This window comes from Streptomyces viridochromogenes (genome assembly GCF_001270495.1).
Classification (GTDB): domain Bacteria; phylum Actinomycetota; class Actinomycetes; order Streptomycetales; family Streptomycetaceae; genus Streptomyces; species Streptomyces viridochromogenes_A.
Window position 1 is genome coordinate 1 of record NZ_LGUR01000220.1, and the last position, 53773, is coordinate 53773.

A 53773-nucleotide genomic window follows, 5' to 3' on the forward strand; every position below is an offset into this window, starting at 1 on the left:
GCTGGCGCGGGCCGGGCTGGCTACGAGGGAGGGGGTCGCTCGTTCGTGTGGGTTCCAGTGTACCGCGTGCATCAGGTTGATGCAGCATGTACCGTTGGCAGAAACACGGGACACCCCCCAACCACCCGGGCGGGGCGCGGGAAGCGAGGACTCTTTGAATCCGTCGGGCTTCGAGAAGCGCTTTGAAGCGCGAAAGGAAAACGATCGTGAGGTTAATTCGGCACTGGACCCGGAGCTGATCCGCTATCGGATCGTGGCGCAGCGCACCGATCCGGAGCACCCGGGCGCGTCGGTGGTGACGAACTACGCCTACGGGCGGTCGGTCGAGGAGGCCGTCACCAAGGCCCGCAAGGCGCTGGAGAAGCCGGACGGTCTGTACGGGGACCAGGGCATGTACCGCGTGGTGGAGGTGGTCGAGGAGAGCCCGTCCAGCGAACTCCGGCAGCAGGAGGAGGCCCGCCGGCGGTACCTCACGACCATCCTGGAGAACGCCACCACCACCGTGCGCGGCCGCGAGCCGGACAGCCCGGATGCGGAACTCCTCAGCCGCCTGGACGACTTCTTCACCCGCGCCGTCGCCTTCCCCGACCCGCACACCAGCGGCGTACACCCCCGGCCTCACCAAGCCACCTTCGGCTGGATCAGCGAGCCGCCCGGGATTGAGCACGCCAGCGACCCCGGCCGGGCCCTGGCCCTGTTCCTCCTGGCCTACCTGGACCACCACGGCCTGGACCTGGTGGAGGCAAGTGCCCGCACCAGCGCCCTGCCTGAAGAGCGCACGGACGTCGGCCGGCCTTCGGCCCGTGCCGCGGAAGAGAACCAGGCGTCGCCGGAACTTGTCGAGCGTGTCCTGGACATCTGCGGACAGCACTACGCGGCCGTGACCGGCACCAGCTCCGAGCAGTGGGACCAGGAGTCGGCCCGGGAGGTCGTGCGCATCGCCCTGTGCACCGTGCAGTTGGCGGAGCGGGACACCTACTACCCGCGGGCGCTGGAGACCTACCTGCAAACGCACCGGGCGCGGCTGGAGCGGCTGTGGCGCCGCTACGGGCCCGGCGGCATGTTCGCGGGCGAGCTCGTGCTGATCGACCTGCCCGCCTGCTTCGTGCTGTGCGAGAGGATCGACGAAAGCCCGCTCTGGCTCGAAGGGGTCTGGACGCGAGAGGGCTGGGAGAAAACCACGCTGGAAAGGCTTGAGAACGCCTGGCTGTACGACACGGGAGAGGAGGACGGACGATGAGCAGGATTCCGCTCAAGAAACACCAGATCGACCAGAAGTCGAGTTTCCGTAAGTGGGTCGGATTCCCTGCAAGGTCATCTGTGCCCCCTCAGGGTGCCCGTGGCACGATCGTGTCAGCGACCGGGTCAGGGAAAACGATCATGGCTGCCGCGAGCGCCCTGGAGTGTTTCCCCGAGGGCCGGATCCTCGTGACCGTGCCGACCCTGGATCTGCTCGTGCAGACCGCCCAGGCGTGGCGGGCTGTGGGTCACCGCTCCCCCATGGTCGCGGTGTGCTCGCTGGAGAACGACCCGGTGCTGAACGAGCTGGGGGTGCGCACCACCACCAACGCGATCCAGCTCGCCCTGTGGGCCGGACACGGGCCGGTCATCGTGTTCGCCACGTACGCCTCTCTCGTGGACCGCGAGGACTTCGAGGACCCGATGGGCCAGGGACGCGTTCGCGGGCCGCTGGAGGCCGCTCTGGCGGGCGGAGAGCGCCTGTACGGCCAGCGCATGGACGGTTTTTCGCTCGCCATCGTGGACGAAGCCCATGGAACTACTGGTGATCTTGGGAGGCCGTGGGCGGCGATCCACGACAACGCCCGGATCCCGGCGGACTTCCGGCTGTATCTGACCGCCACGCCGCGCATCCTCGCTTCGCCCCGGCCGCAGAAGGGCGTCGACGGCCAGGAGGCGGAGATCGCGAGCATGGCCGACGACCCGGACGGCACGTTCGGCGCCTGGCTTCCTGGTGCTGAACTCGGGCTCTCGGAGGCGATCGAGCGGGAAATCCTCGCCCCGTTCGAGATCGACGTCCTGGAGATCCGCGACCCCTCCCCGGTCCTCGGGGAATCGGAGGAGGCGCAGCGAGGCCGGCGCCTGGCCCTGCTGCAGACCGCCCTGCTGGAGCACGCGGCGGCGTACAACCTGCGTACGGTCATGACTTTCCATCAGAAGGTGGAGGAGGCGGCGGCGTTCGCGGAGAAGCTGCCGGAAACCGCTGCCGAGCTGTACGTCACCGAGACGGATGACGAGACCATGGTCAAGGCGGAGAAGGAGCTCCCGGCGTCGTCGATCGACGCGGAGTTCTACGGGCTGGAGGCCGGCCGCCACGTCCCGCCGGACCGGGTGTGGTCGGCGTGGCTGTGCGGCGACCACACCGTCATCGAACGGCGCGAGAAGATCCGCCAGTTCGCCAACGGGATCGACGCCAACAACCGGCGCGTACACCGCGCGTTCCTCGCCTCAGTTCGAGTCCTCGGGGAAGGCGTCGACATCACCGGCGAGCGCGGAGTGGAGGCAATCTGCTTCGCCGACACCCGCGGCTCCCAAGTGGAGATCGTCCAGAACATCGGCCGCGCGCTCCGGCTCAACCGCGACGGCACCACGAAGATCGCCCGCATCATCGTGCCGGTCTTCCTGGAGCCCGGCGAGGACCCCACCGACATGGTCGCCTCCGCCAGCTTCCGCCCCCTTGTAGCCGTATTGCAGGGCCTGCGCTCGCACGATGAGCGCCTGGTCGAGCAGCTCGCCTCCCGGGCCCTGAGCAGCGGGAAGCGCAAGGTGCACGTCCGGCGCGATGAGGACGGCCAGATCGTCGGGGCCGGCGGCGAGGGCGACGGCGAGGACCAGGAGCAGGACGACACCGACGCCGCTGCCGAGTCGGCCCTGCTCCACTTCTCCAGCCCGCGCGACGCATCGACCATCGCAGCCTTCCTGCGCACCCGGGTCTACCGGCCCGAGTCCCTGGTGTGGCTGGAGGGATACCAGGCCCTCATCCGCTGGCGGAAGGAGAACGAGATCACCGGCCTCTACGCCGTTCCCTACGACGTTGAGGTCGAGGTCGGGGTCACGAAGGCGTTTCCGCTTGGGCGATGGGTCCACCAGCAGCGGAAGGCATTGCGGGCCGGGGAACTGGAGGAGCGGCGCAAGACCCTGCTGGACGCGCCGGAGGCCGGGATGGTGTGGGAACCGGGCGACGAGGCGTGGGAGGCCAAGCTCGCCGCGTTGCGGTCGTACCACCGGGCCACCGGGCACCTCGCGCCGCGTCAGGACGCGGTCTGGGGCGAGGGCGAGGCGATGATGCCCGTCGGCCAGCACATGGCCAACCTCCGGCGGAAGGGAGCGAAGAACGGCCTGGGCAAGGACCCGGAGAGGGCCGCCGTGCGTGCGGCGCAGCTGACGGAGATCGACCCGGACTGGGACTGCCCGTGGCCGCTGGACTGGCAGCGGCACTACCGCGTGCTGGCGGACCTGGTCGACGCCGACGGCAGCCTGCCCGAGATCCAGCCCGGCGTGCTGATGGACGGCGACGACATCGGCAAGTGGCTCCAGCAGCAGAAGCAGCCGGGCACCTGGGCGCGGCTCCTGCCTGAGCAGCAGGAGCGGCTGTCCCAGCTGGGCGTCAAGCCGCTTGAGGCGCCGTCTGCCGCCCCGGCCGCCAAGGGGGCGACGAAGGGTCAGGGCAAGGCGCAGCAGGCGTTCCAGCGGGGCCTGGCGGCCCTCGCGCAGTGGGTGGAACGGGAGGGCCAGCGGCCGGTGCCGAGGGGCCACAGCGAAGAGATCGTGGTCGACGGCGAGGCGGAGCCGGTGGCTGTGAAACTGGGTGTGTGGGTCTCGAACACAAAATCGAGGCGCGACAAGCTCGCCCAGGACCAGCTGGCCGCGCTGCGGGAACTGGGCGTGGAGTGGGCGTGACGCTCCCGTCGGCGGGTCGTTGAACCGCTCGGACATCCCAGAGCACAGAGAGACCCCGGGTCGCAGATGCCCGGGGTCTCGTCCTGTCCCGCCGCAAAGGCGAGGGCCGCTCTCGCGGCACGGGTCAGCGCCGTTCGACGGGCTGTCCCGAGGTGGCCGCCCTGTTGCGTACGGGCTTGCCTTCGTTCCTCTTCTCCGTGCCCACAAGAGCCGGGTTGGCGAGGGAGTCAGTGAGGCTGGGCGGAGGCGGAGGAGGAGGTGGGGGTGGGTTCCCCTGGTTCTGTGTGTCTGTCATGGCCGCCAGTGTGCAGCACGAGACTGACAGTGGAGAGGACGATCCCGGCGGCGACAGCGGCCAAGGCGACCGTCCATCGCTTCGTCTTCCGCTGGTGCAGGCGGGCGTTCTTCTCGAACATCCCCACCCGCGTTCCGGCCAGAGCCCCCAGCGTCGCGCCCTTCTCCGAGCGTGCGTAGGTGTCCAGGACTTCCCGCGGCTTGATGTCCTCGTACTCGGCGAGGTTGAAGACCGAGATGCCGAAGCCGACGGCCACCGCGTACGCCGCGAAGGCCGCGGCGCCGGTGAACGGCTCGAAGCTCCGGGAGGCAAGGAACTGGGCGGCTGTGGCCGCGAAGCCCACCAGGAAGATCGCCTTGGTGTCTACCTTCGCGCCGGAATCCGCCTGCCGCGCCAGGCGCGCCGCCAGTTCGCTGTTGATCAGCTCCAGGGTCTCCTTCTGATCCTCGAACTCCTGCGGCGTCATCGTCATGTCCTGAGCGTATGAAACGCCGAGCGTCCTCTTCGGCTACAGCCCGAACTGGCTCATCAGGTCCGTGCACAGTTCGTCAGCGCTGCTGCGTCCTTCGTCATCCGCCGCCGCAGGGGAAAGGACGGTGTGTGCGGGTTGGAGATGGTGGGGCCTGCGGGCGTACGGCGGCTCCGTCTCCGCCCCGTCTCCCCAGGTCGAGGTGAGCGGCGTCATGGCCCTGGGTTTGTCCGGGGAGATGATCAGCGCAGTCAGTTGCAGGGTGCTGTCCAAGCGCAACTTTCGCTGGTGCTCCTGCGCGGTGGCGATGAAGTCGTAGCAGCATGCCGTCACCAAGCGCTCGGATACCCGGAGGACGTCGTCTTGTCCCGGGAGCTCCGCCCCCGCATCACGGATGAAGGACAGGTTGGCGGCCATCACCACGGTGCCGTCGTAGTGCAGCTCGGTGATGATCTCCCGGTTCATGGGTGACTGGAGGTTGTTGCACACCCAGCGGCGCAGACCAGGGCGCGGGTTGAGTCGAGTGTCCGGCCCCATCCCGACCAGGGGGCCTGGCACCAACTCTCTCGCGTGCAGAACGCGGGCTCGCGTCTTGGCGGCCTCCAGGACCTCCCGAGCCTCACCCCGGCTCATCGTGTAAGCACCGCGCGGCAGGGGCCGCTGGGGCCGGGAGACCGCGAGGAACCATGCCGAGGGCGCGTAGGCGTGCGCGGTGATGGTCTGGGTGGTGAAGTCGATGTGGCGCTGGATTTCTTCCTCTGCCCGGCCGACGCGGGCGAAGCGGTCGCGGTAGGCCCGCTCGATCTGGTGCTCTGACATCCAGGCGGTGTGGTCGTTGTCCCGGTAGGGGACGACCGCGGCCTGCTGTTCCTTGTCGCGTGCTGCGCCGCCGTAGACGAAGTGGGGTGCCATCTCGCTGGCCGGCACATCGACGACCAGGACGGTCTTCGTCCCGTCGGTCAGCTCGAATATGTCCAGGTCCGGCAGGTAGGGCTGGACGTGGTTGCGGATCCACTGGGCGTACTGCTGCCGGTTGACCTGCTCGGGGTCGATGCCCACCAGGGCGGTCGTCTTGTCCTGGACGCCGAAGATGATCAGCCCGCCGCGGGTGTTGGCCATGGCGGCGACGTCCTTGGCGAACTCGTTCCACCGGCCGTCCCGGGGCGGCTGGGGAAGCATCTCCTTCCAGTCCAGGTCGTCGGTCTCCTCCAGGTTGTCCGCTGCGGCCTGGTGGACCATGTCGAAGGTGAGGGGGCCGGGCGGGCATCCGAGGTGTTCGTGGAGTCGTGTCCATGTGCGTGCCATGCGCGGCAGCGTAGAGGGCGTATCGAGCCCTGTCAGAGACGCTTCCCCCTTGCGATGGCGGGCGGTGATTAACACTCCAGGAAACCGATGGCTCACCCTGAACAGGAGAGCCCCCGTACTCACTCGGAACATCGGGCGCCGCTGGCCGAACCGGTCAGCGTGAGGTGACTCCGGCGCTCTCCGCTCGCGTCGCTGCGTCCGGCACCGATGCCCGCCTGAGCCTGTACAGCGCTTCGAGGGCCCGGTCCACCACGGCCGGCTGCCGGATCCGATTGGACGCCATACCGGTACTTACCGCTCTGCGTCGCCCCGCGTATGGGCCTGGACGCCTGCCGCCTCCCGGGCCAGGCTGTCGAGATGAACGACGCGAACGACTCCGGCTCGGACGACGGCAGGATCGACAACGTCTCCCTCTACATGGAGACGCTCAAGGCCCGAATGGACCCCGAGCAGTACGACGTCCTGGCCAAGGCCGTGCACGAGACAGCGCACCTGATAGCCGAGGGCCATCAGGCCGGCCCTGTCGGTGACGCCTCACAGTTCACCGATGAGGTGCAGCGGGAGTACGCGACGGTCCTGGCGATTCTCCTGACCGGCCGCATGGACCACCGACTCGTGGAGACGCCCAGCCCCGACGGCAGCCCCGGCTTCGCCATCGTGGAAGCCTCCGCCGCCGACGACCCGGCGAAACTGCAAGAGTTGCGCGAAAAGCACCGTCGCTTCGTCACTGAGCAGCAGGCCCTCTACAACGAGCTGGACGGCATCGCCCGTGCCAGCGGCCTGAGCGCCGACGACTGACCATGCGCCGCACGGCTCACCCCCGCACCGCGCCCCGCCGCCCCCGGGCGGCGGGGCGCTGGGACCGTCCTCCCCGCGCGCTGGCATCGCCCGCAGCCGGACTGCTCCCCGCCGATGTTCCCCGCCTGACGCCGCTGCGGCGCGGCGGCCCGGCCGACGCGCAACCGGCTGAGCGCGCCCCGATCCCCGGCCGCGGCCGCGCCGCCCATCCCGCCCGTCCCTTCCTCCTTGACTTCAGCCAAGGGACATGGGCAGATCAGCCGCAACGGGGATGTCAGCAGGCCGACCATGGCAAAACGGCGTGGTGACCTGCGCGGACATGGGGACGGTTCTGCGGGCCGCGCAACACCTAGCGCACCCCTTGGCGCAACATCCAGCGCAACAGATAGGCGCAGCCCCCAGCGCAACCTCGTGCTCCTGGTCGACCGGGGCGACCGGTCACGCGGCCCGGACGGCTCCGTGGGCGCGGGCGAGGTGGCGCAGCTCGGAGCGTGCCGCTGGCACCGAGGGGACGGTCTCCCAGTAGGGATGCCACCACAGCCGTACGGACAGGAGCAGCAGGCGGCGGCGCAGGGTTGTGGTGTCGTGGGGGCGGGGGGCGGCGAGTGCTTGGTAGGTGGCGTTCCATGCGGCTTGCGTCTGCACCAGGTCGTCGGGGAAGTCGGTCACGTCCATACCGGCATTAGATCGCTTGTTCGAATTGCGTGTCACTTCGGACACGCCCTGTCTGGCGCTGTGGTCGGGGGTCGCGACTGGCGTGGTCGGCCTCATGGTCGGGCCTGTGGTCGGCCCCACCAAGGTGGTCCGGCCCGGTCTGGAGCGGCACCCGGGCGGGTGATTTCCCTTCGCGTACGCGGGCGCAGTCCTAGCGGTGCGCGTCCAACTTGCCTATTTCCAGGGGGTATTGACAGCTTTTCATGTGTTCTGTCATGTTCTGTCCCGCCGCTTCCGGCGAACGAGCGAGAGGTGATCTCATGCGACGAACTGAGTACGACGCGAGCCAGGCCGCCAAGCGACTGAAGGTGCCCGCAGCGGCCTTCCGGTGGGCCCGGCACACCGGCCTCATCCCTGACCCGGACGCGTCGTCGTTCCAGTGGTCCCGGGCCGCTGTGGAGGCTCTGGACGCCGACGCCGTCCGGGCCGCGATGGCGTCCCCGCCGATCGGCGGTGGCGCGGCGGCGGACCGGATCGCGGACGCGCTCGGCACCCCGAACGTGATCGGCGAGAAGGCGAACGTCACGGCCTTCGTGGTGCGGCGGTTCATCGACCGCGGCCTGCTGGTCGACCTGAGCGCGAACCCGGATGGGACGCTGCACCACCCCGGCCAGGTCGCGGAGGTCTGCCGCCGCGAGGACCTGGCGGACCTGGTCGCCGCCGACACTCCGCTCGGTCCCGAGCAGGCCGCCGCCAGGCTTGGGGTGCGCAGGGTCGAGTTCGACCACATGGTGCGGCTCGGCTGGGTCCGCTCCCCGCAGTCGATCGAGGTCCGCTTCGGCACCAGCCGGGCCGGGGCCGTCGACGTCGCGCTCTACACCACGGCGTCCGTCGACGCGGTCGTCCCTGCCCATCCCGAGGTCGACTGGGAGCAGCTGCGCGCGGTGGAGAAAGGCCGGCGCTCTCCTCTGGGATCGCTGCGCCCGGCACCGGCACCCGCCTGAGCGCCCCCGCGCCGGTACAGCGCTACGAGGGTGCTCCCCCGCCCGCCGCGTCCCAGCCGTCCAGAAAGGCGGCCAGGGCGCGGCGTTGTGCTTCCTCGCGGGCGATCTGCCGGGCGAGGGCGTCGCGGTCGATGTACGGGTCGACGGCGGCGAGGACCAGGCGCCGGAGTTCGGCCGGCTCCAGCGCCTCCACCTCCCACTGCACCGGGCGACGGGGGTCGAAGCCGTAGCGGTCGGCGAAGGCCGGCCACCTCGGATCGCCGCGCTTGCCCTCGGTCGCGGGCAGCTCGTAGGCGCGCACCTGCTCGTAGGTCAGCAGCACCCTCTCGGTGTGGCTCCAACAGCCCGTGCGCGCCACCCAGTCCCGCTCGATGTCCTCGCCCGAGCAGTCGAAGTCACCGACCACCAGGAGCACGGCGTCCCGCGGGTCGGCGGTGACGCGGTCGTGGACGACGTCGGCGTACGACTGCGAGCCGAAGCCGCGGACCACCAGGACCGGGATACCCGCATCGGCGAGCCAGCCGGTCAGCTGCTGGCGCAGGGTGTCCTTCTCCGCCGCGACGTACAGGGCGTGCTCCTGGCCCTCGGTGCGGTCGAGGCGGAACCAGTCGGGCATCTCCGCGAGGAACGCGTCCGCGCCCGTCCAGGCCGGCGGGACGTGGACCTCCCGGACGGTGTCGATCAGGTCGGGGAACCGGCCCTCCCGGCGGGCCTTGGCCAGCTGTGCGGACAGACGGCGGTACATCGGCGCCGTGTGCGGCAGCGTTCCCTCGGAGGCCAGGCGGTACATGACCTGGCGCAGCGTGACCTTCATCGGCGCGTACCCGTTCACGATCTCCCGCGCCCGGTCCACCACGGACGGCCACCGCACCCGCTCACGCGCCATACCGGTACATGTACCCCTCGCTGCTCTGCGGCCCCGATTCGAAGTTATCCACAGGCCCCAGGCGTGACCGGCGGCTCCCTCGTACGCTGCTGCCCGAATCGATCACACGGGGGTGTGCGGGATGCGGTACGGCGTGGTGGTGGAGGAGCTCGCGGTGGAGGTCATGGCGCAGCTGCCCGACGACCGGGCGCGGCGGGAGGTGATGGCACTGGTGGAGGTCGCGCGGATGGATCCGCGGGCCTGGCCCGATGTCCGCGATCCGGGCTCGGTGGAGGAGATCCGGGAGGCGTTCGGGCGGCGGTGCTGGATCCAGTTCATGCCGCACGCCGGCGCGATCGAGGTCCGTGACATCGGGTGGGTGGGCTGATCTCCGGTCTGGCGCTGTCGTCGCCGTCTGTTTCGCGCTCTGGCGCCGAAGCCGACTGCCTGGCAGGGGGCACATATCGGGCGCGGTGGGCGAGCGCAGGCCAGTAGTGTCTGTGGCCTCCAGTGGTGACGGACAGGGAGCGCGCGAATGCAGTCTGATGAACCATCCCGGCGGGGCGCCGATCCATGGCTCGGCCACTACGCGGAGCGGGCAGCGGGGATGGTCGCGTCCGAGGTGCGGGCCCTCTTCGCGGTGGCGTCGCGCCCCGAGATCGTGTCACTGGCTGGCGGGATGCCCAATGTGAGTGCCTTGCCCATGGATGCCGTCGCCGGGCTGATGGCCGACCTGGTGACGGAACGCGGGCCGGTCGCGCTGCAGTACGGATCCGCCCAGGGCGATCCGAGCCTGCGGGAGACGATCTGCACGGTGATGGCCGAAGAGGGCATCGACGCTCACCCGGATGACGTGGTGGTCACCGTCGGCTCGCAGCAGGCGCTGGACCTGGTGGCGCGCGTGTTCCTCGATCCGGGTGACACGGTGGTCACCGAGGGCCCGACGTATGTCACCGCGCTGGGGACGTTCGCCGCGTACCAGGCCCGCGCCGTCCACGTCGACATGGATGAACGGGGCGTGCTGCCAGAAGCGTTGGCGGAGACGTTCGCCCGGCTGGAGCGCGCCGGGCGTCCGGCGAAACTCTTCTACACGGTGCCCACCTTCCAGAACCCGGCCGGTGTCACGCTGGCCGCTGAGCGGCGTTTACGCGTCCTGGAGGTGTGCCGCCGGGCCAAGGTGCTGGTGCTGGAGGACAACCCCTACGGCCTGCTACACCTCGAGGGCGAGCCGATGCGGGCCCTGCGCGCCGACGCCCCCGCGGACGTCGTCTATCTGGGCTCGTTCTCCAAGACCCTGGCGCCGGGGCTGCGGGTGGGCTGGGCGCTGGCGCCGTCGGCGGTGCGGGACAAGCTGGTGCTGGCGGCGGAGAGCGCGATGCTGTCCCACTCCGCTTTTGCCCAGCTCGCCGTGGACCGGTACCTGCGCACTCAGCCGTGGCAGGAGCAGCTGAAGGCCTTCCGGGAGATGTACCGGGAACGGCGCGATGCGATGCTCGACTCCCTTGAACAGCACATGCCGGCGGGGGTGTCGTGGACAAGGCCGGGCGGCGGCTTCTTCGTCTGGGTGACGCTGCCTGAGGGGCTGGACTCGAAGGCCATGCTGCCCCGGGCGGTCCAGTCGAGGGTGGCCTACGTGCCGGGCACCGGCTTCTACGCTGACGGCGCTGGCCGCCGGGCCATGCGCTTGTCGTACTGCTATCCGCCACCCGAGCGCATTCGGGATGGTGTTCGGACCCTCGCCGACGTGATCGGCACCGAGCTGGAGCTGTGGGAGACCTTCGGCGCCACCGCGCACCCGCACAGCGGAGGCCCGCAGACCCCGGGCCCGGACCACTCCTGACGCCCCTGACTGCAGAGGAACGGAATCAGCATGAGCGACCTGAACGTCACCGTCATCGCCGGGGGCCTGTCACCGGAACGCGAGGTGTCACTGCGCTCCGGGTCGAGGGTGGCCGACGCGCTGCGCCGGGCCGGGGTCGAGGTGGAGCTCCGCGACGTCGGCAAGGACCTGCTGCCCGCGTTGGCGCAGGACTCGCCGGGTGTGGTCTTCCCTGTACTGCATGGCATTGCCGGGGAAGACGGGACCATAAAGGAGGTCCTGGAGCTGGCCGGGGTGCCGTACGTCGGCGCCCGCCCGCACGCGTGCCGCACCGCGTTCGACAAGACCACTGCCAAGGCGATCCTGGACCAGTCCGGGCTGAAGACTCCCGAGTCGGTGACGCTGCCGAAGCAGGCGTTCCACGACCTGGGCGCGGCCGCGCTGACGGCCCGGGTGGTGGAACGGCTGGGTGCTGAGCTGTTCGTCAAGCCGCGTGCGTGCGGCAGCGCGTTCGGTGTGAGCCGGGTGGAGTCCGCGGGGGACCTGCCGCAGGCCTTGATGGCGTGCTTCGCGTACCACGATGAGGCGCTGATCGAGCGGCGTGTGACGGGCACGGAGATCGCCGTCGGGGTGGCCGATCTCGGTGACGGTCCGCGCGCGCTGCCCGTGGTGGAGATCGACGCGGGGACGGGCCTGTACGACTACACCGCCCGCTACACCCCGGGCGCCGTGGAGTTCCACTGTCCGGCCCGCCTGCCCGCCGAAGTGGCCAAGGAGGCCGCCCGGGTGGCCGTCGCCGCGCACCAGGCGCTGGGGCTGCTGGACCTGTCGCGCACGGACGCGATCGTCACCGAGGCCGGAGAGGTCTTCGTCCTGGAGACGAACGTCGCCCCCGGGATGACCGAGACCAGCACCTACCCCATGGCGCTCGAAGAGGCGGGTCTCGACTTCGGCGTCTTCTGCCGCGATCTCGCGGCCTTGGCCGCCCACCGGCACGGTCTGTCTGTCTGACGACGTGCGACGGCCGCCGCACCCGGGCGAAGGGTGCGGCGGCCGTCGCGCGTGCTACTGGCCCTGTCCGGCGAGCCGGTAGAGCGAGATGTGCCGGCCGCTGGTGTCCGTGTCGTACGGGGTGCGGTCCCAGTCCTCCCACCGCTCCCGCAGCAGCAGCCCCGCCTCACCGGCGAGCACGTCGATCTGCTCGGGCCGCCAGTAGCGCATCTGGCCGGGCAGCACCCGCACCGGCTCCCCATCGCGCAGGACGACCTCGGAGTAGTGGAACTCCTGCTCGGCATCGTGGTTCTCGGCGGCGAAGACCACCACGGTGTCCGTGGTCCGGCGCTTGAGCGCGACCACGCTGCGCCCCTCGGGGAACACCCCCGGGTGCGGCCCGTCGGGCAGGCGCTGGCCGGGCCGCGGGACGAAGGTCTCGATCAGCAGCGTGCCGGTGTCGGTGAGCATGCGCGCCGCGTTGTGCAGGAACGCCCGCTGCGTGGCTTCGGAGGCCAGCAGGAAGAAGGTGTTGAAGCAGGCGAACACAAGGTCCACGCGCCTGCCGGCCAGGTAGTGGGCGGCGTCCGCGGTGATCGGGGTGACGGACAGGGTGCCGGTCTTCTTCGCCAGCTGGCGGGTCATCTCCTCCGACGCGTCGACCGCGAGGACCGGAACGTGTTCGGCCAGCGGCAGCGTGATCCGCCCGGTGCCGGAGCCGATCTCCACGGCAGGCGTGTCACCCGCCAGCTCGGCAAGTAATCGGATCTGCGCGGTCGGCGGCACGAAGTCGCCGTACAGCACGTCGTACTCGTCAGCGGTGCGCTCGCCGTAGGTGTCGCTGCCGTACGTCATGGAGATTCCCTTCGTCGGGCAGTTGGGAGTTGGCTGTCTTCGCGGTCCGTCAGCTGTACGAGGTCACCCGCACCCGCCACGCAGGGCACCGTTGCGCCGGTCACTGCGCACTCTCCTGCGACGTCTCGCCCTGCGCCTGGCGACGGCGGCGACGCTGGACGGCGTCGATCGCGTGCGCGCTGCCCTCGCCGTCTTCGACCCGGGCCCGGTAGTCCGCCCAGTCATCGACGGTCCAGGCATCCAGCCCGGCCGGGAAGTCGTCGGTGCCGGCGCGGGTCACTGGTCCGCCTCCACGGCCGGGACGCCGTACATGGACGCGCACGGGCTGCAGGCGAACAGGGCGTCACCGCGCAGTATCGGCACCGGAAACCTGGGGTCCGGGGTCCCGCTGCACCAGCAGCACGAGCGGCCTGCGATCTGCTGCGGGCTCAGCCGCTCACGGTGAATCACCGGGGCGTCCACGTAGGCGCCGGCCATGGGCTGCGTGCTGCGCGTCGTCATGTTGGTGCCTCGCGCTCGCGGTCGGGAGCTTGTGGCGGCCATCTCCCACGGGGGAACGAGAGACGGCCGCCGGGCGCCCGCGGTGTTCACCGGGGCACGTGTCCAGTCCAACGCCGGAGCGTGGTCAACGGGTAGGAAAAGTGGGCCGATTGCTACTCGCGGTGACCGGAAATTTCGGCGGGCGGGATCCGCGCAACCCCTCCACGCTGCATGATCACGCGGCTACGGTGAGTGTGTGGAAGGAAATTTCCGGTTGCAGGCCCACATGACCGAACACGCTTTCAAACAGGGCGGGTTGGCCGACCGGGTGAACGATGAGCTGAAGGCGGCCGGTCACCAGGGGACCGTCGGTGACCGCACGGTCCGCAACTGGGTAACCGGAAAATCCCGCTGGCCGCACCAGCGCCAGCGAGACGCCCTCACGGCAGTATTCGGATGCACACCCGCATGCCTTGGCTTCTATCCCCCCGGCATGCCCGCACCGCCCTACGAGGACCCCTCAGACATGCTCCGCCGCCGCTTCTGCACCGCCGCCACGTCCGCGCTCACAGCCACCGCCCTGCCGACCGTCGACACCCGCCCCACCACCGTGGGCACCTCCGACGTGATCCGCCTGCGCGACGGCCTGGACCGGCTCACCCTGCTCGATCAGAGACGCGGCGGACACGCCACCCTCGAACGCGCCGCACTCGCCGGCGCAGCCGAGGCCGTCGGCCTCCAGGACCACTCCGCCTCGCAGACGATCCGCCAGCGGCTGTTCGGAGTCGCCGCCGACTACACCACGGCCGCCGCCTGGTCGTGCATCGACGCCCGCCAGCTCGAGCGCGCCCGCGGCCACGTGAACGAGGCCCTTCACCTGGCCGGGCTGTCGCAGGACCCCGTGGCCTTGATGCGAGTGTGGAACTCCACGGCGATCCTCGCGCACCAGCTCGGTCACCACGCCGAAAGCGTGGCAGCAGCACAGGCGGCACAGTCCTGCGCGATCACGCGCCGCGATCCGCTGTTCGGCTCCCTCGCGCACGCCCGTGCCGCAGTGGGGCACGCCTACCGGGGCGACGGACAGGCCGCCGTCCGCTCGATCGGATACGCCGAAGAGGCCCTGACGCGAGCCGAGGCGCGCCCCCGGCCGTCCTGGGTCGCCTTCTACGGGCCCGCAGAACTGCACGCCCTGACCGGGATCGTCCGCAGCCGTCTCGGCCAGCCCGCGGAGGCGGAAGCAGCCTCACACCGCGCCCTGTCCGCGCTCCCCGCCGCCTACCGGCGCAACCGCGCCATGACGACCGTGGACCTCGCCATCGCCCAACTCCACCAGGGCGACGCCGAACAAGCCTGCACCACAACCGAGGACGCCTTCACCCTGATGACCGGAAGCCCCTTACCCGGCCGCCTGCGCGTCCTTCTCGGCGACTTCTACCGTGATCTCCTCACGCTCGCGCCCTCCACCACCGTGGCGCGCGAGTGGGCCGACCGCTACCGATCCGAATGGAGCCCCGCGTGACCACGGCACCCGCCATCGAACTGCGCCGCTACGGACACAACGACCTGCCCGACATCCGGCAGACCCTGCTCGATGTCCACGCCGACGCCTACTTCGAGCGGCGGCACGAAGAGTTCGTCCAGCGCTTCCCCTGGTTCGTGGACCACTGGGGAGGCCGCGAAGGATTCGCGTGCGTGGTCGCCTACGAGGGCGGCGAGCCCATCGGGTTCACCTACGGGGCGCCAGGCGAGCCGGGCCGCGAATGGTGGCGCGAGTACCTGACCGAAGAGCCGGCCGACCCATCGACGTTCTCCGTCTCGGAACTGATGCTCAGGCCGAAATGGCGCAAGCAGGGCCTCGGACAACGGCTTCACACCGCGCTACTCGCCGACCGGCCCGAGGCCCTGGCCGTGCTCACGGTGGACACCAAGCGGCCCCGGCTCCAGGCGCTGTACGAGGGCTGGGGGTACCGGAAGGTCGGCGAGCGCCAGCCGTTCCCGGACTCCCCGCTGTATGCCGTGATGCTGCTCAACCGCACGCAGACAACCTGACTGGCACCGCCGATCGTGGAGACGATCCGATGAAGCGCCGCAACCTGCTGCGCGGCGCGCTGGCCGCCGGCCTCACCGCTCCGGCCCTCGCCGCACTCACCGCCGCCTGGACCGACGTCGACCAGACCCTCTCCCCCGATACTCCCCAGGACCTGGCCGACCTCGAGGCCGCAGCCGAGAACTACGGATACGGCTACCACGGACAAGCACCCACCCGCGTACTGGCCGACCTGGTCACCGACTTCACAACCCTGCGCCCGCTGCTCACCGTCCCACAGCCCGCACCGGTCCAAGCCCGGCTGTTCCGGACAGCCGGGCAGATGGCCGGGATGACCGCGATCGTCCTGCACGACCTGGGTAGCCGCCGGGAGTCCCGCGCCTGGTTCGCCACCGCCGCCCGGGCCGCCGCCGAATCCGGCGACCATCAGCTACACGCGTGGGTCCTCGCCCGGGAGGCGATGGTCCCGCTCAACTACGGCGCTCCGAGGGCAGCGGCCAGCCTCGCCGAACAGGCCCGGCAGGCGGCCGGCACCAGGCCGACCGCCCCCGCAGTGCTGGCGGCCGCTGTCGCCGCCCGCGCCTACGCCCTCAACCACCAGAGCGAGCAGGCCCGCGCCGCGCTCGAGGCCGCCGACGCCCTCATGGACCGGCTCCCCGAGTCCGAGCGGTCGGACACGTGGCTGACGTACGGCGAGCAGAAGCACCACGTCCACCTCAGCCACGCCTTCACCACCCTCGGGGACACCCACCGCGCCCGGGAGAGCCAGGAGCGCGCCCTGGAGCTGTCCGCGCCGACCAGCACCATGACGCGCACCCTGCTGACCATCGACGGCGCCGCCTGTGCCCATCACGACGGCGACACCGAGCAGGCCTGCCGCCGCACCGTCGCCGCCCTGACCGCGCTGCCCGCGGACTACTGCACCGGCCTGGTCCGCCGCCGCGCCCTGGACCTGTACGAGGCGATCCCCGCCCAGCACCACCGGGAGCGTGCCGTACGGGAACTACGCGACGTCCTGGTCAGCTGAGAACGACGGCTTCCACAGCGGGCGGGCCAGGCCCCTCCCGCCGCAGTGAGAGCAGTCCCCCTCTCCGGGGCCGCTGCCCGCGCCGATGGTGCCGAGGGCATCCCGCAGGAGCCGGGTGAGACCTTCGACGTGGGCGATGTGCAGCGGCAGTTCCTGTCGCACGCCGATCATGAGCTCCAGCCCGACGTCGGGCACGAGCGCGTACTCGCCGATCCCGCCGTCCCCGGCGAGGCGGCGCGACACCGATTCGATCACGTCGTGAAGACGGCTTATCGGCTCATCCTCGAACAGCTCCACACGCGCCGAGAGGAGGATGTCGTTCGGATCCGCGATCGACAGCCGTGCCGCCGGCCGCTCGAACGGCACGCTGAGGCCGACCGGCTCGGGATGGGTCGCATGGAGACGGGCCATCGCGTGCCACAGGTCTCCCGGGTCGCCGTGCCTGGACGGCATGTCCGCGTTCTGCTGCGTGCTGTGGTGCCTGTGAAGCCTCATGGCTGCCTTCCGGTCGATGACGTCGGAATACCTGAGTACGCCGTGGACCGGGCGCAGTTCGCGTCCTGACCCTCGTCATCCCGCCGGGTGGCGCGGCGACTTCGCCAGCCGTCCCGGCTGGCGCCACCGGCCTGGTCCGCCGTCGCGCGCAGGACCTGTACGAGGCGATCCCCGCCCAGCACCACCACGAACGCGCCGTCCGGGAACTACGCGACGTCGTAGCCGGCTGACAGCGACCGCTTCCACGGTGGGGACCCGACAGCCAGATGGGCCGGATAGGTGAACGACGGGCCCCTGGCGTAGCCCGGTCGGCGGGCTGTCGGTTGTGGGTTCAGCGGGCCGACCGGCCCGCGCACGGGGCCACGTCTGCGAGGCACAGCATGGGACGTCAGAAGCAGCACAAGCCACGCCACCCACAGGGCGAGAGCGGCCAGCCGACCACGGAATGGTTCGGCACCGCGTTCCACTCCACCGAGGGGATGCAGCACCTGGACGTCCGCCAGTCCGGCAACGGCATCCTGATCACCTCCTCCCCTGCCGAGATCGACGGTGCTCCGGCCTCCTGGCCGCTGCGCCTGCGCAACGACGTCGACGGCGGGCTGAACGAGGTGGGCGCGGCCCTCGCGGCCGGGCGCGGCCACGTCTTCGGCGTGACCGAGGGGCCCGGACACAGGACCGTCCTGGCGTTCCTGCCCGACCACCCCGAGGAAGGCGTCGGCACGCTGGCCCGGGTCCGGACCCCCGAGGACCCGGACGGCGACGTCGTCTTCGAGCGGAGCGCGGAACGGCCCATGGGGCTGTGGGCCGAAGCCGGGGAGAACCTTCTGCGGATCGTGCCGCTGCTCGGTCCGGACGCGCCGCCGGCGGACGAACTCGAGGACTGCCTGCTGTGCCCCGGCTGCTACCGGCCCGTCTACGAGAGCTCTTCCTCGCACACTCTGATCGGTGTCGGTCCGATGCCGGTGATCGGGCTGTGCAGGCTGTGCGCCGAAGGCACCACGCTTCGCTCGCTGCGCCAGGCCGACGTTCCCGTCGACCCGCAGCAGCGCGCCGTCCTGGAGACCGTGGCCGCCGCTATGGCGTAGCCGGGCGACCAGCTCTCGGGCAAGCCACCGTTGTGAGGCGGCTTGCCCGACCCTGTCAGCGGCCTGCTGGCTCGGGGTAGCGTCGGCGGCGCCGGTCCGGGTCGTCGACGCCGATCTCGTACCAGGGCTCGCCTCGCTGGAGCCGGGGCAGGGTGTTCACCCACACGGCGACGGCGATGCCCTTCACGTCGTCGGCGAGCGCCTGGAGGCGGTTGTCGAGCAGGTGCTCCTCCTTGCCCGCCAGGACGACGTGCAGCCGCGGGAAGGTCTGGGAGCGGGTGTAGCGGTGGCGCTGCCAGAACGGGAACGTGTTGCCGATCGTGCCGCGGGCGCCTTCCCAGACGCGGTGCCCGGCGTAGCGCTCGTAGTCCCAGACCTCCTTGGCGAGCCGGGCCTGGGACATGGTGCCGTTGTCGAGCTCGAAGAGGCGCACCTCGCTGGTCTTCGTCGGCAGCGCGAGGACGGCGTCGGTGTTGAAGCTCAGGCCGGTCTCCTTGATGGCGTGGTTGACCTCCACCTGCCAGTCGGTCAGGTGCTTGCAACCACCGAAGGCCAGGATCATGTCCGTCACCGCGACGCCGTGCGGACCGAACCCGGCCTTCACCGCCTTCGCTCCGGTGCCGGCCTTCGGTCGGGGAGGCAGCTCGTTGCCGTCGGCCAGAGCCTTCTGTCCCGCCGGGGTCAGGTTCCAGATCGGGTGCTTGCCGTCCTTGCCGTTCGTCTCCGCCAGCCCGAGCTCCGCCAGCTTCCTCATCGCCCTGCGCACGTACGACCGGCCGTCGGCGTCTTCCTTCGTGATCACCTGAGCCATCTGCCGGACCGTGGCTATCCGCACGCACCCCAGCATCCGCAGCGCATCGGCCCGCACCTTCATGGCCGGAGTGGACTTCTTCCCCTTCGCTGACGTCTCAGGGGAAGGGAGAGAGGTGTCAGCGTGCCGGGAGACCCCTTGTCGGGCGGTGTGAGCTGCGGTGATGGGCACGACGTTGGAATCGTTCGCGGCACCGTTCACGGCACTGGATTCCGGGCCGCCCGGCGGGCGTTCAGCACCCCTTGTCCAGGTCGGGCGCGGCTCCGGTTCGGGCTGCCGGGCGCTGCTGGTGTCCGTCATGACAAGGCTCCTCACACAGGTGACGCGGGGGCCCGGATGGAATTCCCCCGTCACTTGCTAGAGGTGTGGCGAAAGTCGACGGTGTGACACTCCACTGAGCGCCGTTACCGATCCGTGATCGTCAGGCAGGTGCGGCGCAGAGCTCGGAGACGATCGTGAACGAGGTCGTCACCATCGGGATCGCCATGGCCGGCGGCATCGCCGCGTGAGTGGTCTGGCCGTGCGCCATGCCGTTGCGGATCTGCCGACCGTAGTCGAGGTACTCCGCCTGCCGGGCCGTCAGGATCCCGTCGGCGGCGCCCTGCTTGATGAGCTGGTGCAGCGGCTTCTTGCCCGCGTCCGGGATCCGGTCGCGCAGCACGATCTCCACCGCGATCAGGGAGTGCATGACCGCCACGGTGGAGAACTCGTAGCAGTAGTACGACTGGCGCAGCAGCTCGCGGGCCGTATGCAGGACGGTCGCCGCGGCCTCGGGCACACCGTCGGGCACGACCAGGTCCTCAACGAGGTCGTGCATGTCGGCGTAGCTGTCGACGAAGTAGTGGGCGCGTTCGTCCGGGACCGGGAACGGCAGCCGCTGCGTGGTCATCCCCGCAGTCTCCCAGCGGCAGGCCCCGGGCGGCAGCGGCTTTTCCCCAGGGTGTCGCGCAGCGTGCCGGGACGGAGATTTCTCCTCACCGGAATGGGCGGAATGTCGCAGGTAGCGGAGCCGGACAAGGGGGCCACGCGAGCGTCGGCCGGGCGAGTCCGCTCACCGTCGGTGCGCGGAATCTATCCACAGGCAACCTCTCCGAAGATCGCTTCTGAGGCCGCCACGATCAGCGCGGCGGCCCGTCGACAGTGAGGAAGCGTCATGGAGACGACTGCGTCGAAGGTCCAGCTCGCCCCGGAGCAGATCGCGCGAGCCGCCGATTACGTGGAGCTGGTCTGGCGGGGCCAGGGCAGCGAGCAGGACAAGGCCGCGCTCGCGGCATTCCACTCCGACGGGTCGGAGCTCGCGCGGCTGATCGGCGAGTTCGGCGAGCTGCTGCTGGCCGACTACATCACCGCAGTGCCCGACGAACACGCCGACTGCGAGTCCGCGTACGCCCTGCGGCAGATGGTGACGGTGGCGAGCCGGTACCTCAAGCGGTGGTGCCTGGCGGGCGGTGGGGCGCAGACCGCATGGATCGCGGCGGGGTTCCTGATCGAGTGCATGCAGGAGGTCGACCAGGTCTCCCAGTTCCTCGCTGACGTCCGCGGCAACGTCTCCACCGAGTGCCCGACCACCGCCTGAGCCACCGGACGGCCACGCCTCGCAAGCCACAACCGGCAAGCCGTCGTCAGTCACATCCAGCCCTCCCGGGCCAGCCAACAACTTACGGAGCCGTCATGCCCAAGAAGAACACCACCGCCACCACCGAGCCGTTGACCCCGATGCACCCGGATGATGTCGCCGGCGCGTTCGCCTACATCCGGGCGTTGCAGGCCCGCGACATCGACACCGCCGGCGCGGTCGCCAACGACACAGGACCGGAGCTGCGCCAGCTGCTCCTGGACGTCGCCGCGCGCATCTTCATCCCCGTCACCGCCGTGGACGACTGCGACGGTGAACCGTGCCCGCACTCCTTCCTGGCCGCGGCGCTCGGGCGACTGCTGCTGGAGGTCCTGCGCCACGGCGACGGCGCCTGCCTGGCCTTCCCGCCGGGCATCGCCCAGACCATCGTCCGCTTCGCAGAGAACATCCTCACCGAGGACCACGGCGACGTCGCCGACGTCCTGCGCCAACTGGAGGCCGCAGGGATGAGGCAGGCGATGGAGGCACACCCGGCGCACCGCACCACCGCGTAGCCGCACCTCCGGGACGGCGGTGGTGCGGTGCGGCGCGCATCGCGGGCGCACCACCGCACCACCGTGGTGCGGTCCACCGCATCGCCGCACCGCACCGGGCGCGCGCCGCGGCCGGGCGGGTTCCTCTATCACACGCCCCCTTGACCACGGCCTGATCGCCAGCCGGAACGGGCTGTGTCAAGGGGAATCGTCCTCGGTAGCAGACCTGGACAAGGGGGTGGAGCGGAGCTGGTCAAGGGGTCGCGCGCCTCCGGCCGCACCTGGTCAAGGGGTCGGTCGGCGGTGAGCGCACCGGTGCGGTGCGGGACATCGCGTGCGGCGCACCGGGCGCGCGCGAGAGTGCCGGGCATCGCCGGGCGCGGTGCACCGGGTGCGGTGGCCGACATCGCGATGCGTACCACGGTGGCGTCCATCGTCATCCGGCGCACCGGAGTGGAGTCCACTCGGTGGAGCCCACTGAGTGGAGTCCATCGGGTGGAGTCCACCCGATGTCGTGCATCGCCACTGGATGCTGAACATCGTGGGCTCCACTCGGTGGACGATGCCCGACATCGTCACCACAGCCAGGCACTGGAGTGCCGCACCCGGGACAGGGCGCGGGCATCACGGCGCGCGGCCGCGTTGCCGATCCGGCTCTGCCGGGAGCGGGGCCGACGCGACTGTGCGGCGGCGAGCCGGCGCTTCCCGGCTTCCTGGAGCCGCTTCCGCTGCTTGCGCAGCTCCCTCTTCTTGTCCGCCTTCGACTTCGGCTTCCGGGGCCGCTTCCAGATCGGCTGCCACCCCAGGGGCTCGTCGGGCTCGGGCTCCTGGTCCTCGGTGAGCGCGGCGGCCATCTGCTCGCGGGCGGAACGGGCGCGGGCGAGTGCGTCGTCGGGGTTGGGGCGTTCTTCCGGGGTGTTCACGTGACTCCTCCTGTGGTTCGGCCCGGCGTGTGCTGGGTGCCGGGTTGCTGGGTGTGCGGCGGCGGGGCCGTCGCCGGGGTGGGCTGCGGGCGGGGGCCGTGGGCGACTTCGCGCGCCCGCCGGCTGTCCTGGAGCGTGGCGGCCACCTGCGCGGCGGCGGCTTCCAAGGTCTGGCGCGTCTGTTCCACCGTGTCGACGCCGGTCTCCGGCTCCAGGAGGCGACCGTTCTTCGGGCCGGTGCGGAACGGCCGCGGGTGCGACCTCGAGGCGGCGGGCACGGCGACGGTGCGCGGTCGGGTACGGGAGCCCAGGCGCTCTGCCCGGCGCACCGCGTGGACCCGGGCGGCCAGGGCGTCGGCGGCGAGGCGGGCCCGCTCGTAAGGCGGGGCGGTCCGCTTGCGGGTCAGCGGGCGCAGCACGGCCTGGTCCTCGGTGTCGCGCGGGTACAGGGCGCGCAGGTCGGCGGTCATCATCCGCCGGCTCGCCGGGCGGGTGTAGTCGTCGACGACCGTTTGCACGATCTGTTCGTCCAGGCCCGGCTCGTGGGGCCGGCCGCGCAGGACGTAGGAGAGGTGGCGGCGGGCTTCGGCGAGCAGGTGGTGGCGCTTGAACGCGCCGCGCATCACGTACACCACGGCGACGACGTCGACGGCCGCCAGGGCGATGTCGACCACCGGCCGCACCCGTGCCCACACCGCTGCGGCCGCCGCCCGCGCCCGCTGTGCGAGCCGGTAGACGGTGCAGGCGCCGAACGCCCGGATCGCCGAGGCGCGCCATCGCTTACGCAGCTCGGTCAGCGACAGCAGCTCGGTGCGCTTGGGCGGGCGGGTCTGGTCGGCGGCCTGGCAGGCCAGCGCGTAGGCGGCCCGCTCCCCCGGCGCGTGTCCCTGCCGTTCCTCGTACTTGGCGGTGAGGACGGGCAGCGCGTCCTCGATCTGCTGGCGGCGGGTCGACTGCCAGTCGATGAGCCGCCGGTCGATCCCGGCGATGTCCATGACGGGCCGGCGGCCGGGCGTCACCTCGCGCGGCTCCCACGCCCACCCGAGCCGGGCGGACAGCTCCTCCATGAAGTACAGGGTGTAGAGGGTGTCGGCCGCGACGATGTGGGCCATCAGCGAGTCCGCCGACAGGTTGCCCCACTTCCCGTCGTGTGGCCGCCGGGCGCGGATCGACACGACCGCGTGCGCGTGGAGCAGCGGCCTCGATTCCGTGGCCCTGGACTCGTAGTGCCGGAAGACCGCGACGATCAGCCCGTCCTTGACCCGGGCCCGCTGCTTGCCGCCGGCCTTCCAGCGGATCTCCGCGACCGACTCCTCCAGCCACGCCAGCGTCTTGTCGCGGGCGATGTCGTCGCACAGCTCCAGCACCAGGCGGTGCCGGTCGTCCATCAGGGCCCACGCGATGTGTGCCGTCGGCGGGGGCCGGAACGTCAGGTCGAAGGCCAGCCAGGGCGTGCGCTCCTTGGCCTTGTCGGTCTTCGGTGAGCGGTTGTGCTCGATGGGCCTGCCCAGCACGGTCGCCCGCCGCGCCTGCGCCGGGCTCCTGCCCTGCGCCAGGAGCTCGCGCTCGATCCGGTCGGCGTCCGGGTGCCGGCCCTCCCCCAGGAGGAGTTCGGCCTGCCGCTCGGTCACCACGTCCCCAGCCGTCAGGCCGAGCGCGGCCAGCCCCCGGCCCTTCCACACGCCGGGTGGAACACCGGCTTCGTCCTGGGCGGCGCGTAGTGGCGTGCCCGCCCGGCGGTGGCCGTCGCCGACCATCACGCCACGGAACAGGTAGCGCCACCCGGTCCCCGGGCGAACTGGCGACATGCTGATCATCGCCACATGGAACCCCGGTGTTGACCTGCACAGAAGCGCGATCCGGGGTCCTTCCCGCCGGGCGGGAGGGCATCACCAAGTCTTTACCGGAGCGCCCGTCAGGCGGGCCGCCCAACCAGCCCAAGACGGTAAGCCACCGACGTGTGCACCCTGCCGCCCATGAACCCGAACCTCGTTCACGACGACCTCTGCCCGCTCTGCCGCCGACCGCTCCGGATCGAGTACGGCCACACCCAGCGCTCCGCCCAGCAGGACCACCCGGCCCGTAACTGGATCACAGGGCGCCGATGCTCCATCTGCGAGGCCACCCGGCCCCAGCAGTTCTGGGACGCCATGCGCGCTCTCTACGAGAGCTGACCGTGCCGTGCGAATACTGCGCCACGACCACACGAGCCGATGGAGGAGATCGCGGACGTCATCATGTGATCAGCGCGCACGACCTTGCGCGGTCACATCTCGTTGGGCGGGACATGAAGCTGACTACCGGGCCGGGCAGGGTCGAGGCGTTGGCGGAGGAGGCCGTCGTCGCGGCGTGCACGCTGGCCGACGCCGCCGACCCGTTGCGCTGGAGCGCGGACGCGGTGGAGGACGTGGCCGCCGCCCTCGAGGTCCTGGCCGGTGCGCTCGCCCAGCTCGATCCGGAGTGCGCAGAGATCCTCTCCGTCGTGCCGATCGCCGCGGCCGCCGTCGTCGAGCGCGCCGAACAGGCCGGAGCCGGGGCGAGCGAGTCCGTCGGCGGCAGCGCTGCGGCCGGAACGAGCGCGGCGCTGCGCCAGGCACTCGCCGCTCACGGCTTGACCCGGAACCGCGTCCACCAGCTCGGGGCCGCGCTGATCACGGTCACGCTGGACGCATCCGAGGCACAGGCCCTGGCCGTGCTCCTCAGCCGACGCGACACCTTCCCCCGACAGGCGCAGCAGGGGGACGAGGGCGGTTGGGGGGCCGGGCCGGCGGAGACCGCGGCGGCCGCGCTCGCCGACGCTCTCCGCACCCACGGCACGGGCGCATACGCACGGGTCCTGGCCTCCGGGCAGGTGAGCGCCGGCCTCACCCCGCAGACTGCCCAGGCGGTGGTCGCGGCCCTCACCGCACGGCCCGGCGCCGCGTCACACGGCAAGCGGCGCGGGCTCGGTCCGGGCTTCAAGGGTGTCGCCTCACGCTGACCGCCCGGAGCAGTGCCGCCAAAAATCGCGGGACTTCCCCAATTGGGGAAGTCCCGCTCAACAGCAGGGGTCAGCCCTCAACCAGCTCTGCATCGACGATGCCGTCCTCGTCGACGGCGCCAGCGTCGACGTTGACATCAGGGATGGCGTCGGCGTCGACCTTTACCTTGCTGAGGATGCGGCCGATGCGGCGGATGGCGTCCTGCTGCCGCTGGGCTTCTTCGCTGCTACGGGCCTTACGTGCGGCCTTGTCCTCCGTGGCGTTCTCGATTGCCTGTCGCGCCACATTCAGCAGCTCTAGTGCGCCGTCTACGGGGTCCGAGCTCCGGCTGGGCGTGCCGCTCTGCCCGCGCTCCGCTTCGACACGTTGCGTGGGCATCACCGCTTCGGGTGCGGTCGTCCAGGCGGCGCTGACGGCCTGGCTGCGCTCTACCGGATCGGACACGCCCTTGGCGGCTGCCACCGCCTTCTTCACTCGCTGCTGGACCTGGTTGGCGACAAGCCGGACGCCGCCTTTCTGGTGGGCCCAGTACAGCTCGGCGTAGGCGCGCGCGGCTTCTTGGTCGCTGGTGCGCTCCGCGTACGGCTGCAGCTTTCGCAGGTGGCTGTCGGGCAGGGGCCGGCCGAGTTCCTTCTGCACGGTCTGTGCCAGACGCCAAGTCTTCTGGAGACGATCCGCCTCGCTGGTCGAAAGACCATCGTGCTCCTGCTGCAGGTACTGCTCCCAGGTGCGGGTGCCGTCGCCGCGGTACAGGCGGCGCCTTCGAACCACTTCCAGGGAGAAGCCGAGCATCCAGCGGGCTGTGCGGGCGTTGTCGACGGCGCGGTGAGCCTCGGCAAGGAGACGCTGTTCGTGCTCGTCGAGCGGTCCGTTCGCGGTTTCCGGCGTAGCGTCCACGTCGGGGAGGGTCAGTCCCCAGTGCTCCATCGTGAACGGCTGAGCGCGCATCTGCGGAGGTTCGGCGGGGCGTTCAGGCACAGCCACGCTGTCCGATGTGGGATTCGCGCTGGTGGCGGGAGGCTGCTGGGCTCCCTTGTTGGCCGCCGCTCGGAAGTCACGACGCTTAGGCACTCTTGATCAGCCCCCGCTCCTGCAGCTCGGTGATGAGCTCACCGAACGGCCCTCGGGCCGCGCGTTCCACCGGGAAGCCTGTGGCTTGCTTGATGTCGTCCAGGACCGGGATCTTCACCGTGAGCACGTTGTATTCAGCTTCGGTGAGCAGGTCCCGGATCTCCTTCTCGCTCCGGACATTGGGGCGTACGCGGTTGAGGAGTACCCACATCGGCGGGGCCGTGCGTGAGGGCCTGTCGAACGCGGAGCGGCCGACCATGGTCTTGACTGGTGTGGAAGTGCGGGGCTGATGGACGCGCTGGTAGTCGGCCATCGACGGTTCCATGTGGATGAGGACCAGGTCGGCCACCTTGAGCACGCTGTCTGCGATGTGCGGGTGGTTCTCGGTGTGACCGACATCGACGATGTCGATCCCGGCTTCTCCGAGCGGCGTGTACTCCTCAGCGAACTTGGCGGAGGCGTTGTGCTTCACAGGGAAGGGGAAGTCCGCGAGCTCGGACCACTGAGTGAGGTGCTCAGACTCGTCCGCGTCCCACAGCTGCACACGGTATCCAGCCTCGTGGAATGCGTGTCCCATCATGCCGGTGTCGGTCGTCTTGCCCATACTTCGGGGGCTGATGTTGGCGATGAGCACGGCGCGGCTCTCTCCTCGTGCAGTGGCTACGTTCCGCAAGATGCTGCCATGTCTCCCCCGACACGGTGACCGGCACCACGTCACAAATCGCTACCCAACATCACGGTGACCGCCAACTGGCACGAGGGTGACGGTCGTAGACGTGTTGAGCCTGAAACGCAAAAAGGCCCGTGCCTCGCCACAGATCATGGCGAGGCACGGGCCTCTTTCGTGCGGTGACCCGCATCAGGCCGCCCAGCTCGCAGGCGCGCCTTCGTCAGTGGTCTCGATCTCGGATAAGGCCTTTGTGGTCACGCGCTCACCCCCGCGAGGGCGTGGGCCAGGAGCTCCACGGCGTCGGCCTCGTAGGGGTCGGCGAACAACTGGTGGTCGCTGACGTCGAACGGCGCGTACCGCGCGGAGATGCGGTGCCCAGGGACGACGGTGGTCTCCCGTCCGTCCAGGGCGGCAGTGAGCCGGTCGTAGTCCTGCTGGGCATGCCGGGTCTGGGTGTACGGGCCCAAGCGCAGCAGGGTGTAGCCCGCGCTGGCGTCATCGCGCCTACGCGCCTCGAGGTAGAGGGCGTAGTGCGCGGGTTCCATGCCGAGGTCATCGGGCAGGGGCAGGTTCGCGGCGGCGTGGGTGAGCATCGCGTAGCCCGGCTGCCAGAAGCCGAGGATCGCGGTGGTCTCGCAGCGCAGCCAGCCGCGTTCGGTGTAACCGAGCTGGCGGCCGTGGAGGTAGGCCGCGGCGTGCGGGGTGTCGGGGTGGACCAGGGCGACGGCGATCATGTCGGGGCCGTGGTCGTCGCCGGGCCGGGTGTGGGCGCGTTCCACGAACGGGCCGATCCGCACGGCGATGTCCTGGGCGCCGCCGGATGTCCAGGGCTGCGGGTTGCGCAGGGCGGTGAGCATCGCGCGGAACTGGTCGACGACGGCCTGGTCCTCGGTGGAGAGGGCGCCGGGGGCGTGGCCGCAGCGACGGAAAGAGGGGCGCTTCATCGGGTGGGCTCCTGTTCGCGGGTGGGGTGGTCCGGAGGGGTGGCGAGTCCGTCGCCGGCGGTAGACGCAGGAGCGCCGCCCCGGCCGGGAAGGTCTGGGCGGCGCTCCTGCGTCGGGGTGGTGTCTCAGGGGGTGGGGGCCGTGGCCGCGCGGAGGATGTCGGCGTGGTCGAACGCCAGCTGCCCCGGCAGGTTGTCCAGGGGCCACCAGCGGGCGGTGCGGGCGTCGTCCCCGGCGGCGATCGGAGTGCCGACGGGAATGACGGCGAGGTAGGCGTCGGTGCTGTACCTGCCTCGCGGGTCGCGGCCGGGTTGGTCCCAGGTGCCGATCTCGCGCAGGTCGTCGGCGGTGACGTGGACGCCGGTTTCCTCAGCGAGCTCCCGGGCGGCAGCCTCGCGGCTCGACTCTCCCGAGTCGACATGGCCACCGGGCAGGGCCCATGCACCCTCGTACGGCGGCCAGTCGCGCTCGATCAGCAGGACATTGCCGTCGGGCGTCAGGGCCACCACGTCGGCGGTGTAGCGGATGGTCTCGGTCATGTGCACCTCTCGGCTGGGTGGGCTAGTGGGTGGTGGTGTCGGTGACCACGAGGAACTGATCGGTGGGCAGGTCCATCACGACCCGGGCGTCCGGGTGGCCTTGGGTGCGCTGGGCGGCGGCGTACTCTTCGGCCGGCCAGGAGCCGCGGGGGCTTCCGGCGGGGAATCGCTCAAGGACGGTCCGGGACGGCGTGCTGGTGGTGGTCATCAGGCGTCGCCGCCGTTCACGCGCTCGTGGATGTCGATGAGGGTGGCGATGGCGTCGGGGTTGTCCGCCTCGCCGACCCACTGCCCGAGCGCGGTGAAAACGGGCACGGCGTCGCTGTCGGCGTTGAAAACGACGCAGTAGTCGCCATAGCGGTCCATCACCATGTCCCGCAGGATCGGGACCAGCGCAGTGTCCAGGACCTCCAGGGCGTCGACGGTGAGCCGGGCGGGCTCGCCGGGCGACGAGGGCTGGACCAGAGTGCCGGTGACGCGGACCAGGTCGCTGGGCTGTATGCCGTTCAGCAACTCGTGGGTGATCCGGGCGGCCTTGCTGGTGCAGGACACGATCGTGTCGGGGGCGTCCTTGGCGACGCTGTCCGGGTCGTCGGGTCGGACGACCAAGTCGAAGGTGGCGGTACCGCGCGGGCCAGGGGCGGGTGGCGCGTCGACCCAGCCGTCGACGGTGCAGTGCTTGGTGGTCATGAGTGGGCCTCCGCCAGGGTCTCGGTGGGGCGAGGGGAGCGGGGTCGGGTGGTGCGCTGGGCGATGTCCAGGAGCTCGCGGTTGCGTCGCTTCTGGGCGTCGGTGAGCGGGCGGGCCTTCGCGCCGTGGCGGTGCCAGAGCGGCGAGGCCGGCGGCTCGGGGTAGGCAAGAGCGTGGTCGACGTCGCGGTCGGTGCTGCTCATGGAGGCCCTCCAGGTGGAGGTCAGGAGTGGTCGCCTTGGCCCTTGGACTTGGACTTGGGCTTCGGCGTGAGGTCGGAGGCGAACCGCCCGAGGCGGGCCTCAACGGGGTTGGCGGTGATCCAGTCCTCCGCGCATGCCTTGTGCACGGGCTCACCGGAGTGGGAGCGCATGGGCGTGGGCTGGCCGCACAGCGCGCAGGGGAGGTCCTGCCAGCGGTCGAAGTGCTGGCCGTCGCGCCAGACGAGAAGTTGACCGGGAGCCGGGATCAGGCCCGGCTCGAACGGCGGCTTCTCCTTCTTGCGTCCCCTGCCGGTCACGGCCGGAAGTCGGGAAGCTGCTGGAACACGCGGCCCAGCAGGTCCGGCGACGGCTTCCAGGGCACGACTTGCCCGCGTGCGGGGACCGGCAGCGGCAGCTCCTGGACGTCCTCGAGGACCAGGTGCCAGGCTCCCGGGTGCGCCCACTCCGAGCAGAGCGGCTTTCCTTCGGGGTCCTGGTGGCAGTCGGTGATCCGGGCGATGCCGACCACCGCGCCCGTGACCAGCTCGCGGCCGCGGATCGTGCGGCCGATCAGCGGGATGCGCAGGGCGGGCTGGTCGACGGTCTTGCTCGTGTGCAGCAGCACCCAGCCGGTCCGCCACCGGCCGGGCCGGTTCTCAATGGTTTTGGCACCGGCGAGGATGCAGGCCGCGTACGGCTGCCTGATGCTGATGCCTCGGATCCAGTCGCCTCCGGGCAGGGTCGCGATGCTCATGCGGCTCGCCCCCACACGGCCGTGCCCGGACGGCCGGCCCGGCGTCCGTTGACGGACGGCACCGCGACGTGAGCGGCGGTGGCGACGGTCGCGCGGCCGGAGTGCTTGCCGTCGTACAGAGCGGCGTCGGCTGCCCTTTGCAACGCGGTCAGGTCGCGGGAGCCGACCCCGGCCGGGGTCGCGGCGCCGACCGAGGCGGCGACGTCGACGGTGCGGCCGTCGTCCAGGACGACCGGCGTGTGCAGCATCCGGACCAGCTGCGCGAGGCGCTGCTCCAGGCGCGCGGCGGGCAGCTCCAGGACGACTGCGAACTCATCGCCTCCGAGCCTGCCCACGGCTGCGCGCGGGCCTGCCCACGCGGTGAGCCGGGCGCCGAAGGCCGTGAGGACGGCGTCGCCTGCCGGGTGGCCCATGGTGTCGTTCACGGCCTTGAAGTGGTCGGCGTCGACCAGGACCAGGGCCGTGTCGTCGCCGTGGCGGGCCAGGAGCCGGCGGGCGCGGGCGGTGTAAGCATCGCGGCGCAGCAGGCCGGTCAGAGGGTCGCGCTTCGTCGCAGCGAGCTGCTTGTGCAGCGCGACCGCATGGACCGCCCAGCCGGTCAACGGCACGGCGGCGGTGGTCAGCAAGAGGGTGCGCTGGCCGATCCGGCTCTGAACGCGCAGGAAGGACGACATACTTGGGTTCTCCGTCTCGTCTCGTACGGGATGGATGGGCCCGGGACAGCCGTCGAAGCCGGTCAAGCAGAGCGGCTGTCCCGGGGCAGAGCTACAGATCGAAGTTCACGCGCTGACCGCGTCCGCGTACTGCGCCTCCAGGTCGGCGCGGCCCTCGGGGTCGTCCTCCTGGTCGTCGTCCTCGTGCGGACCGTGGACGGTGCAGCGCACGTCCGGGTCGTGCATCAGCTCGCCGGTCAGGGCGCGCAGGAGATCAGTCACGTTGTAGACCGGCGCCCACGCCTGGCCCTCGCATTCGTCGTCGGCCGCGCAGCCCACCAGGACCTCGAACCCGACATCGCCCGCGCCGTCGACGTCGGTTCGCAGGGCAAGGACGATGTGGTCCGCTCCAAGTCGGATCTCCGCGACGCGGTCGCCACCGGCGAGGACCGAGGCGTCGCGCCAGCGCCACATCGGCAGGATCTCGGGGCCGAAGTAGCGTCGCACCAGGAGCAGGTCACCCAGGCCCTCGCCGCCGTCCCAGCCGAGATCCGCCCGCCGGGCGTCACTGAGCCGCTGGAGCAGCGGCTGAAGGCGGTAGATGTTCTCCGCGACGACGACGTGGTCGAAGCCCTCGCCGGGCAGGCCGGGCCATGCGTCGACCATGGCGGCGTGCTGCGCGAGGACGACCGGCTCGGGCACGCGCCGGTTCGCTGGCCGGCCTTCCTGTCGTTCGACGCACACGGAGGCCGGGGTGGGGATGACCAGCGCGACCGTGGGCACGCCGTGGCGGCGGGCAGTCGCGATCAGGTTGGTGCGTACAGCCTGCTCGCAGTTCGTGGCGTCGATGACCGCCATCTTCCGGCGGGCGAGACGGGCCTCCAGGACGGCCTGGAGCGCGAACACGGCGTCATCTGTTGATTCCTGGCATCCCGAGTCGTCGCTGACCAGGGCCCTGAACCTGTCGAGCTCCAGGACCTGCGTGGCGGGCCAGGTGCTCGCCCACGTCGACTTGCCCGACCCGGCGGCGCCGATCAATACCACCAGCGACGGGTCGGGGATGGTCGTGTCGACGGGCAGCGCGTTGTCCAGGTGGAAGGACTTCATTCAGTTTCTCCCTGCGGGTCAAGAGCACGGGTGGCGTAGTAGGTCTGCAGACCGGCGTTGTCGGTGATGAGCGCGGCGGCCTCGTGCAGCGGGCACGACATCTCGCCGTCGCGGTCCGGCTCGATCCGTCCGGCGGCCTGTGCGGCGGTGGTGAGCAGCTGCGCGAGGGAGCCGAAGACGCCGTCCTGGCGGTGGTCCTCGTGGTGGAGTTCGCGCAGGATCTCCGCGAGCTCTTGGCCGCCGATCTCGCCGCGCAGTTCGTCCTCGATCTGCTGGAGGGCGAGCTGGACGATTCCGGCGGAGGCGCGGACGCGGTCGATGCGCGTGCGGGGCGTGGGCCCCGGGGTCGCCGTCACAGCGCGGTGCCGGCGGCGGCCAGCGCGAGCAGAGCCAGAGCGGCAAGGCTGAGGTCGACCGCGCGGCGCAGGTGGACGAACTTGCGGACTGCGAGCGAGGACAGGACCCGGATGCGGGCGGCGCGGGGGTCGCCCTGCATGCAGTCGCGGATCGCGTCTTCGTCGAGCTGCGCCCAGTACGGGAAGGAGGCCCGGTCTGCGCCGCTGAGCCGGGGCCGGACGACCAGGAGCAGCAGCACGGCGGCTGCGCCCAGGGCGAGGACGGCCGCCGCGCCGAACACCTTGGTCGGCAGGGGCAGGTCCTTGTCGGCGACGGACGCGAGGCCCGCCAGGACTGCGCCGTTGAAGGCAAGCAGTAAGGACGACTTTCCGTCCGTCCTGCTGATCTCGTTGACGACGGAGGCGCAGGCGGCGTCCATGTTCTTGTCGATGCTGGGAGCGGTGACCGTGGAGGTCATGGGCGGTGCTTCTCCTTGTTGTTGCCGGGCGGGCCGCGCGGCCCGCCGCGGGTGGTCAGAACGGTGGTTCGTCGGGGGTTGCGGGCAGCGGCAGGAGCCGGATGCGGAGCTCGCGCCGGTCGGACCAGCAGCCGCACGCCTCCATCTCCGGGTTCGCGCCGCCGACCCACCAGCCGCCCGCGCCCTGACAGTCGGGGCAGGAGCGGCGGGGTCGGGGCGTCAGCTCGATGCGGTGCCGGTCGGAGTGCAGCTGCCAGTGGCCGGCCTCGAGGACGGCGGCGGCCGCGATGACCGTGACGGGCACGGCGGCCGCTACCAGCGCGGCGGTTCGGGCGCGCACGACGTCAGGGACCGTCGAAGGGCTGGACGGTGAAGCGGGTCCCCTGCCCGGAGCTGGCGGAGGTCGCGGCGAGGAAGCCGGGGTCGGCCTGCGCGATGTCGCTCAGCAGGGCCATGATCCAGTCGGTGGGGCGCTGGAGGTCGACGCGGAGCCCGGTGAAGTCGGACAGGCGCACCTGGTGCGGGGCCGTGCCGTAGCGGCGGGCCCACAGCCGGGTGCGGATCATCTTCGCGGCCTGGGTGTCGTCGGGTCGGGCGGGGATACCGCGCGGCACCGCTCGGCAGGCGGCGGCGTGCGCGTTGGCGGCCTGGGCGGCCTCCGCCTCCGTCATCACGTTGCCGGAGGCGTTGCGCTCCCTGCGGTGGGTGCAGCCCAGGCAGGCGGCGGCGTAGCGCGGGGTGCCCTGGTCGGTGTCGGAGGTGTAGACGAGGACGGTCGCACCCTCCAGCGCCCGGTAGCGCTGGGAGACGAGCGTGCCCTCCGGCGTCCAGGTCTCGGGCGCGAGGGCGGGGGCAGCGCGGGTGAACAGAGCCACGGTGACTCTCCTTCGAGAGGTTCGTTGATCAGGCGGCGAGCCGGTGGATGACCGGGGCCGTGGAAGCGAAGTAGGTGTCGGGACTGGGCTCGAAGCCTCTGGCGCAGGGGTCGCAGCAGCCCTGAGTGCGCAGCGGGAGACAGAACCAGTACCGGCGGCTGCATTCGGGGCAGGTGGACCTTGCTGCCATCGCCCGGTCCAAGGCCCATTCCTGAGCGAGCGTCGGAATGCGCTTGGGCTTCGCCAGGTCGACGCGGAGCAGGAAGCCGCGGGTGGGGTGGATGCACGACCACTGCGGCCGGTAGGAGCACCACTTGCAGCGCAGGATCGCGACTGGTCCCTTGTTGCCTCCCGGGCTGAGGCCCATGTCCCTCAGCTGGCGTCTGGTGGCCAAGCCCTCGGGGACAGCGCCGCGGTCATACTCCGGCAGGAGCGCGTCGCTGCGTGGCACGCGCTTCACCTCGCGGGGAGGCCGCTTCTTCCGGGGGCGCGTCATCACCTGTTCCAGGCGCCGGGCAGCCGGTCGGGGCGGTGCGGGTAGCGGGGGCCGGGGCGCTGCGGGCGGGGCCGGCCGATGCGGCGGCGCGGTCGGGGAATGAGCACGGTTGTTCCTCCAGCGGGTCGGTGGCAGGGACGGCGGCGCCCCACCGGCGATGGGCTGTCCGGCGGGCGCGTGGTGCTGTGCGGTGATGCGCGCTACGGCGTGTTGGTGTCGGCCGTGGTCGGCGCGGTGGTGGCCGCGGGGGTCTGGGGCGGGGTGGTGCTCTGGTCGTCCGCGTTGGTGTGGGAGCCGAGCACGACCGCGAGGACGGCCGCGGCGGCCAGCACCAGGCGCAGCAGGAGCGGCATCTTCTTCTTGGCCGGGGCGGTGGGCTGCGCGGGTATGAACCAGCCCTGCACCGGCTGCGGGGTCTGGGTGTTGTGCGCCATGGCGGATCTCCTTGCGGATCGGCGGGAGGACTGGAGCGGTGTGGTGGTGCGCGGCCGGACGGCCTGTCCGGTCCTCGCTCACCGCGCCGGGGCGGTGAGCGAGGACCAGGCGGAGCGTCCGGAGGTCAGTCCTGGAAGGGGCAGTTGCCGTGCGAGGGCTGGTCGACGGGCTCGGCCGGAGCGGGCACGTAGACGTGGACGTGGTTCTCGGGCCGTACGGAGACCTTGGCCGGGCGCCCGGCGACGACGCGGCGGCGCAGGGTCAAGCCGCGCATCGCGAACGCGGAGAGGAACGTCCAGGCGAGGACGCTGAGTCCGACCGCGACGGGGCGGCTGGCGTCCGGGGTGGTCGTCCAGACCATCCAGACCGTTGCCGCGCCGTGTGCCGCCCACAGTGCTCGTACGCCGTTGTTCCGGGAGAGGTAGCCGAGGACCAGGCCGACGATGCCGGTGAGCAGCCACAGCGTGTAGACGGTGGAGCCTTCGACCGGGAGGCCGGCGGCGTGCTGCGCGATGTACGTGCGCACCGGCTGGTCGACGACGGCGGCCACGCCGTTGGAGGTGTCGACGCCGATCTGCACCTTGGGCACGGCGGTGAGCAGTTGGTGCAGCGCCTCGAGGACGACTTCGCCTGCGGCCTGGGCCATCAGCACGGCGAAGGAGACTCCGGCCACCATCAGGACGGCGCGGATCCAGGGGGCCATGTGCCGGAGTCCGGCGTCGGGGGCGCTGAGTACGTCTTCCCACATGTTGTGCAGGACGCCGTCCTCTTCCCACGCGGTGTCCCACCAGGCGCGCAGCGCGGCGAACCGCGGCTCCTTGGGCGGTGCCTTCGGGAAGGGCACGGGGAGGTAGGTGAGCTCCTGGCGGTTCTGGCCGTGGGTGTGGTCGTTGGACTGCACGGGGCGACTCCAAGGGTGTCGGTGGGTGGGCACGGAGAAGTGCGAGTGGGCCACGCGGTGAGCGGCGGGCCTGGGGGCATCGGCTGCGGGGCGGCGGGCAGCCCCCGGGGGCCGGGGCGATGACCACGGCCGCGACGGGATCGGCTGCGACTGGCCGCAGGGCCGGATGGCCTGTCCCGCACCCGAAGCCCGGCCCATGCGGCGGGGTGTCGGATGCGAGGCAGAGCGTCCGGAGTTCAGTGGACGTCGTTGCGGGTGCGGGAGAACATCCCGCGCTGGTTGCTGGTGTTGTTGATCTGCGTGTTCTGGGTGACCGGGCCCTCGTACACGTTCTTGGTGACCGCGTTGCGGGCCTTGTTGATCGCGCCGCCGATCGCGGTGGCGACCATCGCGACGCCCGCGAAGGGGAGAGTCACCATGAGGACGCCGTAGAGCGTGACGGAGGCCAGGCCCTGGAGGACCAGCCAGGCCCCGCAGCCGATGCCGGTGACGCCGGCGCCCACGCCGATGCTCGCGACGGCGATCCCGGCCGCCCAGGCGGGCACGATCCGCTTGTCGTCCTGATGGACGGGCGGGGCGTCGCCGTAGGGGGGCAGCGGGGTGTCGTCGCGGAACGACGTCGGGATGTGCCGCACGACGGGCACCTCGGGGCGGAAGTTCTCTTCGATGATCCGCTGGGCTTCGGCCTTGGCTTCGGCGTCGGTCATCGGGCGGGTGATGCGGTCGGCGTCCACGGTGTTCTCCATCCGGGCAGATGCGGGGCGCCCTCCCGGCCGTGATGGCGGGGAGGGCGCAGGGGGCGGGGGCGGGGCGGTTCAGCCGATGCTGCTGAGCATTCCGGCGATGCTGCTGATGAAGCTGGTGACGGCGGGGGCGATGCCGGTGGAGGCGAGGGTGAAGCCGAACAGGACGGCGGCGAGTGCGGGCCAGATACGTAGGTAGCCGGTGCGGAGCAGGATCAGCACGGCGATTCCGGCGAGGACGACCAGGGAGACGGTCAGCGCCACGGTGGGGAACTCCTTCGGGAAGGTCGGCGTAGATGACGCCGATGCGGGAGCGCCCTCCCGGCCGGGGCGGCGGGGAGGGCGCAGCGGGTGGGGCAGTGAGGGCGCCCTGGGTTCGTTCTCGGGGCGCCGGTGATCACATGACGAGGCTGATCAGGCCGGATGCGTCCCTGGGGGCGATCTTGTCTTCGCCTCGCAGGGTGCTGATCGTGGTGCGCACGGAGCCGAGCTTGGCTTCCTTCCCGCCGTCCTCATCGAGGGCCGCGCGAAGGTCTGCCTCGGACATGGGGCCGGACTCCAGTGCCGAGATGATTCGCTCCTTGAGCGTCCTGGGCATCGGCGGCAGAGACTCGGACTCGACTTCGTCGCCCTCGCCGTACTCCAGGTCGTCGCCGTCCTCTGCCGCCTGGCCTCCCTTGCCGTCCTTGGGCGGCGGGAAGATCAGTTTCAGGGGTTCACCGGGAGGCGGTGCGGAGCCGTAGAGCTGCCGGATCACCGGGTCGTACCCCTCGTGCGGTGAGAGGGAGCCGACCAGGAAGAAGCGCGCCATCGACGTCGGCCGGGCTGACGTCAGGTGGTAGCACATGCCCTGGCTGTTCGGCTTCTCCTTGCTGCGGTCGACGGGCGTTCCCCATCGCTGGATGCGACGGGTGCGACCGATGATCTTCGGGATGGGCTGGAGGTTCTCGCCGGTCGGCAGAAGGCCGTCGCCCACGAGCGAGGCCATCATCTGCGAGCTCCACCTGAGGAGGATGACTTCGCCTTCCTTCAGCATGGCTCGCAGGGTGTCGCTGCCACCGAGCTCGTCAAGGTGGCCGGCCTGCGCCGCGAGCACGATGCCGATACCGACGCTGCGCCCGGTCCGGCCGATCTCCTTGATCAGCTTGGCCGCTTCCGCCCGGAAGGGACTGCCCTTCTCCAGCAGGCGGTTGGCTTCGTCGATGACGACGTATTCGAGCGGGTCCGGGTTGTTGATCAGGAAGCCCGAGCGGCCCATGTCGGCGTACCGGTTGAACCGAGCTTCGGCCTTCGCAACGGCGGCCCGCAGCAGGCCCATCGTCTCTTTCATCGTCCGCACGTGCGTGGCGACGTTGCCCCTCGCCTCGGGTACGGACTGGCCGCCCTTGAGGTCGGAGAGGTGCACGACGATCCCGTTGCGCTTGCACGCGGCGAGGAACGCCTGAAGGGCACGGCTCTTACCGGCGCCGGTCGTGCCGAAGATGATGATGCGCTGCGCGTTGCCGGTCTCGGGGTCGTGCACCCGCATCCGCAGCGGCTCGCCGTCGTAATACGAGCCGATGTGGATGCAGCCGTCCTCATCCATCTGAAGGTCTTCGAGGGTGATCGCCCGCATCTTCGCGAGCGGGTTCACGGGAAAGACCCGGACGACGGCCTCGCGGCCGCTGCCCTGCTCGAAGATCACGCGTGAGGGGTCGTCGACGTCCAGGAGGTCGCACAGGGCTTTGTGGTCGGCGCCCTTCACGCCGCCCGGCCGGGTGCGCAGCATGTACTCGCGCATCACCTCCTTCTTCTCGTCGACGTGCTTCTTCGCGAGGGCGGCCGGGGTCACGGGTTGAGCTCCTTCGACATGTCGTATTCGTTGATCTCGGTGAGGGTCACACCGGGCAGCGCGGACCGGCCGATCTCCGTCCACACGTCCTCGTCAGCCGCGGGGACCGCCTCGGGCTTGGGGCCGATCAGCAGCATCGCGACTCCGGCGCCGTGCCCGGGGATCGGTTCGATTTCGAGCAGCTGCTCGGGCACGTTCATCAGGGCCGACAGGCGCTTGATCTTGATGTCGGGGACGGGCTCGCCCTTCTCGATCGCGGCGAGTGCGACGGCGACGCGGCGGCGGTCCTCGATCGCCCGCACGGCGATCACACGCGTGCCCTCAGCGACGCCGTCCTTCTTCGCCGCGTTCAGGGCCCACCAGCGGCCCGCCGGGTCGTCGGGGAGTTCGACGGCGACCTCGACCTCAGCGCCGGTGGCGTCCTGGTCGCCCTCGGTGTCGTCGGTCTCGACGACGGGCTCGGGCCACTTCGCGACCCGCTTGGCGAGCTGCCCGGGGCGCAGCCACCACACTCCGGCCGTCCACAGCACGGCGACGCCGCCCTGGACCAGGCGGCCCTCGGTCGCGTCCCACACCAGCTCGGTGACGAGGTTGGAGACGAGCAGGGTGTGCGGCGCCAGGTAGATCGTGAAGACGATCGGCTTCTTCAGCGGGTGGGCGAGCTGGAACCGGGGCGAGAGGAACGCCCCGCCCAGCCCGGCCGCGATCGTGGTGAGGATCGCGGGCAGGGTGCCGGCGTCGGTGAACAGCCCGGCCGTCATGGCGCTGCCGCCCGCGAGGGTCGCGAGCCGGCCGACGCCGCTGATCGCGGCCGAACCGGCGCGGCGGGTGGTCTGGATGTACGTGCGCAGCGGCATCGCCGGCACTCCTTTCAGGTATGCGGAAGGCGCCGGCCCCTCGTGTGGGGACCGGCGCCTTCGGGATGGATGGGGTCAGCGGTTGCTGTACCACTCGCGTTCGGCGACGTCGTACGGGCCGGCCTGCATCGCCTCGTTCACGTCGCCGTAGTCGCTCTCGTGGTCGCGGGCCGCGTTGTCGAACTCGGTCGACATCTCCGCCGCCTCAGCGGCGAGCGCGTCGGCGAGTGCGAGGGACTCGCGCATCGTGGCTGCCGCGTCGTGGTGTGCGGAGGTGACCGAGTCGTCGACGGCCAGCGTCGCGGCGACGTCGGCGAGCCCGTCGACGGTCTGGGCGCAGTCCTCGACGTAGGAGTACGCGCCCTTCACCGCCTGCGAGAGCAGCCGCATCGCCACCGCCGCGATTCCAAGGCGTGCGATGACGAGCATGAACGTCATCGCGTCGGCGATGACGTCGACGATGCGGCCGCTGCGTTCGGCAGGCAGATCGGCCGGAGCGTCCATCCCGTCGCCGGGGGCCGGCAGGTCGGACGCACCGGAGGCGGTGACCTCCGCGCTGCTCTGGACGTTCGTCGGTTCGATCGCGCCGCCGCTTTCGGATTCGGTGCTCATGGTCAGGCTCCGCTTCGGTCGTGGTACTCACGCTCAGCCGGGGCGACGTGCCCGGCTTCCTTGACCCGGTCGGCGCGCAGCTTGTCGGCCTCGATGGCGGTGTCGCGCGCGGACAGGATCGCCTCGGACGCGCGCGGCAGGGAATCGCGCAGCGCCTCGGCCTTGTCCTGGACGCTCCCGGCCCGCTCCATGAGGCGGATGGTCCACTTCACGAGGACGCCGGGCACCTTCTTCTCGATGCACATCGCGTAGAGGTTTTCGAGCCCGGACTTCAGGCCCTCACACTTCGCGGCAACGAGGTTCATGTGATCGACGCCCTGGAGGATCTGCTCGCCCATCTCTTCGTCGGACTCGATCAGGTCGTACACGGTCAGTTCGGCGTCGACGAACTGGGTGTCGCCGACCTCGCCGACGGAAATGGCTGTACCCATGACGATCGGGCTCTCTTTCGGTACGGAGCGGGTGGGCGTGACCTGACCGGATGACCCGGCGGGCAGCTCCCTGCGACCTGTGGTGATGCCGGCGGGCTGACGTCGCCGCGGCTCGGGCCGGATGACCTCGACCTCGACCTTGTAGGTGACGTCCCAGCCGGGCGGGGGGCGCAGCCACTCGCCGTCACCGCCGGGCATCGACCCGGGGCCGCTCGTGCTGCGGTCCGTCCTGCGCCGCCGACGCGTCTTCGGTCCCGTCGTGCTCCCCTTCGGCTTCCGCCGCCAGCTGCGCGGCTTCTTCTTCCGGGGCGCCTTCGGCGTCTTCTTCGTCCCGCCCTTCGAGCCACCGGCCTTGGGCTTCTTGGTGAGGTCGACCTTCTCGGTGTCGTCCTTCGCTTCGGTGCCGTCACCGGCCTTGGGCTTCTTGGTCGGGTCGGTCTTCTCGTCAGGCTTGCCCTTGCCGGTCTCTTTCGGGTCCTTCGTGGCCTTGGGGTCGGTGGCGCCGGCCTTCTCGCGCTCGCGCTTCGCCTTCCGCTTCTCGGCCCTGCGCTTGCGCCGGTCGGCGGCCTCGGCTGCTGCTTCCTTTCGGGCGGCCGCGCGGTCGGCGAGGTCGGCCTTGCGCTGATCGGCCGCGGCCTGGCGCTGAGCCTTCGCTTCGTCGTTCTTCCGCTGCTGCCGCCCGGTCGCGAGCTTCCCGAGCGTGCCCGGGGACTTCTTCGCCCCGCTCGGTGAGCCCTTGCTCGATCCCGAGCCCGATGAACCGGTGCCGCTTCCGGCCGCGCCCTTCGAGCCCTTGCCCGATGAGCCCGGCCCGGATGTGCGCGACCCCGACCCCGACCCCGAGGTGCGTGAGCCGCTGCCGGCGGTTCCGTTCTTCGATCCCTTCGGCCCCGTTCCCGAGCCCGAGCCGCGGCCGCCGGCCCCGGTGGAGCCGTTGGTCGTGCTGCCCCGGCTGCCACTCTTCGGTGAGGGCTTCTGCTGCTGGCCGAAGGTGCCGCGCCCGGAGCCGCCGCTGGTGCCGGACCCGCCCGAGCGACCGCCGCCGCCCTTGCCGGTCGCGCCTCGTCCGAACTCGGGCCCGGACTGCACGCCCTTCTTCGCGCCGGCCGCCGCGTTGGCGACCTTCTGCTTGTCGGCCGCCTCGCGCGCCTTGTCGGCGACGGCGTCGTGGTGCTCGCGCCGTGCCTTCAGGTAGTTCGCCACCGACCAGGTGCCGCGCAGTGCCGCGACGGCGATGGCCGCCATCGTGACCATCGCCATCGAGGCCGTGGCGCGGGCCGGTGTTCCGGTTCCGCTTGAGGCGTTGGCGACCATCTGCGGGGCGACGTCGTCGGGGTCGACGGTGCTCGAATCGTCGTCGTCTCCGGGGGTCGAAAACGGCAGGAAGAAGTCGGGCGGCGGGGCCAGGTCACCGGCCTCCGGCGGGGGCGGAACGCCGTCATCGGGAGCGCTGCCGGGGGGCGACAGATTGAGCTGGGGGAGCGTGATGACGTCCGCGCCCCGACCGTCGTCGGTCATCTTTTCGTCCTCACTTGACGTAACCGCCGCTCTCGCGTACGCGCGCGCGTGACGCGCGCGTGTGGCGACAGCTGGAGCGGCCGGATTCCTTGATTTGAACGTTGATTTTGAACGCGGAGAGTTACGAGCCGAAGCCCTTCTCCTTCAGGTACTTCCCGAGCTGGTCGGCCAGTGCCTCCCACATCGGATCGTCGTCGGGAAGGTGCGCCCGGGCCGCGTCGACGAGGACGACGACCCGGTCGCGAGGGGTGGCCGCCCCGTTGATCCGGGGCGACCACAGCTCGAACGTGAGGCGCTTCGACCGCGCGGGGTCCTTGCCCGGCATCACGCGCCCTTGTTGAGGTGCGCGAAGAACGGGTTCGTGTCCGCAGCGGGTTCCGCTTTCGGCTCGGGAGCGTCGATCTGCCGCTGCGCGCCGCCCGCCTTCAGCTCCTTCAGGCGCTGCCGCTCGGCCTCCTTCTCGGCCCGCTTCTCAGGCAGTTCCTCGTAGCTGCGCCGGTACCGCGCGCTGTACGCGGTGAGCTGAACGATCACGTCCTCAAGGTCCGCGACGACCTTCGCGAGCGGCCGGACCGTGTGCTTTGCCCGCAGCTTCGCCTGAAACGGCAGGTCACCGGGCAGCTTGTCGGCCTCCATCAGGTCGGCCTCGATCTCTGCGAGCAGGGCCTTCGACTCCGCGAGCAGGGGGGCGAGGTACTGCCTGCGCTGCTCGATGAACACACGGCGCTTGTCCGGGCCTTCCGCGAGCAAGTCGGGCGTCCACACTCCCTTGCGCGGCTGCTTCTCGTCGCTCATCAGGGCTACTCCTTCGTCGGGTTGTGCAATCGGGTCGGCACCGATTCGGGCCAGGGGGCCGTCCCTGCTCGGGGGCGGGAACGGGAAATCGGCCTGCCGGCCGTGGCCGTCACCGGTCCGCGCTCGGGGTGCGAGCGCGAGCCGGTGGCGACTATGAGCGGCAGGGGTTCTGCCAGAGGGGTGAGCGTCGACGCGCTCACCGGGCGCTCACCTACGCGCCCGGGGCGGCCTCTTCGACCTGAGCGCGCAGGCGCTGCGCGGTCGGGCGGGAGACCGGGGTGTCGGACAGGCCCGCGTCGGTGAGCGCGTCGCGGATCTCTGTCCACTCGGGGCGGCGCCCGAGCTCGGTGTAGAGCAGACGGATACGAGCGTGGCGGCGCTCGGTAAGCGCCTCCGTCTCGCTGCGTGTACGAGCGTTCTCCGCTCGCTGAGCGTCCGTCTCCTCTGCGGCGCGCTCACCCTCGTGAGCGCCGGAGGTGAGCGCCGGGCGCTCACGCTCGCCGCGTACCTCCTCGGAGGTGAGCGCGCTCATGTCGGGGTGAGCGTGCTCGGTTTCCTCCACGCGCTCGATGGTGTGAGCGTCCTCGGGGGTGAGCGTGTCGGCGAGCGCGGCGGGCGCGCTGCCGAGCTTGAGCGTCATCCGCTGCTCCAGCGGAGCCTTCCACCGCCACAGCAGACCGTGCTCCTCCTTGAGCTGCGCTCGCAGGTAGGTCTCCTGCTGGAGCCGGGTGAGCGCGTCCTCGTAGGAGGTGATCTCCCACAGGATCATCCGGCGGCGCAGCCGGGCGGTGGGGATCGGGGCGAGGATCCAGCGGGAGCGGCGCACCGTCTCCATCCGCTTCTTGCCGGTGACCGCGCCGATCCTCGTGGCGTACACGTGGGAGGCGATCTCCGAGAAGACGACCCACAGCAGCGTGAGGGCCGCGTGTCCGAGACGCCCCGAGGCGCTGTCCGAGGCGTTCCAGTTGAGGTAGACGGTCACGGCCGTCAGCGCCCTGGGCACCCAGCGGATCCAGCGCAGCTCCATGCCCATGCGGATCAGCACCAGGTTGGCGCCGGTGAAGGCCGGGATGGCGACGTCGATGCCGACGGGGAGCAGCCACGGCCACTCCCAGCCCCACCCGGCCGCCTTGGTCTCCAGCGCGGTGTAGGAGGACAGCAGACCGAGGGTGGAGACGACGGCAGCCGCCAGCACGATCGCGACCACGCCGACCAGTTCCTGCCCGGACAGCGGCGGGACCCCGCCAGCAGGCCGGGCATCAGCCCGTGCCTTACGCCGCTTGGCGCGCGACTCGGTCCGGATCTCCCGGCGGCGGGCCCGCTGCACGGTGCGCTGCGTCGCCGCCTCCATGACCCGTTCGGCCTCGGCTCGGGCCTGCGCGGCGGCGGCCTGGTCGGCCGTGGCCTTCGCCGCCGCCTCCCGGGCCGACTTCGCGTCCGTCTCCGCCTGCTCACGCAGCCGGGCGACGTCCTTGTCAGCGGCGGCCCGCAGCTCCTCAGCGGAAGTACGGGCGTCGGCCAGGGCGCGGTCGGCGTCGGCACGAAGGCCGGCGGCCACCTTCTCGGCTCCGGCCCGCACCTGCACGGCCTGGTCGTCAGCGCTCTCACGCAGCCGGTCGGCCTCGCCCCGCGCCCGCTCCAGCACCTGTTCGGCGTCGGTGGTGGCGCGGGTACGGGTCTCAGTCGCGGTGCGCTCCGCAGCCGCGAGCAGCTCGGTGCGCTTGGTCTCCGCGTCGGCGAGGGCCTTCGCCGCGGCCTGCGCGGCCTCGGTCCGCACCTGCTCCGCCTGCGCGGCCGCCGTGGTGGTGACCTCTTCCGCCCGGCGGCGGGCGTCGGCGAGCAGCTGCTCGGCAGCCGCCTGGGCGTCGGTGAGGACCTGGTCGGCCTCGCCGGACGCCGTCGCCGTGACGGTGTCGGCCTCGAGGCGCGCGTCGGCGAGTAGCTGCTTGGCCTTCGCTTCGGCGTCGGCGAGGACCTGCTCCGCGTCGGCGGCCGCGGTACTCGCGGCGTCGTTGCGGACCTGGTCGGCGTCGGCCTGGGCGGCGGCGAGGACACGGGCCTGCTCGGTCGTTGCCGCCTCGGTGATCGAGGCGGCCTCGGTGCGCGCGCCGTCCAACAGCTCGGTGGCGCGCTCCTGGCCGTCGGCGAGGATGCGCGCGGCGTCGTCGGCGGCCTGGTCCCGGAGGTCGGCGGCGCGGTCGGCGGCGTCGGCCAGGACCGGGTCGGCCTCCGGGTACACCAGCGGCGTGGTGTCCTCGGTGGCGGCGGCCTGAGCGGGGATGGAAGCCGGCGGTGTCGGCGCCTTGGCGCGCCCGTTGGCGCGGGGCTTCGCAGCCGGGGCGGCCTGGCGCCTGCGGCGGGTGGCGGTCTTGGGGGCCACGGGGTGTCCTCTCTAACGTTCCGGCGCCTCGTGCAAGAGGTCACCGCGGGTCGGCGTCGGTCGGTAGGGTCGTGACCAGGCCCTCCGAGGCCCCGGCAGGTCTAATGCCGGGGACTTGGAGGGCCGTCTGCGTTTGCAGGTGGTCAGCGCTGGTCGGGCAGCTCGGGCCGCTGGTTGGCGGTCGCGTGCTGCTGGGTGAGCCAGGCGATGGCGGCCGCGGTCATGTCGTCGGCCGCGCCGTCGGTGTTCAGCGGCGCGGTGTCGATGTCGCGCATCGCGTCGACGGCCGGCAGGAGCCGCATGTAGTCCGGGTTCGCGTAGTAGATCGGGCGACCGTTCGGCAGCGGGGTCAGGTCGTAGGTGTTGTCCAGGCAGACCCGGTCGATGCGGCAGACGAAGGTGTGGTTGCTCTGGCCGGTCCAGAACATCTCCGGGTCGCGGTACAGGACGAACTGGCCCCGCTTGTAGGTGACGGCGGGGGTGGTGCTCTGGGTGCTGTTGCGCACGGCGGCTCCTGGCGGGTCAGGTGGTCCGGGCTGTCCGGCTCCCCGTCACCGCCCGACCCGGCCGCCGGGGTCCGGCGGTCGGTGCGGGCGGATCAGGCAGCCTTCAGACCGCGACGAGGTGGCGGTGCGGGGGGATGATCTGGCCGTCGGGGAGCAGCTCGCCGGTGTCCTCGAAGAGCACCAGGCCGTTGCACAGCAGGCTCCAGCCCTGCTCCGGGTGAGGGGCCACGACGTGCGCGGCCTCGCGGTCCGGGCTGTCGGCCGACGGGCAGTTGGGGGTGTGCGTGCACAGCGAGTCCGGCAGCCGGGTGGTGCCGGTGGCGGTCGTCGCGGTGTCGAGCTGGGTGTTGCTGCGCATGGGCTCTCCTGCGGGGATGCGGGCCCGAGACTCTCTCGGGCTGGAGGCGTGCGAAAGGCCGGCCGCCCGTGGTGCGGGCGGCTGTTGGGTGGCAGTGCTGCAGGGCGGGCAGGGAGTTGCTTGTCGCTCCCGTCAGGCGGAGGCGGCCGCGGCGCGCTCGCGGGCCGCGCGGCGCTTGAGGGAGCGGCGCTCCTTCTCGGACAGCCCGCCCCACACGCCCGACTCGTTGCGGTCCAGCGCGCCCTGGAGGCAGCTCTCGATCAGCGGGCAGCGACGGCAGACGGCCTTGGCCTCCTCGATCTGGAGCAGCGCCGGGCCGGTGTCGCCGATGGGAAAGAAAAGCTCGGGGTCCTCCTCGACGCAGGCCGCGCGGGGCCGCTCCGGCGCGTCGGTGGAGACGGTCGCGTAGGCGTGGCTGCGTACGAGGGCGACGGACGCTCGCTTCATGTGGGTCTCCCAGAAAGTCCGTGTACGAGGCAGCCCCGGGGCGGGATCCCCGGGGCTGTCTCATGTGTTGGCGGCGGGCTGAACTACCTGGCGTCGATGCGGCAGCGGATCTGCTTGCCGACCGGAGAGGACGCGATGTCCCAGCCGGGCGCCAGCATGTCCAGCAGGCCCAGGCCGCGCCCGGACTCCGCGTTGTCGCTGTCCATCGCGACCGTGCTGCGGTGCGGCAGCACGTCGGCGGCGGGGTCGTGAACGTTCACCTGGACGCTGCGCCCGGTGACGTACACCTCTACGACCAGGGGCACGTGATCGCCGCAGGCGCGCACGGCGTTGCCGAGCAGTTCCGAGACGAGCCACTCGGCGGTGTCGGCGGTCGCCTGGCTGGCCCCGTACGCCTTCAGCGCCGACACGGTCAGGCCGCGCACCGTGCTGAAGGCGGACTCGGAGGCCGTGATGTGGGCGACGAAGCCACGGTCGCGGTGCTGGACGTACAGGCCGGGGATGCAGGCCGGAAGCTCCGGCCGCTGCGAACGTCGCTGGTCTTCCATACGGGCCCGGCGCAGCATGTCGTCCATGTCCGGGCTGCTGTCTGCCCGTGCACCGGGAGGCGCGGGAGATGTCATGATGGGACTCAAGGTTTTTCCTCCACTGGATTGACCTGCTGAACGGCCCTGGGGCGGAATCCCGGGGCCGCTCGTTTTGGCTGTTCGTACGAGCAGCCAAGGCCCCGGCCTCCCCTCTTACGGGGTGGCCGGGGCCTTGGTCGTTCGTCCGGGCCGGTTGGTCAGGCGGCGAGTGCGGACCTGTGGCAGCGGGTGGTGTACGCGGCGGCGGTCTCACCCGGCGTCGGGGCGGGCAGCGCGGCCTGGACCGCAGCCACCAGGGCGGTGTGCGCGGGCTGGTCTGCCGGGGTCAGGGGGCGGCCCCAGATCGTGGCCAGGTGCGTGTAGGCGGCGCGGGTGAGATGTTCCGCGAGGGCGTCGCTCGCGCACCGGTCCTGGCCGGCGTCGGCCAGGGTGCGGAGGATGCCGGTGGCCAGGGCGCGGACGGAGCGCCGGTCCCCGGCGGTCTGGGGGGTCATGGCCAGCGGAGCGCCGGCGGGTCCGTCAACGGCCAGACCGCGCGTGGTGGGGATCGCGTCGGCGGGAACCGTACGGGCGGCGTCGGCCCGGCGGGCGGCGGGCACCGCACGCTCCCACTGGGCTCGCCGGTCGGCGGGGCGCTCCTGGGGCCGGGAGGCCTTGAGGGTCTGGACGGTGGCGCGGCGGTGACGGGTGAGGTCGACCGCGAGCCGCTCCTCGCGCGCCCAGTCCCTGTACTGGCGGCGCCAGACGTAGTCGGTGATGTCCACGTCGACGAGCCTGTTGCTGGAGCGGCAGCGGATCGCGTCGGCGACGCCGGCCTTGCCGGTGTGGTGCGGGACGAGCTTGAGCAGGTAGGTGCCGCGGTGGGGGGTCACGGGCACCCAGGTGTCGCAGTCCGGGCACACCACCGAGATGCGGCGGGTCTGCGTGGTCTCCACGGTCCGCATGTCGATGTGGCCGGGCGACAGGGTCGAGAGGACGATCGCGTCGAGCGGGCTGACGCGAGAGGTACGGGTGCGGCCGCGGCGCTTGGCGGCCTTCGGCATGGCGAGCTCGGGCATGGCGACTCCTCGGCAGGAAGAGAGGGGAGGGGTGTTCGCGGGGCGGATGCTCTCTCCACCCACCAGGTCCACGAGCCAACAGCCCGAATCCCGGCGGATAGACAGCGCATCAGCGCTGATCAAGCAGTCCTGCCAGCCGGGGGGTTTGATCGTGCTACCGCCTCCGACCACCTGCCCGTCTCCGAAGAGGCGAGCCGCAGGGACCGCGATGGTGCAGTGGTACGTCCAGCAGGGCTCCGAAACGCATGAGCGCACCACCGGCTACGCCCTGCATCCGGCTACTCACCGCTTGCTGGGCATCTCGATTAGAACCCCGCTATCCACCCCAGGTCAACCTGTCTAGCTAACTTGTTTATGACAGCAGCTCTGACCTGCTAGTTTCTGGTGTCGGTTAAACGAGTGTGAGTCTCGGCTTTCGAGAAACAACTAGTCATGCCATGCTGTGCGCATCGGGTAGCGAGATCCGCTAGCCCGCATGATGCGTACGAGAGGGGGAGCGGTGGCCGCCAAGAGGGAACCAGGGAAGGTCGAACGGATCGCATCCGAGATCCGAGACAAGATCGCGCGGGGCGTACTCGCGCCTGGGTCACGCCTGCCTGGTGTGCCTCAGCTCCAGAAGGACCACGGCATCGCCTACCAGACGGCCCGCGACATCTACGGCCTGCTGGAGAGCGAGGGCCTGCTGTTCTCCAAGCAGGGAAAGGGCACCTACGTCTCGCTGGTGCTCGGCAAGATCGTGAGCGAGCGAAACCGGCGCTACCTGCCATCGCTGCGGGAGGCCGGCGGAGCGGTCGGTGCATTCGAAGCCGAGATGCGGGCCATGGGGTTCGAACCGCGGCCGGTGGTCCTCACCATCGCCAGGGACGTGCCGCCGAAGAAGGTGGCGGAAGCCTTCGGGATGCACCATCGGGCCAAGACCCTCAAGCGCGAGCGGATCATGCCCGTGGGACTCCCTGGCAACAATGAGGCCGAAGAAGTCGTCCAGGTCGCCACGTCGTGGTTCCCCCAGGATGTAGCGGATGCGTGCCCGGTACTTGCCGAGAGCAATACGGGTACTGGAGGCAGCAAGTCCCGTATGGCGGAAGCGGGCTTCAAGCAAGTCCGCCTCCGAGAGGAGATCGAAGTTCGGTCCCCAACTGCGGCAGAGGCAAAGGCACTCGGCATCCCAGCCGAGCAGGCCGTTATGGAGATCACGCACAAGGGGCTGACCGCTGAAGGCCGTGTTGTCGAGATCGGCCTACACGTCCTGCCGCGGTCGAAGTGGAGATTGGCGTACGAGTGGGTGATTGATTCGCCCGATGCGCCCTAAGAGCACCCTCGTGTACTGACTCAGCAACCCAAAGACCCGAGCAACCAATAAGGAGCACGCACTACATGCCCAGCAACAGCATCGACAGCACCGGCACGATCCTGCGTGACGCGCGCACTCGTTACACCACCGGTCAGCGTGAGGAAGGCGGAGCGCATGGCGCCTTCGACGCTGAACTGCGCCGCACCGGACGCACTCCTCGTACCGAGGTTTCCGTGAGCCGCGCCGCCGCGCCCGCCGACGTCGCTGAGCTCCTGGGCTCGAACGACACGGTCGTGGTCCGCAGTCGGGAGATGTTCGACGGTGACCGCCTGGTCCAGCTCGCCAACACCTACATCCCGGTCGATGTGGCCGAGGCCGCAGGCATCGAGCAGGTGGACACGGGCGTCGGCGGCATCATCAGCCGGATGAAGGAGGCTGGCTTCGACCAGGGCGACACGGCCGTCGAAGACGTCGAGCTCCGGCCCGCCACGCAGGATGAGGCATCCCGCCTTGGACTGACCGAGGGCGAGTCGGTCATGACCATCACCCACGTCGGCCGCACGGCTGAGGGCCGCGTCGTCGAGGTCACCCAGCATGTGCTGAGCAAGGGCTGGAAGCTCCGCTTCGCGGTTCCGCTGGCCTGACCCAGGCGCCCCGGCCGGAGGGTCGGGGCGCTTGTTGATATCCCCCTTCGAGCTCAGGAGTTCACTTCCATGACCGCCGAGCGGCGCCTGACCAGCGAGCAGCTGGTGCAGGAGCTCCGCACCGCCTTGGACGCTGACACCGGTTGGCTTCCCGCTCTCTGTGCGCCCAACGGTCCGGCTGGCCTCCCTGCCCATGCAGGACTTGAGGTGGTCGTGGAACGACTCCTGGCGTTCGCCTCTGCCCCAGAAGTGCCGGCCGTCCTAGCGCCGGTCCTTCAGCGCGCCGCAGACGCTGCGGACATGGCACTCGTGACGGAAGGTATGGCCCAGTACAGCCATCTGGGCACGGCGTATGCCTACCTGACGCAGGCTCAAGGGCTCATCGGTCGGGACGGCCAATGAACTGCTTCCCGTTTGGCGGGCAATTTCCTTCGCACTTCGCGTCTGACGGGCTCGGCATTCCGTGCGTCTCGGACTCTGTGCGAATTCGTCCCGCAAATCTGTCGGGTCGTAGGGCTAGGCTGTACGCAACAGTGATCCATAACGGCGAGAACCCCAGGGACCGTGCCTGGTCCACTGGGGCTTCTCGAACGGGGCTAAGCCTCGTTGGGCGACACACCTGGTTGGGAGGTGCTCGCGGGATGAAGGCTACCCGCCCGCGCGGAACTACACGCGCAGCTACGCCGTTCCTCCATCGCGATCACGCCATCCGGGCAGTGTGCGCGCATGCTGACGCCAGCCTCCGAATTCAGGGGGTTGGGATGACCTAGTGGCCATCGGCCGCGCGCGCCAAGAAGTGGACTCGCCATCCTCTTCGGCCTCGCGCGGCCCGTCTACCGCCTGGATTCGCAACCCAGAGCGGTTCGCTCAGATCTCGGTTCGCACCCGACTCTGAGCCGCGGCTTATCAAGCCGCTGCATTCCCACCGGCCCCTCATCAGGGCCGCCATTGCAAACACACCCGCGGGCCCCTGCCAGGGGGCTTCGCGGTTCGTTCCGAGGCCCGGCCAAGGGCTTTCGGAACACCAGCACCAAGTCCATCGACGAAAGGAGATCCGCCTCTGGCCTTCGCACTGCCACCCACCACACGAGCCATCGAGATCGGCCCCGGCCAAGGGGCCCCTCTGCGTTGATCCATATGGAAGGTCGGTATCGCCATAGTGCACGAGCGTGAGTCGTCTTGTCAGGTCGACCACGACCAGGTCAGTACCCCCTCTGAGGAGATTGCTGCAGGTTGCGGTGTCCCCCCTGACTGGATTGTGACGTACATCACACCCCTCGACTGTCACACGGATGTCGCCGATTCGGCGGCCCGCCTGACCTGGGGGGGTGCCTCCGTGAGCGCGGTCGCAGCGTCTGCCGCGCCGCTCATGCACCGGCTTTCGGAGGTCATCGACAACTCCGTCGACGGCGGGGTACGCGAGCGCGTCGTCCCGTGTGGCGGGACGGGTTTCAAGATTGTTGCCCGCCGTGCGGGAGCACCGGGGGGTATCGGGGCTGTGCGGCCTCTGTCCACAGGCCGTCCGGTGCACGGTCGGTGGGTGGATGAGGAAGCACGAGTTCTGACTGCTCCGGACGGGGGTGTCCGCTTTGGCGTGTACACCGGCCCGATGGCGACACAGGCGATCTTGGGATGTTCGGCTCTTGCGGTGTCCGCCGCTCCTGTCGGGGCGGTGGGCCGATGAGCGCCGTGACGGCACAGGCCGCCATGCTGGACCGCCCGCTCGGTGAGCTCTTCGACGACTCCGTCGACCAGGCCCCGGTGCTTCCCGGGCAGCGGACCGCGCTGCGGTCGGTGCCGGCCTCGGGGCAGGCGGGCGACGAAGGCTCGGACGACCCGTTGCGCCTCGGTCGGAAGATGCGGCTGCGGCTACTCGCTGCGGTCCAGGCGCTGCTGTCGGATCCGTCGATCGCCGGTTTGAAAGACGCGCCGAAGCTGGCGGCGGTGGTGCTGTACGCGAAGTCGCGGGCGCCCAAGGGCGAGAAGAACGACAACCAGACCTCGATCTGGGGCTCGGAGCTGGGCCGCTGGCTGGGCATGAAGGAGTCCACGGTCCACCACAAGGTGCTGCCCGTGCTGCGTGGCACGGACGCGCTGCACACCCAGGTGGTGAGGGACTCGAAGGGGCACCCGACCGGGCTGAACTGCCTGGTCATGCCGCTGTGGAACGCCCGTAAGAGCGGGGGAGCGGCGCACCCTCTGGCGCTGGACAAGGCGGAGCTCGCAACGCTGCTGCGCCTCATCGAGGCCCTGTTCGGGCCGGGTTGGACGCCGGAGGACAAGGAGCCGACGCCGCCGGGGCTGCTGGCCGGCCGTACGGGCAAGGGAGCGGCGACCGACCGGCTCGGGCTGCTGCTGATGGTGCTGAACACGCGGGCGTCGGGCTGGCTGCAGCTGTGCGGCGGCTCGGTCAAGAAGAAGGAGGGGCGTGGGGCGGCGACGCTGGCGCGGCTGCTGGGCTGCTCGCCGTCCGGGGCGCGGAAGGTCCTGGCACGGCTGACGGAGGCCGGTGTCGTGGCCCGGCAGCGCAAGGCGACAACGACACGGATGAACGGCCGGGGCAAGGTCATGCTGCTGCCCGTGGCTCGTGCGTACGGCCGGACCGTGGCCTCTGTGGAGGCTGTTCAGAGCTCCGAGGACGTGTTTTTGGCGCGTCCTGATGGTGCGTGCGGAGATCATGCTCCCGCGGATGTGGCTGGTGCCCTTGGTACGTCTGGGATCTGCGGTGCTGAGGGTGGTGAAAGTGCGGGAGATCAGGAGCGTCCCGATGGTGCAGAGCTCCACGCAGTCCACGCTTCTGTGGTTACTCCTGTAGTTCCTCCGCAGCTCTCTTGTGGTTTTTCCGGCGAAGGCCGTGGGGGTGAAGGCGGTCGGCCGGAGCGCGTGTGCGTGCGCGAGGACCAGGCCGTCGACGGCGAAACCGCCGCTGCCGGGTCGGCGTCGCCGGTGGCTGAGGGCGGCCCGCTTCGCGGGGAAAAGCCGAAGGAGTCCTCGGTCGATGAGCGGGGTGAGCAGCGTGCTGCCGGGGCTGTGGCCGGTGGTCGGCTGAAGGCCGTGGGTGGTGGAAAGGCGCAGCAGCAGCGGAGGGTGGACCTTCCGGCTGATCTTGGTCTGCAGGTGGCTCTGGGGCCGGTCTCGGGCCTGTGGGAGCGGCTTTCGGGCTGGCAGCAGGACCAGGTGGAGGCGGCCGCGAGGGCGGAGCTGGCACGCCTGGAGGGTCTGCTGGCGCTGCCGGGTGGCGCGCCTCGGCTGCTGGCCGACCGGCTCACCGACCGGCTGAAGGAGACCGGCGGCGAGGCCTTGGTCGACCGGCCGTATCCGTGGCTGATCCGGCGGGGCCTGGTGCAGCGTCAGGCGTGCACGGACCGGCGCTGTGACGACGGGATCCGGCTGGACACCGGCGGGGAGTGCGAGAACTGCGGCAACGTGGTCCACATCCGGCGTGCCCGGCGGGCGAAGATCGCGGCGAAGGTCGACCGGGAGCTGCCTGGCCTGAGTGAGGGCGAGCGGCGCCGGGTCCTCGAGGAGCGGCTGCGCGAGCAGGTGGCCATCGAGGCGGAGGGCCTCGTGCGGCGGCGGGAGCAGGCCCGTGCGGAGCAGGCCCGCCGCGATGCCGCCCGTGCGGCTGCCCGGAAGCGGGCGGAGCGTGAACGTGAGGCTGCGGCCGCCGCCGACGCGGTGCGCCAGGCGCTGCCGTGCGAGGACTGCGGGAAGGACCAGGCGGCCGGGCTGTGCGAGACGTGCGACCACCGCCGTCAGACCGAGACCCTGATCGGTGAGGCCGGTCTCCTCGCAGCGGCCTGGTCCGCCGACCCGACCGACCCGGGCAACGTCGCGGCCGTCGTCGCCGAAGTCCGGACGGCCATCGGCAACAGCATCGCCACCGCCTGGCAGGAGTTCCTGCAGATCACCGACGTCGCCATGCTGGAGGCCAATCCGCAGGCGGCTGAGGACGCGTACGCCTTCGCCGCGTTCCAGACCGCACAGCAGGCCGTCCAGGAGTACCAGGACAGCGCCCTGGCGATGCTGGGCCGGACCGAGGAGGCCGAAGCCGAGGCCCGGCGGGCGTTCAAGGCCGAGCAGGGCCGCCCGTGGTTCCAGCACAACCCGAGCGGCGCGGACGCCATCGCCGCCGCGACGAAGGCAGCCGACGCGGCCCGGGAGCGCGTGGCCGAGTACCTGCTGACGGCGCGGCTGGAGCAGCTGCGCGAGCAGGCGGCGGCCCGCACCGAGCAGGCCGCGCCCGCGCCGTGGACGGACCGGCTCACCAGGCTCGCCGCGCGTTCGCTGGACGGCGGTACGGCCGGGGCGGTGATGGCGTGAGTACCGAGCTGAGCGGGGTCGACCTCGCGCGCCAGGCCCTGGTCGCGGCCCGGGAGGCGGCGAAGAAGAACGGCGGCACCCGCAAGGAGAAGCCGAAGCGGCGTACCGGCACGGTCGTACGCCGTGACGGCCGCGAGCCTCTCGGGCTCGGTGCGGCGATCGGCATGATGATGACCGAGCGTGGCATGGTCGCCCCGGCCGCCGGCGGCAGCGTCCTCGCCCAGTTCGACGACATCCTCGCCGTAGCGGCGCCCGAGCTCGCCGGGCACGTCCAGGCCGTGGCGTTCGACGCGGACACCGGCCGCCTGGA

65 protein-coding genes (1 of these 65 cut by a window edge) are annotated in these 53773 nt (G+C 71.0%); 20 read left to right on the forward strand and 45 right to left on the reverse strand.

Annotated features, from left to right (window positions below; translation table 11 throughout):
- Positions 1-253 precede the first annotated feature (253 nt).
- Positions 254-1240, forward strand: a complete 987-nt coding sequence (locus tag ADK36_RS30750; protein WP_234329935.1) for a hypothetical protein — start codon at positions 254-256, stop codon at positions 1238-1240.
- Entirely contained in the window at positions 1237-3918 is a 2682-nt protein-coding gene (locus tag ADK36_RS30755; protein WP_078950843.1) for a DEAD/DEAH box helicase, read from the forward strand. Before ADK36_RS30750 ends, ADK36_RS30755 begins: the two co-directional genes overlap by 4 nt.
- 227 nt (positions 3919-4145) lie before the next feature.
- Here ADK36_RS30755 and ADK36_RS30760 read toward each other — a convergent pair whose 3' ends face one another.
- Positions 4146-4685: a hypothetical protein gene (locus ADK36_RS30760; RefSeq protein WP_063784882.1), complete on the reverse strand. Its 540-nt coding sequence runs from the start codon at positions 4683-4685 to the stop codon at positions 4146-4148.
- A gap of 36 nt (positions 4686-4721) precedes the next feature.
- Entirely contained in the window at positions 4722-5987 is a 1266-nt protein-coding gene (locus ADK36_RS30765) for an AlbA family DNA-binding domain-containing protein (protein WP_053199735.1), read from the reverse strand.
- Positions 5988-6344: 357 nt separating this feature from the next.
- On the opposite strand from ADK36_RS30765, the gene ADK36_RS30770 reads away from it, so the two are divergent.
- Positions 6345-6785 (forward strand): hypothetical protein, encoded by a 441-nt coding sequence (locus ADK36_RS30770; RefSeq protein WP_053199866.1) that lies wholly within the window; start codon positions 6345-6347, stop codon positions 6783-6785.
- A gap of 438 nt (positions 6786-7223) precedes the next feature.
- On the opposite strand, the gene ADK36_RS30775 is transcribed toward ADK36_RS30770, so the two are convergent.
- On the reverse strand, positions 7224-7460 hold the full coding sequence (locus tag ADK36_RS30775; protein WP_053199737.1) for a hypothetical protein: 237 nt from the start codon (positions 7458-7460) through the stop codon (positions 7224-7226).
- 299 nt (positions 7461-7759) lie between these two features.
- Here ADK36_RS30775 and ADK36_RS30780 point away from each other — a divergent pair, with 299 nt between their 5' ends.
- Entirely contained in the window at positions 7760-8443 is a 684-nt protein-coding gene (locus ADK36_RS30780; RefSeq protein ID WP_199830283.1) for a hypothetical protein, read from the forward strand.
- 22 nt (positions 8444-8465) lie between these two features.
- On the opposite strand, the gene ADK36_RS30785 is transcribed toward ADK36_RS30780, so the two are convergent.
- Positions 8466-9329 carry a hypothetical protein gene (locus ADK36_RS30785; RefSeq protein WP_053199739.1) on the reverse strand — a complete coding sequence of 288 codons (864 nt, stop codon included), beginning with the start codon at positions 9327-9329 and terminating at the stop codon, positions 8466-8468.
- Between the two features lie 121 nt (positions 9330-9450).
- Here ADK36_RS30785 and ADK36_RS30790 point away from each other — a divergent pair, with 121 nt between their 5' ends.
- The 3 genes from ADK36_RS30790 (at position 9451) to ADK36_RS30800 (ending at position 12138) form a co-directional block, all read left to right on the forward strand.
- A complete protein-coding gene (locus tag ADK36_RS30790; RefSeq protein WP_053199742.1) occupies positions 9451-9696 on the forward strand; it encodes a hypothetical protein in 246 nt (81 codons plus the stop codon).
- Between the two features lie 147 nt (positions 9697-9843).
- Positions 9844-11148, forward strand: a complete 1305-nt coding sequence (locus ADK36_RS30795) for a PLP-dependent aminotransferase family protein (protein ID WP_063784883.1) — start codon at positions 9844-9846, stop codon at positions 11146-11148.
- 30 nt (positions 11149-11178) lie between these two features.
- The gene (locus ADK36_RS30800; protein WP_053199746.1) at positions 11179-12138 is read left to right on the forward strand and encodes a D-alanine--D-alanine ligase family protein; all 960 of its coding nucleotides are present in this window, start codon (positions 11179-11181) and stop codon (positions 12136-12138) included.
- A 54-nt stretch (positions 12139-12192) separates the two neighbouring features.
- Here the strand turns inward: ADK36_RS30800 and ADK36_RS30805 are convergent, their stop codons facing one another.
- From ADK36_RS30805 to ADK36_RS51055, 4 genes are all read right to left on the reverse strand, one after another.
- A complete protein-coding gene (locus tag ADK36_RS30805) occupies positions 12193-12972 on the reverse strand; it encodes a class I SAM-dependent methyltransferase (protein WP_078950846.1) in 780 nt (259 codons plus the stop codon).
- Positions 12973-13072: 100 nt separating this feature from the next.
- Complete coding sequence (locus ADK36_RS30810) at positions 13073-13252, reverse strand: hypothetical protein (protein WP_053199748.1); 180 nt, start codon at positions 13250-13252, stop codon at positions 13073-13075.
- Positions 13249-13473, reverse strand: coding sequence for a hypothetical protein (locus tag ADK36_RS30815; protein WP_053199751.1), 225 nt, complete (start codon positions 13471-13473; stop codon positions 13249-13251). Before ADK36_RS30815 ends, ADK36_RS30810 begins: the two co-directional genes overlap by 4 nt.
- Positions 13474-13687: 214 nt before the next feature.
- Positions 13688-13810: a hypothetical protein gene (locus tag ADK36_RS51055; RefSeq protein ID WP_267887428.1), complete on the reverse strand. Its 123-nt coding sequence runs from the start codon at positions 13808-13810 to the stop codon at positions 13688-13690.
- Positions 13811-13945: 135 nt separating this feature from the next.
- Between ADK36_RS51055 and ADK36_RS30820 the strand changes: the two genes are divergently transcribed.
- From ADK36_RS30820 to ADK36_RS30830, 3 genes are read left to right on the forward strand one after another with little or no spacing between them, the layout of a single operon-like run.
- Entirely contained in the window at positions 13946-14971 is a 1026-nt protein-coding gene (locus tag ADK36_RS30820; protein ID WP_234329936.1) for a hypothetical protein, read from the forward strand.
- The gene (locus tag ADK36_RS30825; RefSeq protein WP_053199755.1) at positions 14956-15501 is read left to right on the forward strand and encodes a GNAT family N-acetyltransferase; all 546 of its coding nucleotides are present in this window, start codon (positions 14956-14958) and stop codon (positions 15499-15501) included. The genes ADK36_RS30820 and ADK36_RS30825 overlap by 16 nt, the downstream gene beginning before the upstream one ends.
- Positions 15502-15530: 29 nt before the next feature.
- Positions 15531-16526 (forward strand): hypothetical protein, encoded by a 996-nt coding sequence (locus tag ADK36_RS30830; RefSeq protein ID WP_053199757.1) that lies wholly within the window; start codon positions 15531-15533, stop codon positions 16524-16526.
- On the opposite strand, the gene ADK36_RS30835 is transcribed toward ADK36_RS30830, so the two are convergent.
- The gene (locus ADK36_RS30835; protein WP_053199759.1) at positions 16503-17021 is read right to left on the reverse strand and encodes a hypothetical protein; all 519 of its coding nucleotides are present in this window, start codon (positions 17019-17021) and stop codon (positions 16503-16505) included. The genes ADK36_RS30830 and ADK36_RS30835 overlap by 24 nt on opposite strands.
- Before the next feature lie 380 nt (positions 17022-17401).
- Between ADK36_RS30835 and ADK36_RS30840 the strand changes: the two genes are divergently transcribed.
- On the forward strand, positions 17402-18106 hold the full coding sequence (locus ADK36_RS30840) for a hypothetical protein (RefSeq protein WP_053199761.1): 705 nt from the start codon (positions 17402-17404) through the stop codon (positions 18104-18106).
- A gap of 55 nt (positions 18107-18161) precedes the next feature.
- Here ADK36_RS30840 and ADK36_RS30845 read toward each other — a convergent pair whose 3' ends face one another.
- Entirely contained in the window at positions 18162-18980 is an 819-nt protein-coding gene (locus tag ADK36_RS30845) for a replication-relaxation family protein (RefSeq protein WP_234329937.1), read from the reverse strand.
- A gap of 358 nt (positions 18981-19338) precedes the next feature.
- On the reverse strand, positions 19339-19806 hold the full coding sequence (locus ADK36_RS30850; protein WP_053199763.1) for a hypothetical protein: 468 nt from the start codon (positions 19804-19806) through the stop codon (positions 19339-19341).
- Positions 19807-20070: 264 nt separating this feature from the next.
- On the opposite strand from ADK36_RS30850, the gene ADK36_RS30855 reads away from it, so the two are divergent.
- Together ADK36_RS30855 and ADK36_RS30860 are read left to right on the forward strand one after the other, a co-directional pair.
- Positions 20071-20493, forward strand: coding sequence for a hypothetical protein (locus tag ADK36_RS30855; protein WP_053199765.1), 423 nt, complete (start codon positions 20071-20073; stop codon positions 20491-20493).
- 95 nt (positions 20494-20588) lie between these two features.
- Complete coding sequence (locus ADK36_RS30860) at positions 20589-21047, forward strand: hypothetical protein (RefSeq protein ID WP_053199768.1); 459 nt, start codon at positions 20589-20591, stop codon at positions 21045-21047.
- 554 nt (positions 21048-21601) lie between these two features.
- Here the strand turns inward: ADK36_RS30860 and ADK36_RS30865 are convergent.
- Positions 21602-21949, reverse strand: coding sequence for a hypothetical protein (locus tag ADK36_RS30865; protein ID WP_053199770.1), 348 nt, complete (start codon positions 21947-21949; stop codon positions 21602-21604).
- On the reverse strand, positions 21946-23766 hold the full coding sequence (mobF, locus tag ADK36_RS30870; RefSeq protein ID WP_234329938.1) for a MobF family relaxase: 1821 nt from the start codon (positions 23764-23766) through the stop codon (positions 21946-21948). Before mobF ends, ADK36_RS30865 begins: the two co-directional genes overlap by 4 nt.
- 159 nt (positions 23767-23925) lie before the next feature.
- Between mobF and ADK36_RS30875 the strand changes: the two genes are divergently transcribed.
- Both ADK36_RS30875 and ADK36_RS30880 read left to right on the forward strand, forming a co-directional pair.
- Positions 23926-24123, forward strand: coding sequence for a hypothetical protein (locus tag ADK36_RS30875; protein ID WP_234329939.1), 198 nt, complete (start codon positions 23926-23928; stop codon positions 24121-24123).
- 113 nt (positions 24124-24236) lie between these two features.
- Positions 24237-24929 (forward strand): hypothetical protein, encoded by a 693-nt coding sequence (locus ADK36_RS30880; RefSeq protein WP_053199774.1) that lies wholly within the window; start codon positions 24237-24239, stop codon positions 24927-24929.
- Positions 24930-24999: 70 nt separating this feature from the next.
- Here the strand turns inward: ADK36_RS30880 and ADK36_RS30885 are convergent, their stop codons facing one another.
- The 32 genes from ADK36_RS30885 to ADK36_RS31040 form a co-directional block, all read right to left on the reverse strand.
- Positions 25000-25878, reverse strand: a complete 879-nt coding sequence (locus ADK36_RS30885) for a hypothetical protein (protein ID WP_053199776.1) — start codon at positions 25876-25878, stop codon at positions 25000-25002.
- Between the two features lie 115 nt (positions 25879-25993).
- Positions 25994-26635 (reverse strand): ParA family protein, encoded by a 642-nt coding sequence (locus ADK36_RS30890; RefSeq protein ID WP_053199778.1) that lies wholly within the window; start codon positions 26633-26635, stop codon positions 25994-25996.
- Between the two features lie 290 nt (positions 26636-26925).
- Positions 26926-27615 (reverse strand): hypothetical protein, encoded by a 690-nt coding sequence (locus ADK36_RS30895; protein ID WP_053199780.1) that lies wholly within the window; start codon positions 27613-27615, stop codon positions 26926-26928.
- Between the two features lie 125 nt (positions 27616-27740).
- Complete coding sequence (locus tag ADK36_RS30900; RefSeq protein ID WP_053199782.1) at positions 27741-28154, reverse strand: NUDIX domain-containing protein; 414 nt, start codon at positions 28152-28154, stop codon at positions 27741-27743.
- Between the two features lie 22 nt (positions 28155-28176).
- On the reverse strand, positions 28177-28362 hold the full coding sequence (locus tag ADK36_RS30905) for a hypothetical protein (protein ID WP_053199784.1): 186 nt from the start codon (positions 28360-28362) through the stop codon (positions 28177-28179).
- Entirely contained in the window at positions 28362-28844 is a 483-nt protein-coding gene (locus ADK36_RS30910; protein WP_053199786.1) for a hypothetical protein, read from the reverse strand. Before ADK36_RS30910 ends, ADK36_RS30905 begins: the two co-directional genes overlap by 1 nt.
- Positions 28841-29047 (reverse strand): hypothetical protein, encoded by a 207-nt coding sequence (locus tag ADK36_RS30915; RefSeq protein ID WP_053199789.1) that lies wholly within the window; start codon positions 29045-29047, stop codon positions 28841-28843. Before ADK36_RS30915 ends, ADK36_RS30910 begins: the two co-directional genes overlap by 4 nt.
- A 20-nt stretch (positions 29048-29067) precedes the next feature.
- On the reverse strand, positions 29068-29364 hold the full coding sequence (locus tag ADK36_RS30920; RefSeq protein WP_053199791.1) for a hypothetical protein: 297 nt from the start codon (positions 29362-29364) through the stop codon (positions 29068-29070).
- The gene (locus tag ADK36_RS30925) at positions 29361-29801 is read right to left on the reverse strand and encodes an ASCH domain-containing protein (protein WP_053199878.1); all 441 of its coding nucleotides are present in this window, start codon (positions 29799-29801) and stop codon (positions 29361-29363) included. Before ADK36_RS30925 ends, ADK36_RS30920 begins: the two co-directional genes overlap by 4 nt.
- Positions 29798-30475 carry a GGDEF domain-containing protein gene (locus ADK36_RS30930; protein ID WP_053199793.1) on the reverse strand — a complete coding sequence of 226 codons (678 nt, stop codon included), beginning with the start codon at positions 30473-30475 and terminating at the stop codon, positions 29798-29800. Before ADK36_RS30930 ends, ADK36_RS30925 begins: the two co-directional genes overlap by 4 nt.
- A 105-nt stretch (positions 30476-30580) precedes the next feature.
- Complete coding sequence (locus ADK36_RS30935; protein ID WP_053199796.1) at positions 30581-31561, reverse strand: ATP-binding protein; 981 nt, start codon at positions 31559-31561, stop codon at positions 30581-30583.
- Complete coding sequence (locus ADK36_RS30940) at positions 31558-31917, reverse strand: hypothetical protein (RefSeq protein ID WP_053199798.1); 360 nt, start codon at positions 31915-31917, stop codon at positions 31558-31560. The genes ADK36_RS30935 and ADK36_RS30940 overlap by 4 nt, the downstream gene beginning before the upstream one ends.
- Positions 31914-32375 (reverse strand): Pycsar system effector family protein, encoded by a 462-nt coding sequence (locus ADK36_RS30945; protein ID WP_053199800.1) that lies wholly within the window; start codon positions 32373-32375, stop codon positions 31914-31916. The genes ADK36_RS30940 and ADK36_RS30945 overlap by 4 nt, the downstream gene beginning before the upstream one ends.
- Before the next feature lie 55 nt (positions 32376-32430).
- On the reverse strand, positions 32431-32715 hold the full coding sequence (locus tag ADK36_RS30950; protein WP_053199802.1) for a hypothetical protein: 285 nt from the start codon (positions 32713-32715) through the stop codon (positions 32431-32433).
- Between the two features lie 4 nt (positions 32716-32719).
- The gene (locus tag ADK36_RS30955; RefSeq protein ID WP_053199804.1) at positions 32720-33250 is read right to left on the reverse strand and encodes a hypothetical protein; all 531 of its coding nucleotides are present in this window, start codon (positions 33248-33250) and stop codon (positions 32720-32722) included.
- Between the two features lie 28 nt (positions 33251-33278).
- A complete protein-coding gene (locus tag ADK36_RS30960) occupies positions 33279-33701 on the reverse strand; it encodes an RRQRL motif-containing zinc-binding protein (protein WP_425315501.1) in 423 nt (140 codons plus the stop codon).
- Positions 33702-33946: 245 nt separating this feature from the next.
- Complete coding sequence (locus ADK36_RS30965; protein WP_053199808.1) at positions 33947-34180, reverse strand: hypothetical protein; 234 nt, start codon at positions 34178-34180, stop codon at positions 33947-33949.
- Positions 34181-34305: 125 nt separating this feature from the next.
- Positions 34306-35082: a hypothetical protein gene (locus ADK36_RS30970; protein WP_053199810.1), complete on the reverse strand. Its 777-nt coding sequence runs from the start codon at positions 35080-35082 to the stop codon at positions 34306-34308.
- A gap of 236 nt (positions 35083-35318) precedes the next feature.
- Entirely contained in the window at positions 35319-35828 is a 510-nt protein-coding gene (locus ADK36_RS30975) for a hypothetical protein (protein WP_053199812.1), read from the reverse strand.
- A gap of 69 nt (positions 35829-35897) precedes the next feature.
- Positions 35898-36089 carry a hypothetical protein gene (locus ADK36_RS30980; protein WP_053199814.1) on the reverse strand — a complete coding sequence of 64 codons (192 nt, stop codon included), beginning with the start codon at positions 36087-36089 and terminating at the stop codon, positions 35898-35900.
- A gap of 133 nt (positions 36090-36222) precedes the next feature.
- Complete coding sequence (locus ADK36_RS30985) at positions 36223-37656, reverse strand: DNA/RNA helicase domain-containing protein (RefSeq protein WP_234329940.1); 1434 nt, start codon at positions 37654-37656, stop codon at positions 36223-36225.
- On the reverse strand, positions 37653-38513 hold the full coding sequence (locus ADK36_RS30990) for a hypothetical protein (protein ID WP_053199817.1): 861 nt from the start codon (positions 38511-38513) through the stop codon (positions 37653-37655). Before ADK36_RS30990 ends, ADK36_RS30985 begins: the two co-directional genes overlap by 4 nt.
- 75 nt (positions 38514-38588) lie before the next feature.
- Positions 38589-39125, reverse strand: a complete 537-nt coding sequence (locus ADK36_RS30995; RefSeq protein WP_234329941.1) for a hypothetical protein — start codon at positions 39123-39125, stop codon at positions 38589-38591.
- A gap of 2 nt (positions 39126-39127) precedes the next feature.
- Complete coding sequence (locus ADK36_RS31000) at positions 39128-41074, reverse strand: hypothetical protein (RefSeq protein WP_053199821.1); 1947 nt, start codon at positions 41072-41074, stop codon at positions 39128-39130.
- 121 nt (positions 41075-41195) lie between these two features.
- Positions 41196-41399 carry a hypothetical protein gene (locus tag ADK36_RS31005; RefSeq protein WP_053199823.1) on the reverse strand — a complete coding sequence of 68 codons (204 nt, stop codon included), beginning with the start codon at positions 41397-41399 and terminating at the stop codon, positions 41196-41198.
- Positions 41399-41869, reverse strand: coding sequence for a hypothetical protein (locus ADK36_RS31010; RefSeq protein WP_053199826.1), 471 nt, complete (start codon positions 41867-41869; stop codon positions 41399-41401). The genes ADK36_RS31005 and ADK36_RS31010 overlap by 1 nt, the downstream gene beginning before the upstream one ends.
- Positions 41870-42080: 211 nt before the next feature.
- Entirely contained in the window at positions 42081-44249 is a 2169-nt protein-coding gene (locus ADK36_RS31015) for a DUF2637 domain-containing protein (RefSeq protein ID WP_053199828.1), read from the reverse strand.
- Positions 44250-44392: 143 nt separating this feature from the next.
- A complete protein-coding gene (locus tag ADK36_RS31020; protein ID WP_053199830.1) occupies positions 44393-44755 on the reverse strand; it encodes a hypothetical protein in 363 nt (120 codons plus the stop codon).
- Positions 44756-44858: 103 nt separating this feature from the next.
- Positions 44859-45047 carry a DUF5999 family protein gene (locus ADK36_RS31025; protein ID WP_053199883.1) on the reverse strand — a complete coding sequence of 63 codons (189 nt, stop codon included), beginning with the start codon at positions 45045-45047 and terminating at the stop codon, positions 44859-44861.
- Between the two features lie 198 nt (positions 45048-45245).
- On the reverse strand, positions 45246-45560 hold the full coding sequence (locus tag ADK36_RS46930; protein ID WP_078950849.1) for a WhiB family transcriptional regulator: 315 nt from the start codon (positions 45558-45560) through the stop codon (positions 45246-45248).
- Positions 45561-45643: 83 nt separating this feature from the next.
- The gene (locus tag ADK36_RS31035; protein WP_234329942.1) at positions 45644-46135 is read right to left on the reverse strand and encodes an ATP-binding protein; all 492 of its coding nucleotides are present in this window, start codon (positions 46133-46135) and stop codon (positions 45644-45646) included.
- A gap of 209 nt (positions 46136-46344) precedes the next feature.
- Positions 46345-47205: a hypothetical protein gene (locus ADK36_RS31040; protein WP_053199834.1), complete on the reverse strand. Its 861-nt coding sequence runs from the start codon at positions 47203-47205 to the stop codon at positions 46345-46347.
- 499 nt (positions 47206-47704) lie between these two features.
- On the opposite strand from ADK36_RS31040, the gene ADK36_RS31045 reads away from it, so the two are divergent.
- From ADK36_RS31045 to ADK36_RS31065, 5 genes are all read left to right on the forward strand, one after another.
- A complete protein-coding gene (locus ADK36_RS31045) occupies positions 47705-48514 on the forward strand; it encodes a GntR family transcriptional regulator (RefSeq protein ID WP_234329943.1) in 810 nt (269 codons plus the stop codon).
- Positions 48515-48579: 65 nt separating this feature from the next.
- Positions 48580-49140 (forward strand): UTRA domain-containing protein, encoded by a 561-nt coding sequence (locus ADK36_RS31050; RefSeq protein WP_053199835.1) that lies wholly within the window; start codon positions 48580-48582, stop codon positions 49138-49140.
- Positions 49141-49209: 69 nt separating this feature from the next.
- Entirely contained in the window at positions 49210-49542 is a 333-nt protein-coding gene (locus tag ADK36_RS31055; RefSeq protein ID WP_053199838.1) for a hypothetical protein, read from the forward strand.
- A gap of 1278 nt (positions 49543-50820) precedes the next feature.
- On the forward strand, positions 50821-53463 hold the full coding sequence (locus ADK36_RS49115) for a hypothetical protein (RefSeq protein WP_053199840.1): 2643 nt from the start codon (positions 50821-50823) through the stop codon (positions 53461-53463).
- A protein-coding gene (locus ADK36_RS31065; protein ID WP_053199841.1) for a DciA family protein crosses the window boundary here: on the forward strand, positions 53460-53773 show its start. It continues 523 nt past the right edge of the window; 314 of the gene's 837 nt are visible here — the first part of the coding sequence; it begins with the start codon at positions 53460-53462; its stop codon lies beyond the right edge, outside the window. Before ADK36_RS49115 ends, ADK36_RS31065 begins: the two co-directional genes overlap by 4 nt.

Coding starts and splice junctions, on each gene's coding strand:
- ADK36_RS30755 (WP_078950843.1), top strand. CDS start 1,237: ATGAGCAGGATTCCGCTCAAGAAACACCAGATCGACCAGAAGTCGAGT.
- ADK36_RS30760 (WP_063784882.1), bottom strand. CDS start 4,685: ATGACGATGACGCCGCAGGAGTTCGAGGATCAGAAGGAGACCCTGGAG.
- ADK36_RS30765 (WP_053199735.1), bottom strand. CDS start 5,987: ATGGCACGCACATGGACACGACTCCACGAACACCTCGGATGCCCGCCC.
- ADK36_RS30770 (WP_053199866.1), top strand. CDS start 6,345: ATGAACGACGCGAACGACTCCGGCTCGGACGACGGCAGGATCGACAAC.
- ADK36_RS30775 (WP_053199737.1), bottom strand. CDS start 7,460: ATGGACGTGACCGACTTCCCCGACGACCTGGTGCAGACGCAAGCCGCA.
- ADK36_RS30780 (WP_199830283.1), top strand. CDS start 7,760: ATGCGACGAACTGAGTACGACGCGAGCCAGGCCGCCAAGCGACTGAAG.
- ADK36_RS30785 (WP_053199739.1), bottom strand. CDS start 9,329: ATGGCGCGTGAGCGGGTGCGGTGGCCGTCCGTGGTGGACCGGGCGCGG.
- ADK36_RS30790 (WP_053199742.1), top strand. CDS start 9,451: ATGCGGTACGGCGTGGTGGTGGAGGAGCTCGCGGTGGAGGTCATGGCG.
- ADK36_RS30795 (WP_063784883.1), top strand. CDS start 9,844: ATGCAGTCTGATGAACCATCCCGGCGGGGCGCCGATCCATGGCTCGGC.
- ADK36_RS30800 (WP_053199746.1), top strand. CDS start 11,179: ATGAGCGACCTGAACGTCACCGTCATCGCCGGGGGCCTGTCACCGGAA.
- ADK36_RS30805 (WP_078950846.1), bottom strand. CDS start 12,972: ATGACGTACGGCAGCGACACCTACGGCGAGCGCACCGCTGACGAGTAC.
- ADK36_RS30815 (WP_053199751.1), bottom strand. CDS start 13,473: ATGACGACGCGCAGCACGCAGCCCATGGCCGGCGCCTACGTGGACGCC.
- ADK36_RS30820 (WP_234329936.1), top strand. CDS start 13,946: ATGCCCGCACCGCCCTACGAGGACCCCTCAGACATGCTCCGCCGCCGC.
- ADK36_RS30825 (WP_053199755.1), top strand. CDS start 14,956: ATGGAGCCCCGCGTGACCACGGCACCCGCCATCGAACTGCGCCGCTAC.
- ADK36_RS30830 (WP_053199757.1), top strand. CDS start 15,531: ATGAAGCGCCGCAACCTGCTGCGCGGCGCGCTGGCCGCCGGCCTCACC.
- ADK36_RS30835 (WP_053199759.1), bottom strand. CDS start 17,021: ATGAGGCTTCACAGGCACCACAGCACGCAGCAGAACGCGGACATGCCG.
- ADK36_RS30840 (WP_053199761.1), top strand. CDS start 17,402: ATGGGACGTCAGAAGCAGCACAAGCCACGCCACCCACAGGGCGAGAGC.
- ADK36_RS30845 (WP_234329937.1), bottom strand. CDS start 18,980: ATGAAGGTGCGGGCCGATGCGCTGCGGATGCTGGGGTGCGTGCGGATA.
- ADK36_RS30850 (WP_053199763.1), bottom strand. CDS start 19,806: ATGACCACGCAGCGGCTGCCGTTCCCGGTCCCGGACGAACGCGCCCAC.
- ADK36_RS30855 (WP_053199765.1), top strand. CDS start 20,071: ATGGAGACGACTGCGTCGAAGGTCCAGCTCGCCCCGGAGCAGATCGCG.
- ADK36_RS30860 (WP_053199768.1), top strand. CDS start 20,589: ATGCCCAAGAAGAACACCACCGCCACCACCGAGCCGTTGACCCCGATG.
- mobF (WP_234329938.1), bottom strand. CDS start 23,766: ATGATCAGCATGTCGCCAGTTCGCCCGGGGACCGGGTGGCGCTACCTG.
- ADK36_RS30875 (WP_234329939.1), top strand. CDS start 23,926: ATGAACCCGAACCTCGTTCACGACGACCTCTGCCCGCTCTGCCGCCGA.
- ADK36_RS30880 (WP_053199774.1), top strand. CDS start 24,237: ATGAAGCTGACTACCGGGCCGGGCAGGGTCGAGGCGTTGGCGGAGGAG.
- ADK36_RS30885 (WP_053199776.1), bottom strand. CDS start 25,878: ATGCGCGCTCAGCCGTTCACGATGGAGCACTGGGGACTGACCCTCCCC.
- ADK36_RS30895 (WP_053199780.1), bottom strand. CDS start 27,615: ATGAAGCGCCCCTCTTTCCGTCGCTGCGGCCACGCCCCCGGCGCCCTC.
- ADK36_RS30900 (WP_053199782.1), bottom strand. CDS start 28,154: ATGACCGAGACCATCCGCTACACCGCCGACGTGGTGGCCCTGACGCCC.
- ADK36_RS30905 (WP_053199784.1), bottom strand. CDS start 28,362: ATGACCACCACCAGCACGCCGTCCCGGACCGTCCTTGAGCGATTCCCC.
- ADK36_RS30910 (WP_053199786.1), bottom strand. CDS start 28,844: ATGACCACCAAGCACTGCACCGTCGACGGCTGGGTCGACGCGCCACCC.
- ADK36_RS30915 (WP_053199789.1), bottom strand. CDS start 29,047: ATGAGCAGCACCGACCGCGACGTCGACCACGCTCTTGCCTACCCCGAG.
- ADK36_RS30925 (WP_053199878.1), bottom strand. CDS start 29,801: ATGAGCATCGCGACCCTGCCCGGAGGCGACTGGATCCGAGGCATCAGC.
- ADK36_RS30930 (WP_053199793.1), bottom strand. CDS start 30,475: ATGTCGTCCTTCCTGCGCGTTCAGAGCCGGATCGGCCAGCGCACCCTC.
- ADK36_RS30935 (WP_053199796.1), bottom strand. CDS start 31,561: ATGAAGTCCTTCCACCTGGACAACGCGCTGCCCGTCGACACGACCATC.
- ADK36_RS30945 (WP_053199800.1), bottom strand. CDS start 32,375: ATGACCTCCACGGTCACCGCTCCCAGCATCGACAAGAACATGGACGCC.
- ADK36_RS30965 (WP_053199808.1), bottom strand. CDS start 34,180: ATGGCGCACAACACCCAGACCCCGCAGCCGGTGCAGGGCTGGTTCATA.
- ADK36_RS30975 (WP_053199812.1), bottom strand. CDS start 35,828: ATGGAGAACACCGTGGACGCCGACCGCATCACCCGCCCGATGACCGAC.
- ADK36_RS30990 (WP_053199817.1), bottom strand. CDS start 38,513: ATGCCGCTGCGCACGTACATCCAGACCACCCGCCGCGCCGGTTCGGCC.
- ADK36_RS30995 (WP_234329941.1), bottom strand. CDS start 39,125: ATGAGCACCGAATCCGAAAGCGGCGGCGCGATCGAACCGACGAACGTC.
- ADK36_RS31000 (WP_053199821.1), bottom strand. CDS start 41,074: ATGACCGACGACGGTCGGGGCGCGGACGTCATCACGCTCCCCCAGCTC.
- ADK36_RS31005 (WP_053199823.1), bottom strand. CDS start 41,399: ATGCCGGGCAAGGACCCCGCGCGGTCGAAGCGCCTCACGTTCGAGCTG.
- ADK36_RS31010 (WP_053199826.1), bottom strand. CDS start 41,869: ATGAGCGACGAGAAGCAGCCGCGCAAGGGAGTGTGGACGCCCGACTTG.
- ADK36_RS46930 (WP_078950849.1), bottom strand. CDS start 45,560: ATGAAGCGAGCGTCCGTCGCCCTCGTACGCAGCCACGCCTACGCGACC.
- ADK36_RS31035 (WP_234329942.1), bottom strand. CDS start 46,135: ATGGACGACATGCTGCGCCGGGCCCGTATGGAAGACCAGCGACGTTCG.
- ADK36_RS31040 (WP_053199834.1), bottom strand. CDS start 47,205: ATGCCCGAGCTCGCCATGCCGAAGGCCGCCAAGCGCCGCGGCCGCACC.
- ADK36_RS31050 (WP_053199835.1), top strand. CDS start 48,580: ATGCCCAGCAACAGCATCGACAGCACCGGCACGATCCTGCGTGACGCG.
- ADK36_RS31055 (WP_053199838.1), top strand. CDS start 49,210: ATGACCGCCGAGCGGCGCCTGACCAGCGAGCAGCTGGTGCAGGAGCTC.
- ADK36_RS49115 (WP_053199840.1), top strand. CDS start 50,821: ATGAGCGCCGTGACGGCACAGGCCGCCATGCTGGACCGCCCGCTCGGT.